The sequence below is a fragment of the Dinghuibacter silviterrae genome (assembly GCF_004366355.1).
Taxonomy (GTDB): Bacteria; Bacteroidota; Bacteroidia; order Chitinophagales; family Chitinophagaceae; genus Dinghuibacter; species Dinghuibacter silviterrae.
In genome coordinates this window covers 1,894,180-1,951,629 of record NZ_SODV01000001.1, presented here as the reverse complement: position 1 = coordinate 1,951,629, position 57,450 = coordinate 1,894,180, and the positions used below count along the sequence as shown (strand labels likewise).

The 57,450-nt window shown below is 56.5% G+C and carries 50 protein-coding genes, 1 tRNA gene and 1 riboswitch (2 of these 52 cut by a window edge); of the genes, 28 read left to right on the top strand and 23 right to left on the bottom strand.

Going from position 1 to position 57,450, the window contains the following annotated elements; translation table 11 throughout:
- Positions 1-1,729, bottom strand: partial view of a signal peptide peptidase SppA gene (gene sppA / locus EDB95_RS08770; protein WP_133992700.1) — the 5' portion only. 38 nt of this gene lie to the left of the window's left edge; the window shows 1,729 of its 1,767 coding nt (coding positions 1-1,729); its start codon is at positions 1,727-1,729; its stop codon lies beyond the left edge, outside the window.
- A 39-nt stretch (positions 1,730-1,768) separates the two neighbouring features.
- Here sppA and folK point away from each other — a divergent pair, with 39 nt between their 5' ends.
- Genes folK through EDB95_RS08755 form a run of 3 tightly spaced genes read left to right on the top strand, consistent with a single transcriptional unit; the run spans position 1,769 to position 4,203 of the window.
- Complete coding sequence (gene folK, locus EDB95_RS08765) at positions 1,769-2,248, top strand: 2-amino-4-hydroxy-6-hydroxymethyldihydropteridine diphosphokinase (RefSeq protein ID WP_133992698.1); 480 nt, start codon at positions 1,769-1,771, stop codon at positions 2,246-2,248.
- A gap of 52 nt (positions 2,249-2,300) precedes the next feature.
- On the top strand, positions 2,301-2,933 hold the full coding sequence (locus EDB95_RS08760) for a deoxynucleoside kinase (protein WP_133992696.1): 633 nt from the start codon (positions 2,301-2,303) through the stop codon (positions 2,931-2,933).
- 28 nt (positions 2,934-2,961) lie between these two features.
- Positions 2,962-4,203 carry an MFS transporter gene (locus EDB95_RS08755; protein WP_133992694.1) on the top strand — a complete coding sequence of 414 codons (1,242 nt, stop codon included), beginning with the start codon at positions 2,962-2,964 and terminating at the stop codon, positions 4,201-4,203.
- Here the strand turns inward: EDB95_RS08755 and EDB95_RS08750 are convergent.
- Positions 4,200-4,691, bottom strand: a complete 492-nt coding sequence (locus EDB95_RS08750) for a YkgJ family cysteine cluster protein (protein ID WP_133992692.1) — start codon at positions 4,689-4,691, stop codon at positions 4,200-4,202. The genes EDB95_RS08755 and EDB95_RS08750 overlap by 4 nt on opposite strands.
- Positions 4,692-4,741: 50 nt before the next feature.
- On the opposite strand from EDB95_RS08750, the gene EDB95_RS08745 reads away from it, so the two are divergent.
- From EDB95_RS08745 to EDB95_RS08735, 3 genes are all read left to right on the top strand, one after another.
- Complete coding sequence (locus tag EDB95_RS08745) at positions 4,742-5,644, top strand: sterol desaturase family protein (protein ID WP_133992690.1); 903 nt, start codon at positions 4,742-4,744, stop codon at positions 5,642-5,644.
- 75 nt (positions 5,645-5,719) lie between these two features.
- Positions 5,720-8,578, top strand: a complete 2,859-nt coding sequence (gene gcvP / locus EDB95_RS08740; RefSeq protein ID WP_133992688.1) for an aminomethyl-transferring glycine dehydrogenase — start codon at positions 5,720-5,722, stop codon at positions 8,576-8,578.
- 1 nt (position 8,579) lies between these two features.
- Positions 8,580-9,200: a J domain-containing protein gene (locus EDB95_RS08735; RefSeq protein ID WP_133992686.1), complete on the top strand. Its 621-nt coding sequence runs from the start codon at positions 8,580-8,582 to the stop codon at positions 9,198-9,200.
- Here the strand turns inward: EDB95_RS08735 and EDB95_RS08730 are convergent.
- Entirely contained in the window at positions 9,197-9,889 is a 693-nt protein-coding gene (locus EDB95_RS08730; protein WP_133992684.1) for a MarC family protein, read from the bottom strand. The two genes, EDB95_RS08735 and EDB95_RS08730, sit on opposite strands and share 4 nt — an antisense overlap.
- A complete protein-coding gene (locus EDB95_RS08725; RefSeq protein ID WP_133992682.1) occupies positions 9,886-10,839 on the bottom strand; it encodes an ion channel in 954 nt (317 codons plus the stop codon). The genes EDB95_RS08730 and EDB95_RS08725 overlap by 4 nt, the downstream gene beginning before the upstream one ends.
- Positions 10,840-10,868: 29 nt before the next feature.
- Between EDB95_RS08725 and EDB95_RS08720 the strand changes: the two genes are divergently transcribed.
- The 6 genes from EDB95_RS08720 to EDB95_RS08695 all read left to right on the top strand — a co-directional run bounded on the left by EDB95_RS08720 (position 10,869) and on the right by EDB95_RS08695 (position 16,737).
- Entirely contained in the window at positions 10,869-11,996 is a 1,128-nt protein-coding gene (locus tag EDB95_RS08720; protein WP_133992680.1) for a lactonase family protein, read from the top strand.
- 76 nt (positions 11,997-12,072) lie between these two features.
- A complete protein-coding gene (locus EDB95_RS08715; protein WP_133992678.1) occupies positions 12,073-13,116 on the top strand; it encodes an NAD(P)-dependent alcohol dehydrogenase in 1,044 nt (347 codons plus the stop codon).
- Between the two features lie 236 nt (positions 13,117-13,352).
- Positions 13,353-13,868 carry an RNA polymerase sigma factor gene (locus tag EDB95_RS08710; RefSeq protein ID WP_133992676.1) on the top strand — a complete coding sequence of 172 codons (516 nt, stop codon included), beginning with the start codon at positions 13,353-13,355 and terminating at the stop codon, positions 13,866-13,868.
- Between the two features lie 11 nt (positions 13,869-13,879).
- A complete protein-coding gene (locus EDB95_RS08705; RefSeq protein WP_133992674.1) occupies positions 13,880-14,173 on the top strand; it encodes a hypothetical protein in 294 nt (97 codons plus the stop codon).
- A gap of 43 nt (positions 14,174-14,216) precedes the next feature.
- On the top strand, positions 14,217-15,656 hold the full coding sequence (locus tag EDB95_RS08700) for a glycosyl hydrolase family 79 C-terminal domain-containing protein (RefSeq protein WP_133992672.1): 1,440 nt from the start codon (positions 14,217-14,219) through the stop codon (positions 15,654-15,656).
- A 331-nt stretch (positions 15,657-15,987) separates the two neighbouring features.
- Entirely contained in the window at positions 15,988-16,737 is a 750-nt protein-coding gene (locus EDB95_RS08695; RefSeq protein WP_133992670.1) for a hypothetical protein, read from the top strand.
- On the opposite strand, the gene EDB95_RS08690 is transcribed toward EDB95_RS08695, so the two are convergent.
- A complete protein-coding gene (locus EDB95_RS08690; protein WP_133992668.1) occupies positions 16,721-17,680 on the bottom strand; it encodes an NAD-dependent epimerase/dehydratase family protein in 960 nt (319 codons plus the stop codon). The two genes, EDB95_RS08695 and EDB95_RS08690, sit on opposite strands and share 17 nt — an antisense overlap.
- Before the next feature lie 49 nt (positions 17,681-17,729).
- Between EDB95_RS08690 and kdsA the strand changes: the two genes are divergently transcribed.
- From kdsA to EDB95_RS08675, 3 genes are read left to right on the top strand one after another with little or no spacing between them, the layout of a single operon-like run.
- Entirely contained in the window at positions 17,730-18,554 is an 825-nt protein-coding gene (kdsA, locus tag EDB95_RS08685) for a 3-deoxy-8-phosphooctulonate synthase (RefSeq protein WP_133992666.1), read from the top strand.
- On the top strand, positions 18,554-19,012 hold the full coding sequence (locus EDB95_RS08680; protein ID WP_133992664.1) for a GNAT family N-acetyltransferase: 459 nt from the start codon (positions 18,554-18,556) through the stop codon (positions 19,010-19,012). Before kdsA ends, EDB95_RS08680 begins: the two co-directional genes overlap by 1 nt.
- A 34-nt stretch (positions 19,013-19,046) precedes the next feature.
- Positions 19,047-19,472 carry a hypothetical protein gene (locus EDB95_RS08675; RefSeq protein WP_133992662.1) on the top strand — a complete coding sequence of 142 codons (426 nt, stop codon included), beginning with the start codon at positions 19,047-19,049 and terminating at the stop codon, positions 19,470-19,472.
- A gap of 327 nt (positions 19,473-19,799) precedes the next feature.
- On the opposite strand, the gene EDB95_RS08670 is transcribed toward EDB95_RS08675, so the two are convergent.
- On the bottom strand, positions 19,800-20,021 hold the full coding sequence (locus EDB95_RS08670; protein WP_133992660.1) for a PspC domain-containing protein: 222 nt from the start codon (positions 20,019-20,021) through the stop codon (positions 19,800-19,802).
- Positions 20,022-20,128: 107 nt separating this feature from the next.
- Between EDB95_RS08670 and EDB95_RS08665 the strand changes: the two genes are divergently transcribed.
- Positions 20,129-22,393: an aconitate hydratase gene (locus EDB95_RS08665; protein WP_133992658.1), complete on the top strand. Its 2,265-nt coding sequence runs from the start codon at positions 20,129-20,131 to the stop codon at positions 22,391-22,393.
- Positions 22,394-22,462: 69 nt separating this feature from the next.
- Here EDB95_RS08665 and EDB95_RS08660 read toward each other — a convergent pair whose 3' ends face one another.
- Together EDB95_RS08660 and EDB95_RS08655 are read right to left on the bottom strand one after the other, a co-directional pair.
- On the bottom strand, positions 22,463-23,746 hold the full coding sequence (locus EDB95_RS08660) for a M28 family peptidase (protein WP_162852522.1): 1,284 nt from the start codon (positions 23,744-23,746) through the stop codon (positions 22,463-22,465).
- A gap of 10 nt (positions 23,747-23,756) precedes the next feature.
- Positions 23,757-24,143, bottom strand: a complete 387-nt coding sequence (locus EDB95_RS08655) for an SET domain-containing protein-lysine N-methyltransferase (RefSeq protein WP_133992654.1) — start codon at positions 24,141-24,143, stop codon at positions 23,757-23,759.
- Positions 24,144-24,226: 83 nt separating this feature from the next.
- Between EDB95_RS08655 and mgtE the strand changes: the two genes are divergently transcribed.
- The 3 genes from mgtE to EDB95_RS08640 are packed head-to-tail and all read left to right on the top strand — an operon-like array spanning position 24,227 to position 29,695.
- Positions 24,227-25,618, top strand: a complete 1,392-nt coding sequence (gene mgtE, locus EDB95_RS08650) for a magnesium transporter (protein WP_133992652.1) — start codon at positions 24,227-24,229, stop codon at positions 25,616-25,618.
- Positions 25,619-25,642: 24 nt separating this feature from the next.
- On the top strand, positions 25,643-27,478 hold the full coding sequence (gene glmS, locus EDB95_RS08645) for a glutamine--fructose-6-phosphate transaminase (isomerizing) (RefSeq protein ID WP_133992650.1): 1,836 nt from the start codon (positions 25,643-25,645) through the stop codon (positions 27,476-27,478).
- 6 nt (positions 27,479-27,484) lie between these two features.
- Positions 27,485-29,695, top strand: a complete 2,211-nt coding sequence (locus EDB95_RS08640) for a DUF4954 family protein (protein ID WP_133992648.1) — start codon at positions 27,485-27,487, stop codon at positions 29,693-29,695.
- Between the two features lie 15 nt (positions 29,696-29,710).
- On the opposite strand, the gene EDB95_RS08635 is transcribed toward EDB95_RS08640, so the two are convergent.
- Genes EDB95_RS08635 through era form a run of 5 tightly spaced genes read right to left on the bottom strand, consistent with a single transcriptional unit; the run spans position 29,711 to position 33,476 of the window.
- Positions 29,711-30,340 carry a nitroreductase family protein gene (locus EDB95_RS08635; RefSeq protein WP_133992646.1) on the bottom strand — a complete coding sequence of 210 codons (630 nt, stop codon included), beginning with the start codon at positions 30,338-30,340 and terminating at the stop codon, positions 29,711-29,713.
- A gap of 45 nt (positions 30,341-30,385) precedes the next feature.
- The gene (locus EDB95_RS08630; RefSeq protein ID WP_133992644.1) at positions 30,386-31,039 is read right to left on the bottom strand and encodes a TetR/AcrR family transcriptional regulator; all 654 of its coding nucleotides are present in this window, start codon (positions 31,037-31,039) and stop codon (positions 30,386-30,388) included.
- A 32-nt stretch (positions 31,040-31,071) separates the two neighbouring features.
- Positions 31,072-31,257, bottom strand: coding sequence for a hypothetical protein (locus EDB95_RS08625; RefSeq protein ID WP_133992642.1), 186 nt, complete (start codon positions 31,255-31,257; stop codon positions 31,072-31,074).
- Positions 31,258-31,259: 2 nt separating this feature from the next.
- On the bottom strand, positions 31,260-32,573 hold the full coding sequence (gene der / locus EDB95_RS08620; RefSeq protein ID WP_133992640.1) for a ribosome biogenesis GTPase Der: 1,314 nt from the start codon (positions 32,571-32,573) through the stop codon (positions 31,260-31,262).
- A 33-nt stretch (positions 32,574-32,606) separates the two neighbouring features.
- A complete protein-coding gene (gene era / locus EDB95_RS08615) occupies positions 32,607-33,476 on the bottom strand; it encodes a GTPase Era (RefSeq protein ID WP_133992638.1) in 870 nt (289 codons plus the stop codon).
- A gap of 78 nt (positions 33,477-33,554) precedes the next feature.
- On the opposite strand from era, the gene EDB95_RS08610 reads away from it, so the two are divergent.
- Positions 33,555-33,626: transfer RNA gene (locus EDB95_RS08610), tRNA-Met, on the top strand.
- Positions 33,627-33,689: 63 nt separating this feature from the next.
- Here the strand turns inward: EDB95_RS08610 and EDB95_RS08605 are convergent.
- Positions 33,690-34,421, bottom strand: a complete 732-nt coding sequence (locus tag EDB95_RS08605) for a head GIN domain-containing protein (protein WP_133992636.1) — start codon at positions 34,419-34,421, stop codon at positions 33,690-33,692.
- 88 nt (positions 34,422-34,509) lie between these two features.
- Positions 34,510-34,614: riboswitch (TPP riboswitch) on the top strand.
- Between the two features lie 72 nt (positions 34,615-34,686).
- Here EDB95_RS08605 and EDB95_RS08600 point away from each other — a divergent pair.
- From EDB95_RS08600 to EDB95_RS08590, 3 genes are all read left to right on the top strand, one after another.
- Positions 34,687-37,131: a TonB-dependent receptor gene (locus EDB95_RS08600; RefSeq protein ID WP_133992634.1), complete on the top strand. Its 2,445-nt coding sequence runs from the start codon at positions 34,687-34,689 to the stop codon at positions 37,129-37,131.
- A 254-nt stretch (positions 37,132-37,385) separates the two neighbouring features.
- Positions 37,386-40,418, top strand: a complete 3,033-nt coding sequence (locus EDB95_RS08595; protein ID WP_133992632.1) for a PAS domain-containing protein — start codon at positions 37,386-37,388, stop codon at positions 40,416-40,418.
- Positions 40,408-40,824 (top strand): response regulator, encoded by a 417-nt coding sequence (locus EDB95_RS08590; RefSeq protein WP_133992630.1) that lies wholly within the window; start codon positions 40,408-40,410, stop codon positions 40,822-40,824. Before EDB95_RS08595 ends, EDB95_RS08590 begins: the two co-directional genes overlap by 11 nt.
- 208 nt (positions 40,825-41,032) lie before the next feature.
- On the opposite strand, the gene EDB95_RS08585 is transcribed toward EDB95_RS08590, so the two are convergent.
- Positions 41,033-43,846, bottom strand: coding sequence for a M16 family metallopeptidase (locus EDB95_RS08585; protein WP_133992628.1), 2,814 nt, complete (start codon positions 43,844-43,846; stop codon positions 41,033-41,035).
- Positions 43,847-43,911: 65 nt separating this feature from the next.
- On the opposite strand from EDB95_RS08585, the gene EDB95_RS08580 reads away from it, so the two are divergent.
- Both EDB95_RS08580 and lepB read left to right on the top strand, forming a co-directional pair.
- Positions 43,912-44,883, top strand: a complete 972-nt coding sequence (locus EDB95_RS08580; RefSeq protein ID WP_133992626.1) for a YpdA family putative bacillithiol disulfide reductase — start codon at positions 43,912-43,914, stop codon at positions 44,881-44,883.
- Positions 44,880-45,575 (top strand): signal peptidase I, encoded by a 696-nt coding sequence (lepB, locus tag EDB95_RS08575; RefSeq protein WP_133992624.1) that lies wholly within the window; start codon positions 44,880-44,882, stop codon positions 45,573-45,575. Before EDB95_RS08580 ends, lepB begins: the two co-directional genes overlap by 4 nt.
- Here lepB and pafA read toward each other — a convergent pair.
- Positions 45,572-47,188: an alkaline phosphatase PafA gene (gene pafA, locus EDB95_RS08570; RefSeq protein ID WP_133992622.1), complete on the bottom strand. Its 1,617-nt coding sequence runs from the start codon at positions 47,186-47,188 to the stop codon at positions 45,572-45,574. The two genes, lepB and pafA, sit on opposite strands and share 4 nt — an antisense overlap.
- A gap of 113 nt (positions 47,189-47,301) precedes the next feature.
- On the opposite strand from pafA, the gene EDB95_RS08565 reads away from it, so the two are divergent.
- Positions 47,302-48,558: an aminotransferase class I/II-fold pyridoxal phosphate-dependent enzyme gene (locus tag EDB95_RS08565; protein ID WP_133992620.1), complete on the top strand. Its 1,257-nt coding sequence runs from the start codon at positions 47,302-47,304 to the stop codon at positions 48,556-48,558.
- Positions 48,559-48,967: 409 nt separating this feature from the next.
- On the opposite strand, the gene EDB95_RS08560 is transcribed toward EDB95_RS08565, so the two are convergent.
- The gene (locus EDB95_RS08560; RefSeq protein ID WP_133992618.1) at positions 48,968-49,531 is read right to left on the bottom strand and encodes a thioredoxin family protein; all 564 of its coding nucleotides are present in this window, start codon (positions 49,529-49,531) and stop codon (positions 48,968-48,970) included.
- Positions 49,532-49,590: 59 nt separating this feature from the next.
- Between EDB95_RS08560 and EDB95_RS08555 the strand changes: the two genes are divergently transcribed.
- Positions 49,591-50,151, top strand: a complete 561-nt coding sequence (locus EDB95_RS08555; protein WP_133992615.1) for a UbiX family flavin prenyltransferase — start codon at positions 49,591-49,593, stop codon at positions 50,149-50,151.
- Positions 50,152-50,198: 47 nt separating this feature from the next.
- On the opposite strand, the gene EDB95_RS08550 is transcribed toward EDB95_RS08555, so the two are convergent.
- From EDB95_RS08550 to EDB95_RS08540, 3 genes are all read right to left on the bottom strand, one after another.
- Complete coding sequence (locus tag EDB95_RS08550) at positions 50,199-50,771, bottom strand: hypothetical protein (RefSeq protein ID WP_133992613.1); 573 nt, start codon at positions 50,769-50,771, stop codon at positions 50,199-50,201.
- A 99-nt stretch (positions 50,772-50,870) separates the two neighbouring features.
- The gene (locus tag EDB95_RS08545) at positions 50,871-51,551 is read right to left on the bottom strand and encodes a LolA family protein (RefSeq protein ID WP_162852521.1); all 681 of its coding nucleotides are present in this window, start codon (positions 51,549-51,551) and stop codon (positions 50,871-50,873) included.
- Between the two features lie 131 nt (positions 51,552-51,682).
- Positions 51,683-54,286 carry a DNA translocase FtsK gene (locus EDB95_RS08540; protein ID WP_133992609.1) on the bottom strand — a complete coding sequence of 868 codons (2,604 nt, stop codon included), beginning with the start codon at positions 54,284-54,286 and terminating at the stop codon, positions 51,683-51,685.
- A 39-nt stretch (positions 54,287-54,325) separates the two neighbouring features.
- Between EDB95_RS08540 and EDB95_RS08535 the strand changes: the two genes are divergently transcribed.
- Entirely contained in the window at positions 54,326-56,224 is a 1,899-nt protein-coding gene (locus EDB95_RS08535) for a sensor histidine kinase (protein WP_133992607.1), read from the top strand.
- On the opposite strand, the gene EDB95_RS08530 is transcribed toward EDB95_RS08535, so the two are convergent.
- From EDB95_RS08530 to rpsA, 3 genes are all read right to left on the bottom strand, one after another.
- Positions 56,221-56,604 carry a DUF423 domain-containing protein gene (locus tag EDB95_RS08530; RefSeq protein WP_133992605.1) on the bottom strand — a complete coding sequence of 128 codons (384 nt, stop codon included), beginning with the start codon at positions 56,602-56,604 and terminating at the stop codon, positions 56,221-56,223. The genes EDB95_RS08535 and EDB95_RS08530 overlap by 4 nt on opposite strands.
- Positions 56,586-57,101 (bottom strand): shikimate kinase, encoded by a 516-nt coding sequence (locus EDB95_RS08525; protein ID WP_133992603.1) that lies wholly within the window; start codon positions 57,099-57,101, stop codon positions 56,586-56,588. Before EDB95_RS08525 ends, EDB95_RS08530 begins: the two co-directional genes overlap by 19 nt.
- 87 nt (positions 57,102-57,188) lie before the next feature.
- Positions 57,189-57,450: the 3' end of a 30S ribosomal protein S1 gene (gene rpsA, locus EDB95_RS08520; RefSeq protein WP_133992601.1), read on the bottom strand. The gene runs 1,634 nt beyond the window's last position; only the last 262 of its 1,896 coding nucleotides appear in the window; its start codon lies beyond the right edge, outside the window; the stop codon is at positions 57,189-57,191.

Genomic DNA, 57,450 nt, shown 5'->3' with positions numbered 1-57,450 from the left:
CCTGGCCCACCATCGCCTTGATCCGGCGCATCTGCTGAAGCGTCGTCCAACCCTCGGGTCCAAGCTCGTCTTTGACGGCCTTGGCGGCGACGCCGTGACCATAGTTCTTGAAGTACCGCTCCAGGGCGGACTTGGCCTCGGGGTATTCGGTGAGACCGTATTCTTTGATCCTGGCAAGACGGGCGGCGCAGTCGATGGCATCCTGAAGGTGGCCCAACCGGTCCACCAGCCCGATGGACAAAGCCCGTTCCCCCGTCCAGACGTGGCCCTGGGCAATGGTCTCCACCTGGTCCAGGGACAGGTGGCGGCCCTTGGACACGTTGGTTTTGAATTCCGTATAGGTGCTGTCCACGCCTGCCTGGGCGAACCGCTTTTCCGCGTCGGTCAGCGGGCGGCTAAAGGTACCCTGGTCGGCAAAGGGGGCTGTCTTGACGCCGTCGAAAGTCACCCCGAGCTTGTCCTTGAAAAAGCCCTGGAGGTTGGGGATGATGGAAAACACCCCGATGGACCCCGTCAGGGTTCCAGGCTCGGCAAAAATGGAATCGGCCCCGCAAGAGATGTAATATCCGCCCGAGGCGGCGAGGTCACCCATCGACACGACGACGGGTTTGCCTTCTTTTTTCGCCTGGAGCAGTTCCCTCAGGATGATGTCGCTGGCCAGGGAGCTTCCCCCGGGAGAATTGACCCGCAGGACGATGGCCTTGACGTGGTCGTCCTGGCGGGCTTTGCGGATCCATTTGACGTATTCGTCGCAACCGATCTCCCCTTCCTGGCCCGCTCCATACACGATGTCGCCCTGGGCGTAGATCACCGCGATCCGGTCGGTGGCGTCGTTATCGAGGTCGATCGCATCGGCGTATTTGGACAGGGACACGAAATTGATGTCAGCCCCCGCGTTCAAACCCAGCTTGTGGCGGAGCTCTTCCACGACCTCACCGCGGTAGCGGGTGCCGTCAACGAGGTGGTATTTATCCGCATCGTGTGCGGTCTGGATGGCGCCGGTTTGTTCGAAACCCGCCAGGGTGGCGGTGTCGATCTTGCGGGACTCGGAGGCCGCCGTGAGCAGCCCCCGGTTGAGGTCGCCCAGCCATTCCCCCGTCTGGAGGCGGTTGGCGTCGCTCATTTTATCCGTCCGCAAGGGCTCCGTGGCGCTTTTGAACTTGCCGTCGTAAAAGATCTGGGGCTCGATACCGAGCTTGTCCAGCGCGTGTTTGAGGTACATCACCTGGGTGGACAAGCCGGTCCATTCCATGGCCCCCGCGGGGTTGCAATAGATCTTGTCCGCGGCATTCGCCACGTAATAGGCCTTCTGGTCGATGACGTCCCCAAAGGCATAGACAAACTTCCCCGAGGTTTTGAAGTCTTCCAGGGCATGGCGCAGTTCCTGGCTGGTGGCAAAACCGTTGGCATTGCCTTCCGCGCGGATAAAGATCCCCCTGACGCTGCTGTCGGTCTTCGCATAGCGGAGCAGCCGCACCACCTGGAAAAGACCAGGGCTGGTGGCGTCTTCCCGTCCGAAAAAGCTACTCACATCATCCGTCCTTCCCTGTTCCTGGATAGGCGTGGACAGGTCCAGGTACAACACGGCATTTGTCCCCACCTTTGTCTTGTGGGACGTCAGCCTCGCGGTAATCACCCCGATAATACCAAGGGATACGAAGAAGGCGATGATGCTGAAAATGATCAAGGCCAGCAGGGCCGCAAAAAACGATGAGAAGAAACTACGCATGGGGATCCAAATAATGGGTTAAATATAGAATTTTGGGCCATGAACGAGGTAATATTATTGACGGGCGGGAACCTGGGTGACCGGCAGGCATTGCTGGCGGCGGCCCGGGACCTGGTCGGCCGGGACATCGGCCCCGTCCGGAAGGCTTCCTCCCTTTACGAAACGGCACCCTGGGGGAACCAGGACCAGCCCGCCTTTCTCAACCAGGTCCTGATCGTGGACACGGCATTGTCCCCGGGGGCCGTGTTGGAACGCATCGGGTCGATCGAAGCGGCGCTTGGCCGGAACCGCGCGGAGAAGTGGGGGCCGCGGCTCATGGACATCGATATTCTTTTTTACGGTCGCGCAATAATCGATACTGCGGAGCTCCGCGTTCCCCATCCCGAAATCGCCAACCGGCGTTTCGTGCTGGCGCCGCTCGCGGAGGTGGCGCCGGAGCTTGTTCATCCCGTATCGGGGGTAACGGTCGCGGAATTGCTGGCGGCGACACCCGATACACTGGAGGTACGACGGGTGTGAACAATTTCCCCGCCGAGTCTGCGGGACCTTCCCTATCTTGGACCCCGCAAACATGCACTACCGTTTCATAACGATCGAAGGCAATATCGGCGCGGGCAAGACCACCCTGGCGCACCTCCTCGCCCGCCATTACAGCGCAAGGCTCGTCCTGGAAGAGTTCGCGGACAACCCGTTTCTCCCGAAATTTTACGAAAACCCCGCCCAATACGCTTTTCCCCTGGAGTTGTTCTTTATGGCGGAGCGCTACAAACAGCTCAAGGAGCTCCTCTCCCGGGACCTGTTCAGCAACCTCACCATCTCCGACTACCTGTTCACCAAGTGTCTTCTTTTTGCAAAGGTCACGCTGTCGGATGAAGAGTTCAGGCTGTATCAAAAGCTCTTCGACATCATCCAGCCACAGCTCATCAGCCCGGACCTGCTCGTTTACTTACATGCCCCTGTCAGCAAGTTGCAGGAAAACATCCGCAAACGCAACCGTTCCTACGAACAACACATCCCCAACGAGTACCTGTACCAGCTCCAGGAAACCTATACCCAATATATCCGCCAGCACAACCTGAAGACCTTGTTCATCGACGTGAGCAAGGCCGACTTCCTTGGAAATGAGCGGCACCTGAAAACCGTGCTGGACGCGTTGGACAAGGAATATGGGGAGGGGCAGCACTACCTCACGTTGCCCGATTAACGGTTTCACCCTAATTTTACGGGATACCATGCAGCAGAAGAACATCGCTCTCGTCACCATCGGTATCCCCGAATTCAGGTCTTACATTTTTGCCCGTCTTTGCCTGGTCATGGCCTTGCGCATGACCGCCACGACCGTGGGCTGGCTTGTATGGCAGGTCACCCGGAACCCGCTGGCCATCGGCGTGGTGGGTCTTTCGGAAGTGATCCCCGCCCTGTCCCTGGCGTTGTATGCCGGACACGTCATCGATAAAAGCGAAAAACGGGGGCTGACCCTGAAAACCCTGTCGTTTTACGTGGGGAGCTCGCTTTGCCTGCTGGCGATATCGTCTCCCTATGTCCTCCACCACCTTGACAACCACCTCATCGCCTACGCGGTGTATACGGTGATCTTTGGGACCGGTATCCTCCGGGCCTTTGCCAATCCGGCCATGGCGTCCATGATCAGCCAGATCGTCCCCCGGGAGCTCCTGGGGAACGCCGTAAACTGGAGTCAAAGCACCTTTTTGGGTGCCTCCGTCCTCGGACACGCCACCGCCGGTTTTCTCATCGGTAACTTTTCCTATACCGTGGTCTTTTCGACGATCGGGTGTCTGCTCCTGGCGGGTATCTTTTTCGTCAGCCTGCTGAAACCAAAGCCGATGAGCCAGCAGTCGCCGGTCAACCAACGGACCTGGGCCAGCGTCAAGGAAGGGCTGCGCTTCGTCTACAAGACCAAGGAGGTCCTGGGGGCGATGAGCCTGGACATGTTCGCGGTGTTGTTCGGGGGTGCGGTGGCGATGATCCCGGTCTATGCGACCGACGTCCTCCACGTAAGCGCCCAGGGGTACGGCTGGCTCAACGCCGCCTCCGATATCGGGTCGGGGATCATGATCGGCTCCATCACCTTTTTCCCCCTAAAACGCAAACAGGGGAAGATCCTCCTGATGGTGGTTTTTGGCTTCGGGCTTTGCATCATCGCCTTCGGTCTGTCCAAGTGGTACTGGTTGTCCTTTGCGGCCCTGCTGCTCAGTGGGATGCTGGACGGGGTCAGCGTGGTCGTCCGGGGGACCATCCTGCAGCTCAAAACGCCCGACGAAATGAAAGGCCGGGTATTGTCGGTCAGCTCCATGTTCATCAATTCTTCCAACGAACTGGGACAGTTTGAGAGCGGGCTGGCGGCAAAGCTCATGGGCGTGGTGCCTTCGGTCGTTTTCGGGGGGTGTATGACGTTGCTGGTGGTGGTCACCACGTGGTTCAAGGCGCCGAGCTTGCGGAAGATGCAGTACTAGCCACCCGCGGCGCCGGCCGTCAATTTTTCCAACACATAGTATACTGCCGGGCAAATCTCACTGTTGGTCAACGTCAGTTGCGGCCTTTTGAGCAGCACATCCTCATCGGTATAAGGATACCGCGCGCAATCGGACGGCCGGTCCTCGTAGATGCTGCACGCATTGTCCGCCCCCAGGAAAGGACAGGGAGAAGACTTGACCACATAGTCCCCGTCCGTATCGAGGCGGAGGTAGGTCTCGATAAAAGCCCCCTCCTTCATCTTGAGCCGGCGGGCGATGCGTTTGATGTCGGGGGTTTTAAAACGCGGGGAATAGTGTTTGCAGCAATTCGCACACGTCAGGCAATCGATATGGCTAAACGCCTCGGCGTGCAGCGCCGGCAGGCGGTCGAGCGTTTTGTTCTTGTCCGCCCTTTTTAACCATCCCTGGTACTGTTTGCGGTGTTCCACCGCCTTTTTATGCCAATTCCGCAGCAGGTCTTCGCCCATAACGACGCAAAAATCGTTATTTTTACGCTCTAAACCGAATCGTCATACCCATGGGGTCCCTAAGAGAACAATGGCTCATCCTTTTGTCCACACCCATCTATTTCATTGTGATCGGGCTGGAGATTTTGCTGACCCACGCCCAGCAGCGGCGAGCCTACACCCTCAAGGACACCATTACCAACTTTTACCTGATGATCGCCAATGCGTCGATCGACCTGGCCTTCCGGGGCGTCTACGTATGGATCCTGCAATATTTCTATAACCACCGGGTGCTCACGCTCCAGGAAAGCGTATTGTACTGGGTCGGCCTGCTGATCGCCGAGGACTTCATGTATTACTGGCTGCATCGGATCGATCATTTCTGCCGGTTTTTCTGGGCGGTCCACGTCACCCATCATTCCAGCAGCCACTTCAATTTTACGGTCGGCTTCCGGAGCAGCGTGTTCGAGCCGCTGTACCGCTTTATTTTCTTCATACCCCTGGCCTGGCTGGGTTTCAGCCCCTTGAACATCGCCTTTATGTACTCGGCCACCCAGATCTGGGGGATCCTGGTCCATACCGAAAAGATCGGCCGGCTCGGCTGGCTGGAATATATTTTTGTCACCCCTTCCCACCACAAGGTCCACCACGCCAGCAACCCCAAATACCTGGACAAGAACCTGGGGATGTTCCTGATCGTCTGGGACAAGCTCTTCGGCACCTTTCAACCGGAGGACGACCACTACCAGCCCGTCCGCTTCGGGTTGACGAAGGAGCTGGAAAACCAGGGGCCGGTCAACATCATTTTCCACGAATGGCAGGCCATCGTGAAGGACCTCCGGGTCAAAGGGACCAACTGGAAGCAAAAGCTGAGCTATATCTTCGGTCCTCCGGGTTGGAGCCACGACGGCAGCCGCCAGACGTCGAAGCAGCTCCGGGAGGAAGAAGACGCTATGCACACCGCCCGTGGATAACCCGCGCCCGGGTTACGGTTATTATCTACAAGCGTCGTACCTTTGCAGATCCAAAAAGGTCAACCCCATTTTTCTATGGTCAACGTATTCGACAAACAGTCCCGTGAATTCCAAGGCCGGCACATCGGCCCGGATAACCGGGAAGCCAGGCAGATGCTGGACGCCGTCGGCGTCTCCGATATTGATGACTTGATCGCCCGTACGGTACCGGGCGCCATCCGCATGGGCAAGCCCCTGCAGCTCCCGGCGCCCCTGAGCGAGGCTCAGCTTCTTACCGAACTGAAAAACAAGTCTTTACAAAACAAAGTCGTTCGCAACTATATTGGCCAGGGGTACTACGATACCCTTACCCCGAGCGTGATCCAGCGCAACATCCTGGAAAACCCGGGGTGGTATACCCAGTATACCCCCTACCAGGCCGAAATCTCCCAGGGCCGGTTGGAAAGCCTGCTGAACTTCCAGACGATGGTCAGCGACCTGACGGGTCTGCCGATCGCCAACGCCAGCCTCCTGGACGAGGCGACGGCTGCCGCCGAGGCCATGAGCCTGATGTTCCACCACGTCAACCGGACGGACATCATTAAGGCGCCCAGGTTTTTTGTGGAGGGCAAAGTATTGCCTCAGACCATAGACGTCGTCCTCACCCGGGCCAAGCCGCTGGGGATAGAAATTGTCATCGGCGATTTCGCAAAAGCGGGCATCGATGACACCTATTTCGGCGCCCTTCTGCAATACCCGGACGCCGAAGGCCGGGTCAGCGATTACCGCGCCTTTATCGCGGGCGTACACGGTGTAGGCGGTTTCGTGGCGATGGCCACCGACCTCCTGGCGCTGACCTTGCTGGCTTCCCCCGGTGAGCTCGACGCCGACATCGCCCTGGGCTCCTCCCAGCGTTTTGGCGTACCCTTGGGTTACGGCGGGCCGCACGCGGCCTTCTTCGCGACCAAGGACGACTTTAAACGGGGCATCCCCGGGCGGATCATCGGCGTCAGCATCGATGCCCAGGGCAACAGGGCCCTCCGCATGGCGCTCCAGACCCGCGAGCAGCACATCAAACGCGAAAAAGCCACCTCCAATATCTGTACGGCCCAGGCCCTGCTGGCCAATATGGCGGCTATGTACGCCGTGTACCATGGTCCCCAGGGGCTGAAGGACATCGCCACCCGGGTCACGATCCTGGCGCATACGCTGGCGAACGGCCTGCGCAAGGGCGGCGTCAAGGTGAGCCACGAGGTATTTTTCGATACGCTTACAATACAGGTGGCCGACCGGGAAGCCGTTCGCGCCAAAGCATTGCAAGCGAAAATGAACTTCCACTACCCGGCGGACGGCAGTATCGGGATCGCCCTCGATGAGACGACCACGCCGGAAGATGTGCAGGATATCCTCAGCGTATTCGGGGGTGCCTCAACGACGATGAGCGAACCGGCCTTCCCGGCCTACGCCGTCCGCCACACCGCTTACCTGACGCACCCGGTCTTTAACACACACCGGAGCGAAAGCCAGATGATGCGGTACATCAAACAACTGGAAAACAAGGACCTTTCCCTAAATACGTCGATGATTTCCCTGGGCTCCTGTACGATGAAGCTCAACGCGGCCACTGAAATGATCCCGCTGAGCTGGGCACACTGGAGCAAGATGCACCCCTTCGCGCCCCTCGACCAGGTGCAGGGCTATGCACAGATCGTCCGCGAACTCAGCGACTACCTTTGCGAAATCACCGGTTTTGCCGCGTGCAGCCTCCAGCCCAACAGCGGCGCCCAGGGCGAATACGCCGGTCTGCTGACCATCCGGGCTTACCTGGACGCGCAGGGACAGACACAACGCGACGTCCTGCTCATCCCCATTTCCGCCCACGGCACCAACCCGGCTTCCGCCGTCATGGCGGGTTTCAAGGTGGTCGTCGTCAAGGCGCTGGAGAACGGGTACATCGACGTGGACGACCTCCGCGCCAAAGCGACCCAGTACACCGACCGTCTGGGCGGAATCATGATCACCTATCCCTCCACCTACGGCATCTTTGAAGAAAGCGTCAAGGACATCTGCGCCATCGTGCACGAACACGGCGGCCAGGTTTATATGGACGGGGCGAATATGAATGCCCAGGTTGGGTTGACCTCCCCCGGTCTGATCGGGGCGGACGTCTGCCACCTGAACCTCCACAAGACCTTTGCCATCCCCCACGGGGGCGGCGGTCCCGGAATGGGCCCCATCTGCGTCGCCGCGCACCTGGCCGGACACCTGCCCGGGCACGTTTTCCTGAAAGGCGACAAGGGCCCCGACGGAGCTGTCAGCGCAGCGCCTTATGGTTCCGCCAGCATCCTGCTGATCAGCTATGCATACATCCGCATGCTGGGCGCGGAAGGACTGACCAACGCCACCCGTTTTGCGATCCTGAACGCCAACTATATGAAGGCGCGGCTGGAAAAAGACTACGACATCCTCTATACCGGCTCTAACGGAACCTGCGCCCACGAGTTCATCGTCGACCTGCGTCCGTTTAAAGCCGGCGCCGGGATCGAGGCCGAAGACATCGCCAAGCGGCTGATGGACTATGGTTTTCACGCCCCGACCATGAGCTTCCCCGTGCCGGGCACCATCATGATCGAGCCCACCGAAAGCGAGGACAAGGCCGAGCTGGACCGTTTCTGCGACGCCATGCTGTCCATCCGGCGGGAGATCGAAGCGGTGGAAACCGGGAAGGCGGACAAGGTCAACAATGCCCTGAAAAATGCCCCGCATACACAGGCAGTCGTCATCAGCGACGCCTGGGACAAACCGTATTCGCGGGAGCAGGCGGCCTTCCCCCTGGACTATGTACGTCTGAACAAATTCTGGCCCAGCGTAGGACGCATCAACAATACCTTCGGCGACCGCAACCTGGTGTGCACCTGCGAGCCGGTGGAGAGCTACGCCGAGGCTGTGGTCTAAGATGATCTTAAAGGACTATTACGCGACCCTGGGCATTCCGGTGGGATCCACCCCGGACGCCGTGAAAAAGGCGTACCGCCGCCTGGTGATGCGTTATCACCCCGACAAGAACGCCGGGGAAGCCGCCTACTTCCGGGAAATCCAGGAAGCGTACGACGTCCTTTCCGACCCCCTCCGCAGGGAAGACTATCACCAGCAAAGAAATCTTTGGAAAGCGGGTGGCAAAGCCTTTGAAGCACCTGGTCCCCTCACCCCGGACCAGGTGCTTCGCGAGGCCATCCGTCTGTATGAAAAGGTCCGCGCCATGGATCTTTATCGCATGGACCGGGAAGGGATCGCCCACGCGATCCGGCGGCTGCTGGACGACACCGTCCGCGTCGGTGGCGACGCCCGGATCGCCCACTTTCTCCTGTTGTCCGCAGCCCCCCTGGAACTCCGCCTGGTGCAGCCTTTCCGCGAGGCCTTTGAAAACCTGGCGGCCGGCGACCCGAGCGTTTTGGCGGAAATTGCCGCTTTTTATAAGAGGAAAAATAAGGAAGCGTGGGTCGCGCGTTACCAGACCCCGCTGCTGATTCTTGCCGCCCTGGCCCTTTGCTTTCTCGCCTACCTCCTCTCCCGCTAAAGGACCTTCAGGTAGTGCAGCCAGGCCTCCAATCCATTAAAGACGATTTGTCCCCCGATACACAAAAGGATAAACGAAAGCAACTTCATGACCACCCGCCGGATCTGGTCACTGAGCTTGCTCATGAAATAATCCGCGGAGGCAAAGCACACATAGATGGTGGCGGCAATCAGGAAAATGGAGATGATCGCCCCCGCATATTGCAACAGGTCGTTCCCCGGTGCATGCGTGACGTATTCCGCGCTGATGGTCAGGGTGATGGCGATGCTCCCGGGACCGATGACAAAGGGGAACGTCATGGGATAAAACGCCTGGTTCACATAGTCCGTTTCGGGGGTCAGCCGGCCCGCGATATATTGCTGTTTCTCCCCCCCGTCCGCAAGGTCTTCTTTGGAATTGATGCTGCGCCAACCCATGGCGACGATCAGCATCCCTCCGCAGACCTGGACGATGGGCACCGTAATGCCGAACAGTTTGAGCGCGTAGACCCCCACAAGGAGGACGATCAGGAGCAGGATCGAACTGTTGAAGGCAACCTTCCGGGCCAGCTTCCGGCGAAGGCTACGGCTGGCCGTGGGCGTGAGGTTGAGGAAAAGGATCCCCGACCCGATGGGATTCACGACCTGAAAAAGGGCCATGTAGGTAATGGGGATGATGGAGAAAAAATAACGCAGGATGTGCATGTTCATACGTCAATAAAACTATCGAGTTTGTCCACTTCCATGATCGTGGTCAGGCCGTCCTCGGATTCCCGGTACATGGGCGCAAACTTCACGTTGAATTTGATTTCCCGGTAGGTATAGGACGACCGCTGCTGGACGATGTTGGAATAGACGTCGTCAAATCCGCGGACCAACACATACACCTCCGCATCCGTGGCCTTCAGGTCATCCGCGGTAAAGCCAAACAGGGGGCTTTCGTCGTTGATAGGGTGGACGATCGTCCAGTTCATCGACAGCGAGTCAACGCGGTTTCTTTCCAGGGGCAGCGTATAAAACTGGAATTCCGGGGCCTTTCCACCCTGAACGGTGATCCCCATGGTCACCGATACTTCCGCGTTGGTCAGGTGGTGGTTCTCCTTATACGCAGCCACCCGGAACATCAGGGCGGTGATGTCCTTGTAAGGCCCAATGATGGCTTCCCGGCTAAAAGAGAGAAAGGACTTGGGTCGGGAAAACCGGCCGTAGATCAAGCCCGTGGCAACGGCCAGCGCCAATAAACCCGCCATGGATTCCAGGGCGGCAATGATATTGATCCCCACACTGACGGGATTTACCCGGCCGTAGCCGACCGTTGTAAAGGTCTCCGTACTAAAAAAGAACGCCTCCAACACGCGCGGGAAACCCGAATTCGCGCGGATACCGGTCAGCCCGTCCACCCCCACCAACAGGTACGCCCCCGTGAAGACGACATTGACCGCGAAATACCCCAACAGAATCAGACACGTGAACTTCCAGGCCGGCATGTTTAGCAGGAGGTAGTATACGCTTGTTCTTTTCCAAAAAGGTTGTCCCACCTTGCGCAGGTTAAAGGAGCCGTCCTTATTGATAAACCTCCCCCCATAGTTGCTGGCGCTGGTTCCAAAACCGGTGTCGTCATTGCGTCTTGAAAATGGATTGATGTTATAGCCGATTGCCATAATGCCAAAACTACAATATCTTTAGCAACATGAAACGTTTCCTATCCCTCATTACCCTTCTCGTCCTGGCCTTGTCCGGTCAAGCCCAGCAATATTATCTCCTGGTCGGCACGTACACCACGGGTACCAGCAAAGGCATATACGTATACCGGTTTGACGCCTCCACCGGGAAGACCACCCCGGTCGGCGAAACCGACGTGGAGAACCCCTCCTACCTTACGTTTTCTCCCGACGGCCGTTTTGTTTATGCCGTTAACGAAAACCCTTCGGGGACCGGTGGTGTGACCGCGCTTTCCTTCGACACCCTGACCGGCAACCTCCATTTGCTCAACCGCCAGTCGAGCGAGGGGGAATTCCCCTGTTATGTCGCTACGGACGCTACCGGTAAATGGATCACGGTCGCCAACTATGGCGGAGGTAACCTTTCCGCCTACCGCGTGGCGGACGACGGTTCCTTAGGAGGGTCCGCCCAGCTCATCCAACACGAGGGCAAGGGCGCCAACGCCAAGCGCCAGGAAAAGCCCCACGTCCATTCCACTGTTTTTACCCCCGACCAGCGCTACGTTGTCAGCGCCGACCTCGGCCTTGACAAGGTATACGTCTATAACTTCAACCCCGACATGGACGAGCCCCTGACGCCCGCTTCCACTCCCACGGTCTCCGTGCGTCCCGGCAGCGGCCCCCGGCACATCGCCTTCAGCCCCGATCATCGCTATATGTACCTGATCACCGAATTGTCCGGGGAAGTCCATGTTTTCGGTTATGCCAAAGGACGCTTCACCCCGATCGAACACGTCCCCACCGTGCTCAAGGATACCAGCGCCGACAAGGGCAGCGCAGACCTCCACCTCTCCCCCGACGGCCGGTTCCTTTATGCATCCGACCGGGGCAACACCAACGACATCGTCGTCTTCGAGGTCCATCCCGGGAGCGGGAAGCTCAAACGCGTCGGATCCGTGAGCTGCGGGGGCGTGACACCCAGAAACTTTACCATCGACCCCACGGGCCACTTTTTGCTGGTCGCCAACCAGAGAAGCGACAATGTGGTCATTTTCAAACGGGATATGCAGACGGGTCTGCTGACGCCGACGGGGGATCAGCTCCAGATCGGGAATCCGGTGTGTCTGAAGTGGTGGCCGGTGCCCTCGGCGCATTAGGCGCCTGCGGCCGACGCACTAAAAAATGAGCCCGTCCGGGCTCGTAAAAACGGTGACCTTTGCGCAAATATTTCACATGATCGCGACAAAAGCCTATGCCGCCCAAGCGGCCGATACCCCCCTCGCCCCGTTCTCGTTTCAACGCAGGGAGCCGGGTCCCCACGACGTACGCATTGACATTCTTTACTGTGGCGTTTGCCATTCGGATATACACCAGGTCCGCGACGAATGGGGCGGATCCATTTACCCCATGGTCCCCGGTCACGAAATCGTGGGCCGCATCTCCGCCGTCGGCGATCACGTCACCCGCTTCAAGGTAGGCGACCTCGCCGGTGTGGGTTGTTTTGTGGACTCCTGCCGCGTTTGTCCTTCCTGTCTGGCAGGGGATGAGCAGTATTGCGAAGAAGGCTGCAACCAAACCTATAACAGCTACGAGCGCGACAAAGTAACGCCGACCTACGGCGGGTATTCCTCCACCATCGTCGTGGATGAAAAATATACCCTGAGCGTGTCCCCTGCTTTGCCACTCGAAAAAGTGGCGCCCCTGCTTTGCGCCGGCATCACGACCTATTCCCCCTTACGCTACGTGGGCGTGACCAAAGGACAAAAGGTCGGTGTGCTGGGGCTGGGGGGTCTTGGCCACATGGCCGTCAAATTTGCCGCTTCCTTTGGCGCGGAGGTGACCATGCTGAGCACATCGCCCTCGAAAGAAGCCGACGCCAAAAAACTGGGCGCGCATAAATTCGCCCTGACCTCCGACCCCGCCCAACTCAAAGCCCTGCGCAATTATTTCGACTGCATCATCGATACGGTTTCAGCAGACCACGCTTATGCAACATACCTTGACCTTTTAAAAACAAACGGCACCTACATCCTCGTCGGCGCACCACCCACCCCCTCTCCGCTGCCCGCCTTCAGCCTGATTCCCAAACGTCGTAAGATATTGGGTTCCATGATCGGAGGCATACGCGAAACCCAGGAAATGCTCGACTACTGCGCCGCCCACCAGATTACTTCCGATGTGGAAGTCATTTCTATTCAAGACGTTAATCAAGCGTATGAGCGCATGCTCCGGGGCGATGTTCGTTACCGGTTTGTTATCGATATGGCCAGCCTGTAAATATTAAACTAAGTAAATGAACCTGGTATGTCATTGGCTACCAGGTTTTTTTATGCCCGGCACCGTCCAGCGTGTCGAAAGATATCCACAAGCATTAAACAAACAGGGGCCGATGCGGTCTATTTTAGGGCGCTCATGCAGCGTTTTTTTGCCTTTTTCTCACTATTTTAATAGGGGACTTAACCGCCCCACAAGGGATTGTACCCCCCTTTTTTGCTAATCAACGCTTCTCACCTATGCAGGAAAAACTGTACACGGATATCGAACTACTGGACAGACTGCGCTCTGATGACACTGGGTGTTTTGAGGAACTTTACCACAGACACTGGAGAATGGTCTATTTCTATGCCCTGAAAAAATTGCATTCCCGGTTGGACGCCAGACGGGTCGTCGTCCTGGTCTTTTCGGAGATCTGGAAAGAACGCTACCACATACCGGTGGAATACTCACTGCCTGTCCTGCTTTACCAAAAGGTAAGGGTTGCGGTCGTACACCAGCTACACCGCCGTTTAAACGACATTACGGGCACGCAATGGATCGATGGCTTTATATTGCCCTATTTCGGGGGCGAGCAACCCAACGTCGCCGACGAAAAGGTGTACGAGGAAATGGAAGCCCAGGAAGAAGCCTGGTCCATGATGATGCACCGGGACGTCGATAAGCCCGGCTGGAAACAATGGATGATGCAATTTGTCAAGGCTCCCGTCGACTGGTGGAACAAACCCTGGGTGATGGCGGGCCGGAACCACTGAAACCGCACCTCATGCAAAAAAAACATCTGAAACGCAAATTGGACCTGTACCTCGAAGGAAACGCCAGCCCTGATACCACAAAACAGGTGGAAGAATGGCTATCCGACACCGGCGGGCGCACCCCTTCCTTTCCCGAGCCCCTTCTCCAGGAGGAAGAACGCAGGATACTGGCGGATATACGCTCCGAAACGGAATACCCCCTTTTTTACCCCTCCCGGGAGGAAAAGGACCTTAAACAGGCGATTTTGGTCGGGGCCTTTGTTTGTTGCCTTTTTGTCGTCTTGCTGATGCTCTTACACCATTAATTAACGGGGCAAAGCCCTACCTTTGGGCCCTGTTTATCTTTTTATGCAAAAGAAGACGCCGAAGTACGTCCTTTACCTATTGATCCTTACCACCGGTCTCGCCTGTCACAAACAGGTCCTGGTGCAATACGTCGCCACCCCTGCCCAACGGGTCGTCCTCACCACCGATCCCACGCAGCCTGGCCTCCGTATTCCATCGGATTTCACCGGTTTGAGTTTTGAGAAAAATATCCTCCCCGGGGGCAACTATCTCAATACCGCCAACACGCCCCTGATCAAGATGATCAAACTCCTGGGCACGTACGGCGTCATCCGCATAGGCGGGAATTCGGTGGAAAAAGTATTTTGGCACTACCCCGCCGGCCCTCGTAATGGGTCCACCGATGTGGATACCATGTATACCACCGACGTTGTCACGTATACCGCCTTCCTGAAGGCCCTCGGCTGGAGAAGCCTCTATGGCGTCAACCTCGCCCAATCTACCGCCCAAATCTCTGCCAACGAGGCATTATATGCCCTTGACGCAGGAGGCACGTCCATCGAAGACTTTGAAATCGGGAACGAACCCGACCTCTATGCGTCCAATGGTCTGAAGGCAAGCACCTATACCATCACCAATTTTGAGTACGACTGGTTGAATTACTATACGGCGATCCATTCCGCTACCGTTGACCGGGCCACTTTTGACGGACCGGCCACCGCTGGCCACCTCTCCAGCTGGTTCCTTCAATTTGTCAACGTGAACAGCAAGCGGATTTCCCTGGCCACCAATCACTATTACAAGATGGGACCCCCCACCGACCCCTCCGTGACGGTGACCAACCTGCTGGCCCTTGACCCCAACCTGGTCAAAGACATGACCACGGCGGTAGCTGCCGCCCGGAGTGCAGGTATCTCTTTTCGTGTAGCGGAATGCAACTCCGTGTATGACGGGGGTAAGAATGGCGTCAGCAATACTTTTGCCAGCGCCCTTTGGGGACTGGATTATATGTACACCCTGGCCTCGCTGGGCGTTGCAGGGGTCAACTTTCACGGGGGCACCGGCGGCTATTACAGTCCCATCCTCTTAAGCAAAACAGGCGCCGAACTCAAACCGTTGTATTACGGCATGCTTTGTTTCCAGTTGGGCTGCCAGGGCCGTTTCCTGCCCCTCAGCCTGTCCACGCCGGGTGCCATCAACCCTTTGTTTTCCGCGTACGCCGTCCTTCTGGACAACGGATACACCGCCATCACCTTTGTCAATAAAGACCCCGCCAACAACGCCGACATTACCCTTCATACCGGGACCCCGCTGACGTCGGCCACCTATACCACCCTCACCGCCGCTTCGCTCACCGCTACCTCCGGGGTCACCCTCGGCGGCGCCAGCGTGAAGTCCGACGGAACTTACGCTGGAGCTAAGTTTGGGGGTCTGCCGCATGGCGGGGATTCCGTGCTGGTGTCGGTGCCGTATTCCTCTGCGATGGTGATCATGTTGAAATAGCGGCGCCGCCGCCCTCCCCCAAAAGACGAGGCCCCTCCGAGAACGGAAGGGCCGGTAAACGATTGCTTGCTATGATAGTCTGTCGCAGTTACGGACGGGATCGAACCGTCGTAGGAGGTCTTGCAAACCTCTGCCTATCCCCTCGGCCACGTAACTCATGTGTCGCGGGCGTTTCATTGGAGCGCCTTTGATAGTGCAAGGTTAGCTCAATCTTATTAGTCTACCAAATTTATAGAGTATTATTTTTTATTTTCTTCTTGCAAAACCAACCTTATTTTATTAGTTTCAGGATGTTAGCTCCTTGGAAAACACCCTTCTAGCGCTGTTTGCTATGGACCTGAAGAAATATTACGAACTGGCTCGACGTATACAGGAACAGGGCGGCCCCGGCAAGGCACCGGCCTTGATTGCCCAGGCAGAAGACCTGGAAGACAATATCCTGGCACAGTACGGCCTTCCACCCTCCCGGAGATTCGTCCGGATATTACACAGCATGCACCGGCATAAAAAGCTATCCGAACAAATGCTCGACAAAGTGCGGGAACGTTTGAAGGAAGCTGCGGAAGACTATCTCCTATCCTCGCCCCTGCCCGATGAACAAGTCCTGTCCGAGGCGAAGCGAAGACACCTGAGCGCCCTTGATGTCCTTCCGGAATTGGGCATGCCGACACAAGAGTACCTCGTTTTTGTCTACAATCATTTTTGCACCCGCCGGGGTGTTCATGTCCCGCAGGTCATACAGGAGTTCCGCCTGCTCAAGGAACACCGCATCCTCCAGGATATCGCCGAACTCAAAGAAGCCGGCGGACGCCGGAACAACCCGTTGTACCGCCAATTAAAAGCCCATGGCCTCCAGTTCCTGGATGCCTTTTTGAAAAAGCAGAAAGAAACGGATCCGACCAACCGTCAGGAAATGGAACGGCAATTGAAACAATTGATGAACATGGCCGCCTCCTCTTATCTCCAGTACCTCCAGTTGCGGAGCCATGGGATGAAGGATGCACAGGCCAGGCGGCATGTAGGGTTGGAAGACGAGGTCTTTTACAGGATTGCGCTGTACACGTTTATGCTCCAGAAGTAGATCCGCCTATATTCTTGAGCATATCCACCGTCATGCGTTCGAGGTCATACCCGGGCGCCCATCCCCAATCTTCTCGGGCGGCACCATCGTCAATGCTGGACGGCCAGCTGTCGGCGATCTTTTGACGGAAGTCGGGTGCGTAGCTAATAGCAAAAGCAGGCAGGTGTTTCCGGATGGCCTCCCCGATCTCTTTCGGTGAGAAACTCATCGCGCTCAGGTTGTAGGACGACCGCACGGAGATCCGGTTTGCGTCGGCCTCCATCAGCTCGATGGTGGCGCGGATGGCGTCCGGCATATACATCATCGGGAGATAGGTATCCTCTTTCAGGAAGCATTCGTACTTGCCTTCCCGGAGTGCGTCCTGGTAGATCTCGATGGCGTAGTCGGTCGTGCCACCCCCGGGCGCGGATTTGTAGCTGATCAATCCGGGATAGCGAAGGCTGCGTACATCCACGCCGTAACGATGGTGGTAGTATTCACACCAGCGTTCCCCCGCCAGCTTGCTGACCCCGTACACGGTGGTGGGCTCCATAATGGTATGCTGGGGCGTTTGTTGTTTGGGCGAGTTGGGACCGAAGACGGCGATACTCGAAGGCCAGTAGATCTTGTGCAGTTTTTCTTCCTTCGCGACTTCGAGGACGTTGAGCAAACTCTGCATGTTGAGGTTCCAGGCCAGGGGCGGGTTCTTTTCCCCCGTTGCCGACAGGATGGCCGCGAGCAGGTAAACCTGTGTGATGTTGTAGCGCAACACCAACACGTGAAAGGTTTCCTTGTTCATGATGTCCATGGGGATGTATGGCCCCGTATCCTTGAGCATCGGGTGTTCTTCCCTGAGGTCGCTGGCGATCACGTTCGCCCCTCCGTACATCTTGCGCAACTGCAGGGTGAGCTCCACACCGATTTGCCCGCAAGCGCCTACTACCAGTATTTTTTCGGTCACCATAAGGGTTGCAAACCTAAGAAAATATCCTGAAGTCCCCTACCTTTACTCCATGATACCTAATTTTTTGCAAGACCTTTTCCAGGGCCAATCTTATGACGAACGGAGCTTTTTCCTGATCGCCGGACCCTGTGTCGTCGAAGGCGAAGAAGTGCTCACCGAAGTCGCCGAAAAGGTCAGCACGATCTGCCGGAACATGGGTATTCCCTATGTGTTTAAATCCTCCTATCGTAAGGCCAACCGGACCAGCGCTTCGTCGTTCACCGGCCTGGGCGATGAAACGGCCCTGAAGTTATTGCAGAAGATTGGAAAGACCTACCACCTGCCAACGGTGTCGGACATCCACGCGCACGACGAGGCCGCCATGGCCGCGGCTTATGTGGACATGCTCCAGATCCCTGCATTCCTTTGCCGGCAAACAGACCTGCTCATTGCCGCGGCACAAACGGGTAAGGTGGTCAATGTGAAAAAGGGACAATTCCTCTCAGGGGAAGCGATGAAGTTTGCCGCCGAAAAGATCCGCAAGGCGGGCAATGAGAAGGTGATCCTCACGGAACGCGGAAACAGCTTCGGCTATACCGACCTCGTCGTGGACTACCGCAACATCCCCTGGATGCAGGCACACCAGGCGCCCACCGTCATGGATTGCACCCACTCGCTACAACAACCCAACCAGTCCTCGGGCGTAACCGGCGGAAACCCGGCCATGATCGGCACCATCGCCAAAGCTGCTATCGCCGTGGGCGCCGACGGGCTTTTTATAGAAACCCATCCCGAGCCCTCCAAGGCCCTGAGCGACGGGGCCAACATGCTCCGGCTGGACCACCTCGAACCCCTCCTGGCGCAATTGGTTAAAATAAGGAAAGCACTGTTCTGATGGAATGGACACAAGACGGGTATACCCTATCCACCGATAAGACCCGGCTGGATGTGGAAGCGATTCATCATTTCCTATCTACCGAATCGTATTGGGCACTTCACATCCCCCGGTCCATCGTGGAGCGGGCGATCGAACACTCCCTTTGCTTTGGGATGTATGACGGCCCCGCCCAGGTGGGGTTCGCCCGGGTCGTTACGGACACCGCGACCTTCGGGTACCTCGCGGACGTCTATGTCCTCCCCGCGCACCGCGGCAAAGGCCTCTCCAAGTGGCTCATGGCCTGCATCATGGCCCACCCCGACCTGCAGGGGCTCCGCCGCTTTATGCTCGGCACCCGGGACGCCCACGGATTGTACGCGCAATACGGCTTTACGCAGTTGAGCCGGCCGCAGCGGCTGATGGAGGTGCTGAAGATCGACCCCTACGGGCCGCCCCCCTTGCACGGTTCGGCATAATTATTTATCTTCTAACCTAAAAAACATCATTGCCATGATCCCGATGCATGAACTCAAGGCCGGGGACATCGTCCGTGCCAAGTACGACGGCGGTTCCGTACCAGGTAGCGTTGTCCAATTCGACAGGGAAAATAACCAGGTCTGCGTCATCACCAACGACGACCAGGAATGCTGGTACGAGCCGGATGAATTGTTTCCCATACCCGTCGACCAAAAGGTCCTGGAAAACCTGCAATTCAAACCGGACGGCGGCCCGGATCCCGACGGATCCATCACCTACCTCCGGGGGCCCTTCAGCATAAAAGTCTACGACCCCGGCACCTTCCAACACATGACGCTCCAATACCGCAGCGAACAGCCGCGGAAGCTCCACGAGGGGCTGGCGCTCCACGAACTCCAAAATCACTATCTCTCCATGACAAACGTGCACCTCGTCGACCGCGCGGCGCTGGAACACTAAGTATCTAGCCGATTTCGATCCCCAAGCGGCCCTCACACACAGAACCGAGAAGCCCCCGGCACCGAACCGAGGCCACCCGGCTAGGCCGAGGGGGGGTGTGTAAATTCCATTCTTTTCCGCAGAAGATTTGAACGACGCCTATCGTGTTTAAACTCTGCGGAAAAGAATGGAATTTACACACCCCCCCTCGGCCTAGCCTAGCACGTTTAGGTGCGAAGCCTGGCGGTAGCGGGACGTACCGATAGCGAAGCCCGGCGGCAACGGGCTCACCGAACACCGAAAACCGGAACACCGGAAAACGAGGAGCATACGCCCGTTAGGGCTGGCTTAGAGCCATTTTATGGGGTTGCGACGCGCGCTCCAGATGTATTGCTTGATGTTCATCCAGAAGGCGAAAAACAGGTAGAACAGGATGGGGGAGCCCATCGTGAGAAAGGTCAGATAGATAAAGTACATCCGGATGGTGGACGTGGCAACGCCCCACTTTTCACCCAGGTAGGTACAGACCCCAAAAACTTTCCATTCAATGAAATCTTTCAGGCGGTTCATGCCGGCAATTTAAAAAAAAAAGGCCAGACGGCCCAGGACCATGAACGGGCGGAACCCCATTTTTTGTAACTTCGCAGCGCCTTGTATGGGCTAATAAATTATGTATCATGGTTTTTGACTTGGACCTCATCAAGAAACTGTACGCCGGGCTCCCCGCCAAAATTTCCGCAGCGCGTACAAAGACCGGACACCCCTTGACGCTTGCTGAAAAGATTCTTTACTCCCACCTGTGGGAGACCCCTACCCACGCCTTTGTCAGGGGCAAAGACTACGTTGAATTCGCACCCGACCGGGTCGCGATGCAGGACGCAACCGCCCAGATGGCGCTGTTGCAGTTTATGACCTGTGGCAGGGACAAGGTAGCAGTGCCGTCGACGGTACACTGCGACCACCTGATCCAGGCGAAAACGGGTGCCGCCGAGGACCTGGCCACCGCCAAAGACGTCAACCGTGAAGTATACGACTTTCTTTCTTCCATCTCCGATAAATACGGGATCGGCTTCTGGAAGGCCGGGGCCGGGATCATCCACCAGGTGGTCCTTGAAAACTATGCATTCCCCGGCGGTATGATGATCGGAACCGATTCCCATACCCCCAACGCAGGCGGCCTGGGTATGATTGCCATCGGGGTCGGTGGCGCCGACGCGGTGGACGTCATGGCCGGTTTGCCCTGGGAGCTGAAGATGCCCAAACTGATCGGTGTCCGCCTGACCGGCAAGCTGAACGGCTGGTCCAGCGCGAAGGACATTATCCTCAAAGTAGCCGGTATCCTGACGGTAAAAGGCGGGACCGGGGCTATCGTGGAATACTTCGGTGAAGGCGCGGACAGCCTCAGCGCCACCGGTAAGGGCACCATCTGTAACATGGGCGCGGAAATCGGTGCCACGTGTTCGCTCTTTGCCTACGACGAAAGCATGGCGAAATACCTGACAGCGACCGGCCGGGCCGAAGTAGCCGCCCTGGCGGACGGGGTCAAAGAGCACCTCCGCCCGGACGCGGAAGTCTACGCCGATCCTTCCAAATACTACGATCAACTGATCGAGATCAACCTGAACGAGCTCGAACCGTATGTCAACGGTCCCTTTACACCCGACCTGGCCTGGCCCATCAGCAAGTTTGCCGAAGCCGTAAAGGCCAACAACTGGCCGGAAAAGCTGGAAGTAGCCCTGATCGGTTCCTGCACCAACTCCTCGTACGAAGACATCAGCCGCGCAGCCTCTATCGCCAAACAGGCGACGACCAAAGGGCTGAAGGCAAAAAGCGAATACACCATCACCCCGGGGTCCGAACAGGTCCGTTTTACCATCGAAAGGGACGGCCTGCTGGATACCTTCGAGGCCATCGGCGGGGTCGTGCTGGCCAACGCCTGCGGCCCCTGTATCGGTCAATGGGCGCGCCACATCGATGACCCCAACCGGAAGAACTCCATCATTACCTCCTTTAACCGGAACTTCGCCAAGCGCAACGACGGCCTTGCCTCGACCCACGCCTTTGTGGCGTCCCCCGAGATCGTTACCGCTTTGGCCATCGCCGGCGACCTGACCTTCAACCCGCTCAAGGACAAGCTCACCAACGAAAAGGGAGAGCAAGTCCTGCTGGACGAACCCCAGGGCTATGAGCTGCCCCCCAAAGGTTTTGCCGTGGACGACCCCGGTTACCAGGCGCCCGCAAAGGACGGTTCGAAGGTGGTTGTAATGGTGGCCCCCGATTCCCAACGTCTCCAGCTCCTGGAACCCTTTGCCGCCTGGGAAGGCACCGACCTGAAGGGTCTCCGCCTCCTGATCAAGGCCAAGGGCAAATGTACCACAGACCACATCTCGATGGCCGGTCCGTGGTTGAAGTTCCGTGGTCACCTCGACAACATTTCCAACAATATGCTCATCGGCGCGGTCAATGCCTTTAACGACAAGACCGACTCCGTCAAAAACGAGCTCACCGGTGCGTATGGACCCGTACCCGCCACCCAAAGGGCCTACAAAGCCAAAGGGATCGGCACGGTCGTGGTCGGGGATGAGAACTATGGCGAAGGCTCCAGCCGCGAGCACGCCGCCATGGAACCCCGTCACCTGGGGGTCCGCGCCATCCTCGTCAAGTCCTTTGCACGCATCCACGAAACCAACCTGAAAAAACAAGGGATGCTGGCGCTGACTTTTGCTAACAAAGAAGACTACGAAAAGGTCAAGGAAGACGATACCATCGACATCACCGGTCTGACGTCCTTTGCCCCCGGCAAGCCCCTCACCGTGGTCCTGCACCACAAGGACGGGAGCACCGACAACGTGACCGTCAACCACACCTACAACGAGCAGCAGATCGAATGGTTCAAGGCCGGTGGCGCGTTGAACGTGATCCGCAGCCAGGTAAAGAAATAAGCGCTTGTGCGACATAAAAAAGCCCGCCGGGATCACCTGGCGGGCTTTTCGTTTGGACGCCGGTGCGTGCTAGCGCAACCCGGTGACCCGCGTCGGCGTATCCACCCCCTGCACAATGCTCACGGAGCTCAACGCGATAGACCGGATGATCCGGGTCATATTCTCCATATCCAAGGTAGATATCTCGTCCCCTTGTTTATGGTAATAAGGTTCGTTATCCATTTTCGACGTGGAAATGGTATGGGCGGGCACCCCTACGCTGGCCAGGGAGGCGTTGTCGGACCGGAAAAACAGGTTCTGGGTCGTATAGGGGTCCGGGTAGAATTGAAACCCGGTGCCTTCAAGGTTCTTTTGAAGGATCTTCCCGAAGTCGGTCCGTTTGTACCCGGTGATGTAGGCCGAATTCGCCCCCCATTTGCTGGTGGTGCCGATCATTTCGATATTGAACATGGCCACGACGGTGGCCGGGTCCCATTGGGTGGCAAAGTATTGGGAGCCGTATTCCCCGATTTCCTCGGCGGTAAAGGTGGCAAATACGATCGTCCGCTGGTTGTCGTGACGGGCCGCAAAATAATGCGCCAGGGTCAGTACCGCAGTCGTCCCGGAGGCGTCGTCGTTGGCGCCGTTATAGATGGAATCGCCCTTCGCGTCGGGCTGGCCGACGCCCAGGTGGTCATAGTGGGCGGAGAACATGACGTATTCCCGGGCCTTTGGTCCGTGACCCGGCAGCATCCCTACTACGTTCCGGAGCGGTTTCCCTTTAATGACGCTGTGTATGTGGAGCGAAAGGCTGGCCGGCGTCCCGGTAAAGGGGACCATCACGAGGCTGTAGGGGGAGTAGAAATGGCCGTTCAGGAAGCGGCGGTTGCGCCGGATCGTTTTGGCGGAGATGGTGTCCAGGAGGACCAGGACGTTGCTGTGCCCGGCCCGGAAAGCCCTGATGACTGCGCCTAGGGAATGCGAGGCATCGACGCTGACGACCTGGGCGCTGTCCAGGATTGTCCAATCGAGGTCCGGGTGGGACGTCATCACGCCGATCCCTTCCGGGTCGATCGCCGTCCCGTTGAGGGTGACGGCAATGGTATCCGGTGTCACGTTGAGCAGGGAAAAGTCCTGGAAATAGCTGTTCCCCTGGCCCGGCTTCAGACCCGCTTCCCTGAAGCGGCCGGCGATATAATCGGCCGCGCGGTTGATGTCCGGGGTAAAGACTGCCCTGCCCCTCATGGCGTCGGAAGAAAGAAAGGCCTCCGTCCTGGTGACGTCGGCAACAGTAATGGCGGTATCGTGTTTCTGTGCCCGGAGACCAGGGCAGGCCAGCACGCCGAGGCAAAGCAGGGGGATCTTGCAGTTCATGAAATCAAATTTAAGGTATTGCTTCGAACCATACCGGGTCCTTATTCTCCGCGGTCCCGTTGTAATTGATGGTGAGCTCCTCCCCCGCGGCGATAGGCACCACCGTTTTGACAAAGATGATTTCTTCCGCATAGTCCATGAAGTACTCGCAGTTGGAGGGCGACCGGTGGTTGTACATCGATACGAAACCCCAGGCCACACAGCATTTGTCCTTTTGTTCGCCCCATTCGAAGATATAGTCGTGCAGCAGGGTCTGGTCCAGGAGCTTCCGTTCCTCCCCGGACAGCACCAGCACGGGGGAGACCTCCACGATGGTGTCGGCCGGCAGGGCATCGCGGGTGTATACCCCCCTTCCCCGGCCCTCGCTGGGTGCGATATAGAGATAGGCTTGGATCATGGGGCAAAGATATACGCCCTTAACAGAGGATTTAAACTTGCAAATTGCGGAAGGATACTATTTTTGCCCAAAAGCCCCGCGGTATGCCCCAACAGGACGAATCCAGGTCTCTCCAGGAGCAATTTGAACAAGTGATTGCCACCGGCGACAAGCTGCAGATCACCGATTTCTTAAACGACCAGAACATCTCCGATGTAGCCGAGCTGATTTATGACAACCCCGACTACGAGAGCCAGATCATCGGCAACCTGTCCATCCATCGGGCTTCCTCCGTTTTCCGTATCCTGGACGTGGCTTCCCAGAAGAGCATCATCAAGGAGCTGCCCCCCTTCAAAACGGCCGAGCTGCTCAACGAACTGCCCGCGGATGACCGGACGTCTTTCCTCGAAGAGCTGCCCTCCGGCGTCGTGAAGGAATTGATCCGGTTGCTGGACCCGGAGGAGCGAAAGGTGACTTTGTCCCTGCTGGGTTACCCCGAAGGCAGCGTGGGGCGTCTGATGACACCCGACTATATCGCGGTCAATGTCGACTGGACGGTGCGGGAGGTCCTGGATCATATCCGCGAGGAAGGTAAACACAGTGAAACGATCGACGTGATCTACGTCATCGACGAGAAAGGTGTGTTCCTGGACGACATCCGGATCCGGGAATTCCTGCTGGCCTCCCCGGACAAACTGGTCAGCGACCTCGTGGACGGACGATACATCACCTTACACGTCAACGATGAACAGGAATCCGCCTACCAGGTGTTTAAAATGAATAACCGGGTGGCATTGCCTGTCCTGGACGACAACGACGTCCTGCTGGGGATCGTCACCATAGACGACGTCCTGTGGGTGGCGAGTGAAGAGTTCACCGAAGACATCCAAAAGATCGGGGGTACCGAAGCCCTCGACGAACCTTACCTGGAAATCGGGATCATCAAGCTCGTCCGGAAACGCGCGGGCTGGCTGATCATCCTTTTCCTGAGTGAAATGCTCACGGCCACGGCTATGCAACACTACCAGGATGAGATCGCCAAGGCGGTCGTCCTGTCCCTCTTCATCCCCCTCATCATGAGCAGCGGCGGTAACAGCGGGTCCCAAGCCTCCACCCTGATCATCCAGGCCATGGCCCTGGGCGAATTAACCCTAAACGACTGGTGGAAGGTCATGCGCCGGGAATTGCTCTCGGGTGTCATCCTCGGTGCCATCCTTGGTTCGATCGGATACCTGCGCATATTTTTGTGGCAAAACCTCCACATCTTCAGCTACGGCGCCTATTGGTCCCGGCTGGCGACGGTCATTTTCTTCTCGTTGATCGGCATCGTGCTTTGGGGAAGTCTGATGGGCTCCATGCTGCCCATCATCCTCAAACGGCTCAGGCTCGACCCCGCGACGTCTTCCGCTCCTTTTGTGGCCACGCTGGTGGACGTGACCGGGATCGTCATATATTTTTCCGTGGCGTACATATTCTTTAGGGGAATATTGTTATAATAGACTTTTGCTTACATTCGCCCTATGTGTGGAATCGTTGCCTATATAGGCCACCGGCAGGCCTACCCTGTGATCCTCAAAGGGCTCAAGCGCCTCGAATACCGGGGCTATGACAGCGCCGGCGTTGCCCTGGTCAACCACGGGCTTCATGTATACAAGAAAAAAGGAAAAGTCGCGGACCTGGAAGAAAACCTGGTCGGCAAGAACCTCCAGGGAACTATCGGGATCGGTCACACGCGCTGGGCAACCCATGGAGAACCCAGCGACCGTAATTCTCACCCGCATACGTCGACCAACGGCAAGCTGGCCATGGTCCATAACGGGATCATCGAAAACTATGCCCCCCTCAAACAGGAGCTCCTCAACAAGGGGTATACCTTCTCCAGCGATACCGACACCGAGGTCCTGCTCAAGTTCATCGAGGACATCCAGCTCAACAACGAATGCGGTCTGGAAGAAGCCGTCCGGATTGCCCTGAGACGGATCGTGGGCGCCTATGTTATCGTCATCGTGGACCAGGACCATCCGGATACGCTGATCGCCGCCCGTAAAGGCAGTCCGCTGGTCATCGGGATCGGCAAGGGGGAACACTTCCTTGCGTCCGACGCCTCCCCCATCGTAGAGTATACCAAGGAAGTGGTCTATGTGAACGACTACGAAGTGGCCATCATCCGGCCCGACGAGCTGATCCTCAAAAACCTCGGCAACGAACGCCAGACGCCTTTTATCACGAAGCTCGACATCGAGCTGGCCGCTATAGAAAAGGGGGGATACGATCACTTCATGATCAAGGAGATCCACGAACAGCCCCATACCATACAGGATTGTCTGAGGGGGCGTCTCGATCCCGCCGCCGGCACCATCACCATGGCGGGGGTGGAGAATCACCTTCAGCAATTGATCAACGCACCCCGGATCATCATGGTCGCCTGCGGGACCAGCTGGCACGCGGGTCTCGTGGCGGAGTATGTCTTCGAGGAGCTTTGCCGTATTCCTGTCGAGGTAGAATATGCGTCCGAGTTCCGGTACCGCAATCCCATCATCCATAAAGGGGACGTGATCATCGCGATCTCCCAAAGCGGGGAAACCGCAGACACCCTGGTGGCCATCGACCGTGCCAAGGAACAAGGCGCCACCATCTTCGGGATTGTGAACGCGGTGGGGTCTTCCATTGCCCGGCTTTCTCACGCCGGCGCCTATACGCACGCGGGTCCCGAGATCGGGGTGGCCAGCACGAAGGCCTTTACGGCGCAGTTGGCCGTCCTGACCATGATGGCGCTAAAGGTGGCCGCTGCCAAAGGAACCATCGATGTAAAACGCTACCAGCATTTGTGCGCCGAGCTGGCGGCCATTCCGGAAAAGGTGGCCCTGGTCCTGCAAAAGGCCGCGGACGTCAAAAAGATCGCCGCCAGGTACAAGGATGCGCGTGACTTCCTCTACTTAGGCCGTGGCTACAACTTCCCGGTGGCCCTCGAAGGCGCCCTTAAGCTAAAAGAAATTTCCTATATACATGCCGAAGGGTATCCAGCAGCGGAGATGAAACACGGACCGATCGCCCTGGTGGACGATCAGTTGCCCGTTGTCTTCGTAGCGACAAAGGATTCCTATCACGAAAAGATCGTCAGCAACATCCAGGAGATTAAAGCCAGGAAGGGCATCGTGCTGGCGATCACCAGCGAAAGCGACGAGGTCATCCCCGCGATGGCGGACGACGTCTTTGCCGTTCCCGAAGCAGACGAGATCGTAGCCCCGATGTTGAGCGTCATTCCCCTGCAACTGCTGTCCTACTATGTGGGCGTAGCCAAAGGATTTGACGTGGACAAACCCCGCAACCTTGCCAAAAGCGTTACCGTGGAATAACTTCCCATGAATAACATCAGCAAGCATCCGCTATCGAGCCTTGGTTATCATTTCATCCCCGCGGAATACCTTCCACAGGGGAAGGATGAATATCATTTGAGGGATATACAGAACCGGAGCGGCATCAGCTACCGGCACCTCAATGCGCACGAGATAGAAGTCCTGGTGCGTAACCGGAATCAATCCGACGACTGGAACAAGATCCTGGTCTCCGATGCCTTCAACCCCGAGCTCGTCAAAAACTGCAAGTTCTACGGGCTGATCCGCATCGGCAAGCTGGAACCCTGGTACCTGGAGTTCAAGAACCTGCGCCGCCCCGTGGGACTGTACAACAGCACCATCTGCAGTTGCGACCTGGGAGACAACGTCGTCATCGACAACGTGAACTATCTCTCTCATTATATCGTGGGCAACGACGTCCTCCTCGTCAATGTCGAGGAACTGGCCACGACCAACTACGCTAAGTTCGGCAACGGGATCGTCAAGGTCGGCGAACCCGAAGAGCGCCGTATCTGGCTGGAGATCTGTAACGAAAACGGGGGCCGCAGCGTCATCCCGTTTAACGGGATGCTGCCCGGTGACGCCTACCTATGGTCCCGTTACCGCGACGACGATATGGTCCAGGAACGGTTCAAAGCATTTACGGAGAAAAAATTCGACCGCCAGCGGGGTTACTATGGCAAGATCGGCCACCGCACCGTGGTCAAAAACTGTAAGACGATCAAGGACGTCTGGATCGGCAGCGACGCCTATCTGAAGGGCGCCAACAAGCTCAAGAACCTGACCATTAATTCGTCGGCCGACGCGCCTTCCCAGATCGGCGAAGGCTGCGAGCTTGTCAACGGGATCATCGACTATGGCTGCCGCATCTTCTATGGCGTCAAGGCCGTGCGTTTTGTCATGGCGTCCCATTCCCAGCTCAAATACGGCGCCCGCCTGATCAATTCTTACCTCGGCAACAACGCCACGATTTCGTGTTGCGAGGTCCTGAATTCCCTGATTTTCCCCGCACACGAACAACACCACAACAATTCGTTTCTCTGCGCGGCCCTGGTGATGGGCCAAAGCAATATGGCCGCCGGGGCCACCATCGGCTCCAACCACAACTCCCGGAGCCCGGACGGGGAACTCGTGGCCGGCCGGGGCTTTTGGCCGGGCCTTTGCGTCAGCCTCAAACACAATTCCCAATTTGCCTCCTTTGTGATCCTGTCCAAGGGAGACTACCCGGCGGAGCTGCGTATCCCGTTGCCCTTTGCCCTGGTGTCCAACGACGTGTCCAGGGACCAGTTGGTCGTCATGCCGGCCTACTGGTTCCTGTACAATATGTACGCCCTTGCCCGGAACAGCTGGAAATATACCGACCGCGACAAACGCACGGAGAAAATCCAGCACCTGGAATACGACTACCTTGCCCCCGATACCATCGGCGAGCTGGTCGAAGCCCTTCGCATCCTGGAGGAGAGCACCGGCAAGGCATGGCTCCGCGCCGGCGAAAAATTGGGCCCCGGCGGCAAAGGCGACCCCACGGCCACCGGCAAACGCCTGCTGGAAAGCGGCAGCCCGGAGCTGAAATCCCTCGAAATCCTGGGGGAAGGGTTCGAACATTCACCCCGCAAAACCGTCCTGGCCAAAGTACCCCAGGCCTACGCCATTTTTAAGGACCTGATCAAATACCACGCGGCCCTGCAACTGATCCATTTTTTCCAGAGTAATACCACCGCCGGCCTCGACGATGTAAAAGCCCTGCTATCCCCCGCCCCTCGCCTTCAGCGCTGGCATAATGTGGGCGGGCAGCTCATCGACCAGGACAGCATGGATACGTTTCGCCGGCAAATGCGCACGGGGGAGATCAAATCCTGGGAAGACGTCCACGACTTCTACCGCCGTTGCGGAGAAGCCTACCCCCAGGCAAAGCTGCTCAATGCCCTGGCCGCCTGGAGCGAAGTGTTCGGGGTATCGCTCCGGGACCTCGACCGGTCCCGCGTCATCTCCCTGTTGTGGGAAGCCGTGGATACGAAGACCTGGATGGTGGAGGGCATTTACGCCTCCCGGGAAAAGGACTATTCCAATCCCTTCCGGGGGATGGTCTATGCTTCGGACGACGAAATGGAGGCCGTAATCGGACGGCTGGAGGACAACGGCTTTATCGCGCAGGAAAGAAAAAACCTGGAGGCGTTTGCGCTCCAGGTTGAAGGCCTTGCGGCCAGGTTGCGTTAAGGCGCGGCCCCCCGCTTACGCGATCTCCAGGAAAAACTTTTCCTTCGGGCGCCGTACTTTCTTTTGGTTTACCAACCAGTCCTGCGCTTCGTCGCGGTAGCCCAGCGTGAGGATCGTATAGCTGCGCAAGCCTTTCTCCTTCAAACCCAACAGCTCATCCAGGGCGGGGCCGTTAAAGCCTTCCATGGGGGTGGCATCCACCCTTTCCATGGCCGCGGCGGCGATGGCGGTGCCGAAGGCTAAGTAAGCCTGACGGGCGGCCCAGTTGTGGTTCTCTTCTTCCGGCCGGGCGAGGATCTTCTCCTTATAGTTTTTCATGGCATCCAGGCTTTCGACGGGTACCCCGCGCTGGTCGGCCACATCCTGTATATATTCGTCAAAACGTTCCCCGGTGACCTTGTCCCAGGCGGCAAAAATCAGTAAGTGAGAAGCCTCCGTGATTTGGGGCTGGTTAAATGCGATGGGTTTGATTTTCTCCTTGAGTTCGGGGCTGTCCACCACGATGACATTGTAGGGTTGCAGCCCCACCGAGGATGCAGACAGGCGGGTGGCTTCCAGGATATTATCCAGTTTGGGCTGTTCTACCTTGCGCCCATTCATTCTTTTGGTGGCGTACCGCCATTGGAGTGCTTCTATTAAGCTCATAGTGTTATAATTTCTAACGATGTTAGTATTTAAAGAAAAAAAATTTTATCCTCCGACCAATGCATAGATAAACCCTGCAACCGTATCCTTTAGGATGGCCAACCCCTGGTCGATGTCCGGTTTTACCAAGGCAGCCATCGCGGCCCCGCCTTCGCAGGGTTCTTTCTCACAGGGAACCTTGAACATCCGGATGAAAATGATTCCGTGGAGGATCGACCAATAAGACTGGAATTTCAGGTCCACGCTCGCACCCGGGTGCTTACCGGTTTCGATCGCTTCCCGGATAACCCCTTTGACCATATCCCCAAAAGTGCCAATATCGTCAATGAGCCTGGCCATGGTGCAGTTGGGTATTCCCAACCCGAACATCAACCGGTACAGCTCGTGATTTTGCCCGGCAAAGTCCCAATAGGCCAATGCCATGGCGTCCAGTTGTTCCGCCGGGGAGTGGTGCCGGTCACGAGCCGCCTGCATTTGCTCCCTTAACAGCCGGTACCCTCTCTGGATAAACTCCATGAGCAGGGCTTCCTTGCTTTCGAAGTGCGTATAGATCACGGGGACGCTGTATTCGATCGCGTCCGCCACCTTCCGGATGGACAACGCATTGACCCCCTCCTCCTGGATCTGTCTCCAGGCGGTCTCCAGGATCAAACCCCGGATCTCTTCTTTTTGGCGGTATCTGCGTTCTGCTATGCCCATTACTTAATCTAACGTCGTTAGCAAAGGTAACACTAATTTGCTTTCAACGTATCAGGGGAGGCATTTATCATAGAATCGGAGGAAATCCGGGCCGAATCGGCGGCCACGCCCGTCTTTTGGGGGACCGTCGTATCGGAGCCCTGGTTCCCGTTGTCACCGGCGGTCTGGCAGGCGCCAAGACCGGCACACATCAGTGTCACAAACACGATTTTTTTCATAGCTATTTTTTCCTGAAAAATATACGAACCGGCACCCCCTTGAAGTCGAACTGCTCCCGCAACTGGTTCTCCAGGTAGTTGCGGTAGGGCGTTTTGATGTCGTCCGGGTGGTTGCTGAAAAAGGCAAAAGACGGCACGTGGGTGGGAAGCTGTGTGCCATATTTAATGCTCACCGGCATCCCCCGGACCACCGGCGGGTGAAAGGACGCCACGGCCTTTTTGAGGAACTCGTTGAGCTGGGAGGTCGGGATCTTGCGCTGACGGTTCTGATACACCTCGATGGCGGTTTCGATCGCCTTGAAGATCCTTGTCTTTTCCGTGACCGATATAAAGATCACCGGCACATCCGTAAAGGGCGCCAGCCTTTTTTTCAACTCGCGTTCGTAGTCCCGGGCCGTATTCGTTTCCTTTTCCACCAGGTCCCATTTGTTGACCAGCAATACAACACCCTTCCCCTTGCGCGCCGCGAGCGAAAAGATGTTCAGGTCCTGGGCCGTGATCCCCTTGGTGGCATCGAGCAGCAACAGGCAAACGTCCGCCTCGTCCATTGCCTTGATCGCGCGGATGACCGAATAAAATTCCAGGTCTTCCTCGACTTTCTTTTTCCGGCGGATACCCGCCGTATCGATGAGCACAAACTCTTTTTGGAAAAGATTGTAGCGTGTATGGATGCTGTCCCGCGTCGTGCCCGCTACGTCGCTCACAATGGTGCGCTCCTGGCCCAGCAGGGCGTTGAGCAGCGACGACTTGCCGACATTCGGCTGGCCGATGATCGCAAACTTCGGGGTTTCTTCCTTTTCTTCTTCTTCAACTGCCTCTTCCGGGATCAGCGCTGCAATCGCGTCCAGCAGCTCCCCCGTCCCGCTGCCCGTCATGGCCGCAACAAAGAACACCGGGTCGAAGCCCAGCGCGTAAAACTCGGATGCCTCCAGCAGGCGGTCCGAATTGTCTACTTTATTTACGGTCAGGAAAACCGGTTTGGGTGACTGACGAAGCACATCCGCCATGGACTCGTCCAGGTCCGTGATCCCCGTCGCCGCGTCGCAAAGAAAAACGAGCGCGTCCGCCTCGTCGATGGCGATCAACACCTGGCGCCGGATCTCCCGTTCAAACACGTCTTCGCTCCGGGGCACAAACCCCCCGGTATCCACGACGTTAAACGTTTTCCCCGCCCAGTCGGCGACCCCATACTGCCGGTCCCGGGTAACCCCGCTCTGGTCATCCACGATGGCCTTGCGCTGTTCCAGCAGCCGGTTAAACAACGTACTCTTTCCCACATTGGGCCGGCCCACAATGGCAACGGTAAATCCAGACATATATTCCCATTTTTGCGGGGCGCTCCCGCGCCCCTATTCGTATCCGTATTCTTTTAACAGGAGGTCGTTATCCCTCCACTTCGGCCGCACCTTTACAAAAAGTTCCAGGAACACCTTCGACCCCAGAAACGCCTCGATGTCTTTGCGGGCGGCCATTCCCAGCGCCTTGATCTTTTGTCCCCCTTCCCCCAGCAAGATCCCCTTTTGCGTCTCCCGCTGCACCACGATCTCCGCGCGGATCTTGATCAGGTCAGCCTTCTCCTTGAATTCCTGGACCACGACCGCGGTATGATAAGGAATCTCCTCCGCATATAGCTGGTAGATCTTTTCCCGCACCATCTCCCCCACAAAAAACTTTGTCGGCAGGTCTGACATCTCGTCCTCCGGGAAATACGCTTCGCCTTCCGGCAACCGCGACACCAGCTCATCAAGAAGCGCCTGGACACCCGTTCCTTTAAGGGCGGAGACTTCCATGACCTTTGACGAATAAGGCCGGGCCGTAAAGAATTTTTTTAGCGCCTCCAGTTTTTCCGCACTGACCGCGTCCGTCTTGTTCAACACCACGATCGCCGGTGCTTTCAGCCGCAGCTTTTCAAAAACCGCGTCCGCTTCCACCGGATCGTCTCCGCTGTCCACCAGCAAGACCGCGATATCCGCGTCCTCCAGACTGTTCCGCACCGCCTGCATCATCCGCTCGTGCAACTTATACTGCGGATCGATGATGCCCGGTGTATCCGAAAAAATCACCTGGTATTTGTCGGTGGTTAGTATCGCTTTGATACGATGCCGGGTCGTCTGCACCTTTGGCGACACGATGGCCAGCTTCTCACCCGCCAAAGCGTTGAGCAGCGTGCTTTTCCCCGCGTTGGGGCGCCCGAAAATGTTCACAAAACCCGTTTGCATCGGCTGCAAAGGTAAACGAAAGACAATAAAATATTTGGTAGTTATTGCAACGTGTCCTACATTTGCAGTCCAATACATCGCGAAGTAGAGCAGCGGTAGCTCGTCGGGCTCATAACCCGAAGGTCGGAGGTTCGATCCCTCCCTTCGCAACGAAAGAAAGCCCTGGCATACGCCGGGGCTTTTTATATTATATTATGCGCTGCGCGGAACGAGTTAGGACGACTTCTTGTTGATCTCACTCGACCCCGAGGAGTGAAATTCTTTTACCACCGCGTTCCCCTTATAATTGACATCGCTGGACCCGCTGTTGTACACACTCAATTCTTTGTTGACGGTGATGTGGGTGTCCGACGAACCGTGGGCGGAAATGGTGCAGACGTCGACGGACAGGTCATACGCCTTGACGTCGCTGGAGCCGTTGAGGTGGATCGAAGCGGTGCCGGCGGTGCCGCTGATGTTGGCGTCGGAGCTGCCGCTTTGCTGGAGCTGGAGTTGGTTGGTATGGACGGCGCCTTTGAAGTCGCTGGAGCCGGAAAGGCTGATGGAAAGATTGTCTGTGTTGATGCTGCCGTCGACGTAGATATCGCTGGAACCCGAGGCGCTTAACTGGTTGAGGGTTTTGAAGGAAACAAAGGCTTTCAAGTGTTGGTTATTCCATCCCCAGTTCCAGTGAAACCCATTGTCCTTCAGATAAATGTGAAGGATGCCATTTTCAACGCTGGTAACGATCCTGTCCCGGAGCGCGGGATCGGAAGCACTGACGGCGACGCCTTCTTCATTTCCCTGTTTGACGACGAGGTCGATGGAACTGCTGACACTGATGCCGTGGAAAGAACCCACATCGCGCTTTTGAACGTTGGGGGCGTGGACGAGGAGGTCTCCCTGCTGGGCGTGGGTAAAAAAAGCCATGAGGAGACCGGTTATGAGAAGAGCAGACTTGTACATACAGGAGTCAATTTGGGGTATTACGTGGGGGGCCCCTGGAAAGTTACAGCGGCGGATCGTTTTTTTAAGTAGTTTGCGGCCGAAATTCACAGATTCCTCGGGGTGCCCATGGTGTGACGTCCACCAGGCTGAGATCATACCCGTAGAACCTGAACAGGGTAATGCCTGCGCAGGGAAGGTGGAAGAGCCCTTTCGGGCACATATAACCTCCTTTTTCCAATCGCAGCATTTCCCAAACCATTTTTTTCACTTCAAAAAGGTAAAGATGAAAAAACTGTTTTGGGCGATGTGTTGTTTTGTCAGTCCACTGCTGCCTTCAGCACAAGTCCTTTTGCATGGTACCGTCACCGATTCCGTGACCCATGAACCCCTGGAGGGGGTTTCCCTCCGTCTCGAACGCACCGGGGGTGGCCTGTCCGACCAGGACGGCATTTTTCGGATCAAAGCCCCGAAGCCCGGCGAATATTTGCTGACCGCCAGCGAAGTGGGGTACAAAACCCAAACACTGACCGTGCGGCTCGACGCGGCCACTACCGAGGCGAATATATCCCTCAGCCGGCTCCATCTTTTTCTCCAGCCGATCGAAGTAAAGGCGGTTCGCGTAGACGACAAGGCCCCCTTCAGCACGACCAACCTGGGTAAAAAGGAAATCGCGGAAAACAATGTGGGACAAGACATCCCGTATCTTCTTGATCAAACCCCCTCGGTCGTGATCAATTCCAATTCGGGCAACGGGGTGGGCTACACCGGGTTGAGTATCCGGGGGGTCGACCAGACCCGGATCAACGTCACGCTCAACGGCATTCCGATGAACGACGCCGAGGACCAGGGCGTCTATTTTGTAGACCTTCCCGATCTCGCGGGTTCCATCAGCTCCATGCAAATTCAAAGGGGTGTCGGGACGTCGACGAACGGGGCGGGTGCCTTTGGCGCTACCATCAACCTCAGCACCAATGAGGTCAACGACAAGGCCTATGGGGAAGTTGACAACAGCGTGGGTTCCTACAATACCTGGAAAACCATGGTCAAGGCGGGGTCCGGTTTGATCGATGACCATTTTACCCTGGAAGCGCGCGTATCGAGGATCACCAGCCTGGGTTATGTGGACCGGGGGTCGAGCGACCTGAAGTCGATCTACCTGTCCGCAGCTTACCTGACGGAGAAGTCTTCGCTCAGGTTTAATTTTATCGGGGGAACGGAAAAAACCTACCAGACATGGAACGGGGTTCCGGGCGCCAAGCTTTTTGGAAGCCAGGCCGACCTCCAGCAGTACTATGACAACAACATCGGGTCCTCCTTCTTTACGCCGGAGGATTCCGTCAATCTCTTCAAGTCCGACCGCCGGAAGTACAACTATTTTACGTACCCCAATCAGACGGATAATTACTGGCAGAACTACTACCAATTGTTTTACAACCATACCCTTAGCCATCACTGGGACCTGAACACGGCGGCCTTCCTGACCAGGGGATGGGGGTACTATGTGGAATATTCTCCACAACAGTCGTTTTCCGCTTATGGGTTATCCAACCCGGTTTTTAACGGGGATACGATCACGACCACAGACCTGATCCAGCAGCTTTGGTTGAACAACTGGTTCTACGGTGGCATCGCGTCTCTTCAGTACCATTCCGGGAACGACCAGGTCATTGCCGGCGGTGGGTGGGACCGTTATGACGGGGAGCACTACGGGATCGTCACCTGGGCCCAGGTGGGGTTCCCCAACGATTATCAATATTATTGGGACGTCGCCCATAAGACGGACTGGAACGCCTATGTCAAGTGGCAACACCGTTTCAGCCGGACCTGGAGCTCGTTTATAGACCTTCAGGACCGGGTCATCACCTATTATATCAACGGGTTTGACGACAATCCGGGGCTGTATGTACACAAGGACTTCAATTTCTTTAATCCGAAAGCAGGCATCAGCTATACCGGTGCCGGGGGATGGAACGGTTACCTGTCTGTGAGCATGGCAGGGCACGAGCCCAACCGGTCCGACTTCGAAGCCAACGAGGCACAACAACCCAAGGCGGAACACCTGCTCGACCTGGAGGCCAGCCTGGGGCAAAAGACCCGGACCTTCTCGTGGAACGCCACCGCGTATTATATGCGGTACAAGGATCAGTTGGTCCTCACCGGAAAGATCAACGACGTGGGGGAATACACACGGACCAACATTCCGGACAGCTACCGGGCCGGTCTGGAACTCCAGGGTGGCCTTAAATTGACACGCTGGTTTTCGGCAAGCGCCAACCTCACGCTCAGCCAAAACAAAGTCCTGAACTTTACGGAATACCTCACCGACTACGATAACGGGACCCAGCATGAAAACCAATACCATTCCACGGATATTGCGTTGTCCCCGGACGTGATCGGGGGCGCAACGCTGGACTTCACACCGGTCAGGTCCCTGAAGCTGAGTCTCCTCAGCAAATATGTGGGCCGCCAGTACCTGGACAATACCTCCAAAGACAGCCGCAGCCTCGATCCGTTTTTTTATGAAAACGCACAGGTGTTGTGGACGGTACCCCAGCCGTTGTTCAAACAGGTTCAGGTGAGCCTCATGGCGTACAATATATTCAATGCACTGTACGAACCCAACGGGTATACCTCCAGCTATATCAGCAACGGGCAGGTGGTGACTTCGAATTTCTATTTCCCGGCCGCACCGGTTAACTATATGGTCTCGGTGAATATAGCCCTCTAAGCGTATCCGTATAAATACGGAGGCCCCGGTAAATTCACCACGTACTTAAGCCTGCAGGGTATAAATACCTGCAGGCTTTTTGTATTATGTATAACCGGTTAACCATTGATTAGCAAACGGCCAGCCTTTTATTTATGTATAGTTCGTTAATTTACATACTCGTACCTGTGTAACGAAAAACTTCCTATACCTCTTACCACTTACCGCTGAGCCTGTTGCAAGGTGTCCTTGTTTTAACGTAACCGTATAGAAAGTTGAAAACGCTGGAATCCAAATCCGATTTTTACAAACTCCTTGTGGAAAACAGCAAGGAAATAATCTGTTTGCAACAGGAAGACGGACGGATTCTCTACGTCAATCCCGCTTTTCACGAGACCCTTGGTTATCCCCCTTCAGAAGTGATCGGTCACATACCCAACCCCTGGATACATCCCGACGATGCGCCCTGGCTGGAACGGGAATTCGCCGACGCCATTGAATACTGGAAAAATCACAAAGGCACCTCTACCCTAAGGGTGCGCTACCGGCTCCGCTGCCGGAGCCAGCGATACCTATGGTTGCACTCCCAGGTCACCTTTATGGAGTCGCCGGAAACGGGTCAACTGCAATTCCTGACCAATTCCCAGGACATTACCTTTTACATGGCGCTGGAAGAGGAGCTGTTGTCCATCAACCGCCTGTCCGAAGACAGCAGCGCCATGGCGCGGATCGGGGGCTGGCAGTTCGACCTCGAAACGGAACGCCTGACCTGGTCTCCCGAGGTCAAACGGATACACGAAGTCACCCCGGATTACGTCCCCAACCTGGAAGAAGCGATCCATTTTTATGCGCCGGAGGGCCGGTCCATTATTGAAGCGCAGGTAGCTAAATCGATACAGGACGGTGAAAGCTGGGACCTGGAATTGCCGTTGATCACCGCCCGGGGTAACCGCAAATGGGTGCGTGCCCAGGGCGAGGCCGAAGTGCAGGGCGGCAGGGTGGTCCGGCTTTATGGCGCTTTCCAGGACATCACCCGCGCCTATAAAATCAAAGAACAGATCCGGCTCAACGAGCAAAAGTTCAAGGCCATCTTCCACGCCATGTTCCAGTTCATCGGGCTCCTCAGCCCGGACGGCCGCCTCCTGGAGGCCAACGATAGCGCCCTTCGTTTTGCGGGTGTGGAGCTGGACCAGGTGCTCAACCGGCCCTTTTGGGAGGCCTTCTGGTGGACGGAATCGTCAAAGGTCCAGGTAAAAGAATACATCCGCCAGGCGGCGCAGGGCCAATTCGTACGGGACGAGATCAGTGTACACAGTACCGCCGGCGAACTCCTGACGCTTGATTTTTCCATAAAACCCATCTTCGACGACAACGGAAAGGTGGTCATGCTCATCCCTGAGGGAAGGAACATCACCCGTCAAAAACGAACCGAGGCCCGGCTGCGATTGACGCAGTTTTCCATAGACCAGGCTTCCCTGCCGGTCATCTGGGCGGAACACGACGGGGCCATTACCTATATCAACGAGTACGGCTGCAGCATTCTGGGGCGTGCGGCGGAGGAGCTGCAGGGCACCCCGCTGTGGGAACTGTACGCGGAAGGTACGCAGGAGGGATACGATTCCTTCTGGAACGACCTCAAGGAGCAAAAGGTCGTCAACATGCAACGGTCGGTGACCCTGAAGAGCGGGCGGGTCCTGGAAATCGAGGTCACCGCCAACTACCTCTCCTACGGGGACCAGGAATCGAGCGTGACCTTTTTCCAGGACGTCACCGAACGGATCCAGGCGGAGCGCCACCTGGTGGAAAGCGAGCAAAGACTCCGTTACGCCCTGGAGGGCACGGGGGGTGGTCTTTGGGACTGGAACCTGGACTCGGGCAGTGTCTACCTCTCCCCCATCTGGAAGTCCATGCTGGGCTACCAGGACACGGAGCTGGAAAACAGTTACCAATCCTGGTATCACCAGATCCACCCGGAGGACAAGCAAAAAATGTTGCAGACCATACAGTCCGTATACGATCCCTCCAACAATACTTTTTCCCTCCTCCATCGCCTGCGGACGAAAACCGGTGAATACCGGTACATCCTATCAAAGGGGATCGTCATCCAGCGCACCCACCAGGGTAAACCGGAGCGGATCATCGGGATCAACTCCGACCTGACCAACCAGATACAAACCCAGGAAAAGCTCATCGAGACCCAGCAGCGCTTCCACCATGCTTTTTTCAACTCGGGTATCGGGATGGCCATCGTCGCGCCCAACGGGGGCTGGATCGACGTCAACGACGCGACCTGCCGGATCACGGGCTACAGCCGGACCGAGCTGCTGCAGTTGACCTTCCAGGACATCACCCATCCAGACGACGTGGACAAGGACGTACAAGGCACGATGGCCCTGTTAAATGGCCAGATCGAGATGCACACGATGGAAAAAAGGTATATCCATAAACAAGGGCATACCATCTGGGTCAACCTGAACGCCACGGTCGTTCGTAACAAGATCGGAGAACCCCAGTTCTTCGTATCGCATATAGAAGACATCACCTCGCTGAAAACGGCCCAGCAGTCCCTGGAACGCCAGAACCTGCGCCTGATTTCGAGCGCGGAACACCTTACCCGCAAGAACAAGCAGCTCGCCGAGTTCTCCCAGATCGTGTCGCATAACCTCAGGGCGCCTGTCAGTAATATTTCGATCCTCTTGCAGTATTATAAGGACGCCAAAACGGCGGAGGAAAAGGAGGAACTGGTGGACCTCCTGACACAAAGCTCCACCGCGCTGCTGGACACCCTCAACGAACTAACGGAGGTGATCAAGGTCCAGCAGGACAAATACATCCAAAAGGAAGCCCTTAGTTTTGAGCACGTTTTCGACAAGGTCAAACAAATGCACGCCGCCCAGATCGCCGAGCTGAAGGCTTGTATACACCAGGATTTCTCCGCGGCACCGGCCATCAGATATCCTTCCATCTACCTGGAAAGCATCCTGATGAACCTGCTAAACAACGCCCTGAAGTATGCCGAACCTACCCGCAAACCCGTGATCACCGTTCGCACCTGCTGGAAAAACGATAACCTCCTGCTGGAGTTCAGCGACAACGGCCGCGGGATCAACCTGGACAAGCACAGCGGCAACATTTTCAAGCTGTATAAGACCTTTCATAAACACCCTGATGCAAAAGGTTTGGGCCTTTATATGACAAAAAACCAGGTGGAAGCCATGGGAGGCAAGATTTTTGTGGAGAGCAAGGAGTTTGAGGGCACCAAATTTATTATTAACTTCAATCAATATCAGGCACCCGATGCAGAATAAGATCCAGATCGCTATCATTGACGACGACAAGATATTCCAGCTCATCACCAACAAGACGCTGAATACCATTGATCTGGTAGGGCACATCTGGCAGTTCTACAACGGCGAAGAAGCACTGATGTATCTGCAGGACCACGCCGCCCAACCCGACGCCCTTCCCGATATCATCCTCCTGGACATCAACATGCCGGTCGTCGACGGCTGGACCTTTCTCAAGGACTACTTCCCTCTGCACAGTCAGCTATCCAAACCCATCTCCATCCACATGGTGAGCTCCTCCATCGACCCCAAGGACATCGAACGCGCCACCGGAACGCCCCTCGTCCAGGAATACATCATCAAGCCCATCACCAAGGATAAGATCCTGGACGTGATCCGGCAGAAGATGGAACAGCTCGAAGCGTAGTCTCTCTCTTCTTAGTCTTAATCCTGGTTTCAGGGCCCGAACCTCCAGGACCCAGGGACATACCATGTCTCAGCGAAGTGGGGTGTCCGTTTTACTTTCTTTTCCGTAGGGTTTAGGCCTGCAATGCGGGTTTTAATCCTACGGAAAAGAAAGTAAAACGGACACCCCACTTCGCGGGCAACGCGGTCGGGCCGGCGGGTGCCGAATATTATTCGGCCGGCAGCATAATCGCCGTAAAGCTCTGGCTCTCCGGGGTCACCAATTTCGCGACCGCCTGTATATCGGACGCCTTCAGTGCGGATATACGCCCCAGGTAGTCGACGGTGGCGCCGGGGGTGGCGTCCAGGAGGTAAATGCTGTGCAACGCTTCCTGCCAGTAGGTGTTTTCCTTGACATCGGTCACGTGCTTTTCCTGCCATTGGGCCTTGACCTTGGCGAGGTCTTCCGCCGTGGGGCCTTCCTTTTTGATTTTGTCGAGCTCTTCCCTGAAAGCAGTCAGGAGCGTATCCTTCTTGTCGGGGTTGCAGGGAAGCTGGAGGACAAGGGAGGCATTGCCGTAAGGATAGCGGCTCATATCCGCAAAGGTGCCGCCGGAATAGATACCCCCGATCTTTTCACGGAGACGGTCGATGATGCGGATGTTGAGTACCTCAGAAAGGCCATCCAGGGCCAGGTCGGAAGACTCGCTATAGGGCACCTGCGCGTTGTAGAATTTGAGGATGAGGCATTTTTTGTCTTTGCCCTTGTGGGCGACCAGGGTCGTGCCCTTTTCCAGGGGACGTACGCCGTTATCTACGAATCCGAAAGTTTTACCTTCGGCGGGCAGCGAGCCCAGGTATTGCTCAAGGAGGGGTTTTACCTTTTCGACCTCGAAGCTCCCGACGAGCGTGAAGGTAAAGCCTTTGCCCGTGCCAAACTGTTCCTTGAACAGTTGGAGGATCCGGTCCGCGCTGAGGTTCTTGAAATAATCGGCGTGGGGGACCAGGATGGGCGCCAATGGATTACCCTGGTAAAGGGTTTGTTGCATGGTATCGATGAAAGCTGCCTGAGGGTTGGCCATCAGGAATTGCAGCGCCGTTACCCGGCGGCTAACATACGCCCGGAAAAGGGCGGTGTCCTTCCGGGGGTTCGTGCAATATAGATAAACCATCTGGAGCATCGTCTCCAGGTCCTTCACGCTGCTGCTGCCGCTCAGGTTCGCACTCAGCGCACCCAGTTGGGGGGTGACCGTCACCGTTTTCCCGGCGTTGATTTTTTTGAGATCGGTCGGCGAAAAATCGCCGATCCCCATGGCCTGTACGATTTCCGAGGCATACGCGGCATTGTACCGGTCGGCCGCGCCATATACGTTCTGTCCGCCCTTACGGAAACCTTGCAACAGGATCTCGTCGTTTTTAAAATCGGTGGGTTTGAGGATCACCTTGACCCCGGAGGCAAAGGTTAGCTCGGTCGTTCCTAAGGCGGCATTCTTGCTTTCCTTCACCACCGTACCCGGTTTGGGTTTGTCGGTAATGAGGTCGGTCGCCACCGCCTTTTCCTCGTAGGGCTGCACGGTCATGGCAGAAGCATGGTCGGCCATCGCCAGCAGGCTGTCGCTGGAGGGGAGCGGGAAGTTCCCCTTGTCCGGCCCCGTTAGCAGCACGAGGTAGTGCGGGTTTTCTTTCAGCTCGCCGGTCAGCGCACTGACCTCCGCAGCCGTGATCCCCGGCATCAATTCATTATAATACCGGTATTCATTGGCGATGCCCGGGACCGGTTCCTGTTCCAGGAAGTTTTGGATATATTCATCGACGAGGTCGCCCGATTCCGTCTTGTCCCGTTCCTGATACGCCTGTTCCATGGAGTTGAGCAGGCTTTTCTTGCCCCGGGTCAGTTCCGCATCCGTAAATCCAAATTGTCTGACGCGGTCAATTTCCTGGATCAGCGCGTTTCCGGAACGGTCGACGCCGTCTTTACCCACCAGGGCGCTCCCATAGAAGGCTTCGTACTGGCGGACGATGTCCGTAAAACCGGCGCTGGCATTGAGAAAGGGCGGGTTTTCCTTTTGCGTCAGTTCCGCCAGGCGCTGTCCGATCATGATCCGGAAAAGCTCCTTCAACATATCATTACGATAGTTCGAGAGGGTAACCACCGGCTGCTTCTTCTGGAAGGAATAAAGGAGCTCGACGTTGTAGTTGGTGGCTTCCTTGTCCGTCACGACCAGCCCTTCGGACTGATTACGCGCCGGCACATCGGCATATATCCTCGGGAGTTCGGGGGAAGGATTGGTCAGCCCCGCAAAGTGCTGTTTGATCAGCGCCTCGGCCTTGTCGGGGTCCACGTCTCCGACAACGACTACCGCCATGAGGTCCGGGCGATACCAGTCGTGGTAGAATTTCCGGAGCGTATCCGGTGAAAAGTTCCGGATGATCGAATCAAGCCCGATCGGCAGCCGCTCGGCATACTTCGATCCGGCAAAAAGCACCGGGAAATACTTGTCGCGCATCCGCTGACCGGCTCCTTTTCCCAGGCGGCTTTCTTCAAGGATGACCGGGCGTTCTTCGTTGATATCCTGGGTCGTATACGAAACGTTGTGGGCCCAGTCCTCCAAGATCAGAAAGCCCGTGTCCAGGTTTCCCGGTTTGTCGGTGGGAATGGGGAGAATATATTCGGTTTCGTCAAAACTGGTAAAGGCGTTCAGGTCCGCACCGAACTGCACCCCGATGCTTTGCAGAAAGCTGACGAGGTCGTTCTTTTGAAAATGCTTGGTGCCGTTAAACGCCATGTGTTCGCAAAAGTGTGCGAGCCCCCGCTGGTTTTCGTCTTCTAAAATGGAACCCGCATTGACAACAAGGCGTAGTTCCACCTTTTTTTCCGGAAGTCCGTTGCGGCGGATGTAATAGGTCAGCCCGTTATCCAGGTGGCCGATGCGAACCTGCGGATCGACAGGCAATACGGTATCCAGGTTCACCTGGGCATGGGTTGTTGACAAGGTCAGGAGTAAGCAGGCCGAACCAAGGACCTGTAAAAGGTTTTTTTGCATATAAACACAACGATGGTGGCGCACAAAATAGGAATTATACACCAAATAGAACCTATTTTTAGGTCATGGAGATCCCGTTTTATCGTTTACTGATCATCGGCGGTGGCCCTATCGGCCTCGCCTGCGCGCTGGAAGCCCAAAAGCACGGAGTAGACTACTTGATTTTGGAAAAAGGTTGCCTTGTTAACAGCCTTTACCATTACCCGCTGGGGATGACGTTCTTTTCCACCTCGGAAAGATTGGAGATCGGGGGCGTGCCCTTTGTCTCCAACAGCGTCAAGCCAACCCGGCCCGAAGCCCTGGAATATTACCGGCGGGTGGCCCTTTCCCACGTGGTAAACATCCGCCTGTTCGAAGCCGTGGAGCGCGTACAGCCTTCCGGCAACGGGAAATACCTCGTCACCACCGCGCACGGGCGCTATGAAGCCGCCAACGTCATCATCGCGACCGGGTTCTATGACATTCCCAACCTCCTCCATATCCCCGGCGAACAACTCCCCAAGGTCCGGCACTATTACAAGGAGCCCCACTTCTACGCCCTGCAAAAGGTCGTCGTGGTCGGCGCCGCCAACTCCGCCGTGGACGCCGCCCTGGAAACCTTTCGCAAAGGCGCCCACGTCACCCTGGTGACCCAGGGACCCGCCATCAGCGAGCGCGTCAAATACTGGGTCAAACCCGACATCGAAAACCGGATCAAGGAAGGCAGCATCCGGGCCTTTTTTAACAGCCACCTCGCCGCCATCGAAGAGCGGTCGGTCACCATCCGTACGCCGGAAGGCCTGTTGACGATCGACAACGACTACGTCCTGGCGATGACCGGTTACCAACCCAACTTCGCCTTCCTGGAAGGCATGGGGATCACCTTAAGCCAGGATGCCCTCCGCCTCCCGGCCTACAACCCCGACACCATGGAAACCAACCTGCCCGGGGTGTACCTCGCGGGGGTGGTGTGCGGGGGGATGAATACGCACAAGTGGTTTATCGAAAACTCGCGCGTGCACGCGGAAGTCATTCTGCGACACATCACTTCCTTATGAAAAAAAGATATTGGCTGGCCGCCGCACTGGCTGCGATCGTTGTTTGCTGGGTCGTGCTCAGGGTCACCGGAGTCATTCAATTCTATAAGGTGTCGACGACCTCCAACGAACCCACCCTTCGCATCGGCAAGTATTTTTTCGCCGGGCGTTGGGCCAAACCGAAGCGCTTCGATTTCGTCCTGTATATGGGGAAAGCCCCCGGCGACGAGACCAAGACCAAGTGGATCCACCGGCTGTGTGGTCTTCCGGGAGATACCCTGGAAATCCGCGGGGGTATCCTGTACATCAACGGCAATAGCCCAGACAGCAGCTTGTCGCTGGCAAGAATGTACTGTGTATCGAGTGCGAAGGCCCGGACGTTAATGACCAAACACCATCTCGCATACGCTACCGTAAGTTATGAAACCGACGTTTTTAATCTCGGATGGGACTCCAGCTTTGTCATACTCGACCAGCAACTGGCGGCCCGCGAAGGTCTCCCCCATTTTACCACGGTACCGGCCGGCCGGCCGGAAAAAGATATAGTGCGTTCCTTCGGCAAACCCTGGAACAGGGATAATTTCGGCCCTGTCGTCGTGCCGCCCCACGAATTTTTCGTCCTTGGCGACAGCAGGAGCAATGCCTACGACTCGCGATACCACGGATTTGTCGCGGACACGGACGTAGTGGCGACAGTGCTCGACAAACGCTAGTCCGCCACCTCCTCAATCACATGCCCCACCGCCCCATTGGGCATCTGTATATGCAACATCGCCGCCAGCGTCACCGCTATATCGGTCATGTATACCGTCCGGTGTAGGGAACCGGGTTTGACACCCCAGCCAAACCATACGAGCGGGATATGGGCGTCATAGGGGTTCCAGAGGCCATGCGTGGTTCCGGTTTTGAACCCCTCCATCCAGGCGGGCATGAGGATGACTTGTATATCGCCGCTACGGCGTGGGAAATAGCCGTTTTCCACCGATGTCCGGATGACTTCCGGCAGGGGCTCGTTGTCCATACGGTCGAGTGCAAACGCGCGCGCGACACCCGGCTGGGCCATAAGGTATTTGACCACTTCGTTCTCTACCTTCCGCGGGTCCAGCATCATCGAGTCCATCAGCGGGCGGTTCAGGTAGACCTGGTAGTTGAGGACGTCCCTGATGAGGCGGGGCGTAAAGAAAACTTTTTCGATCCGGTCCTCCAGCCCTTTTCTCCAAGCCGCCAGGCTGACCGTACCCGCCGGCACGTTGTGTTCCTGGAGGAAACCGGCGGCATGGGCGGCGCCGTGATCCGCGGTCAGGAAGACGAGGTATTGGCCCTTGCCAACCTTTTCGTCAAGGGTGGCGAGCAGGTCGGCCAGCGTACGGTCCAGCCGCAGGTATGTATCTTCGGCCTCTATGGAGTTCGGGCCAAAGGCATGGCCCACGTAATCCGTGGAGGAAAAACTGACGGCCAGGAAATCGGTGTGCTCACCCTTCCCCAGGTTTTCGCCGGTGAGGGCCGCCTTGCACATTTCCTCCACGATCGAGTTGCCGAAGGGCGTGGTGCCGAGCGCACCGTAGTTTTTTCCCACGAAACGCGACAGGTTGTAGGGGAAATGCGTCTGGTCGGGGCCAAAAGGGGTGCCCTCCCAGGCCACGGAATCGGCCGTGCTTTCGGTGTAAGATGCCAGTGGGTAAACCGTATTCCAACCCTCTTTATAGTAGGCGTCGGGCAGCTTTTGGGCGTTGAAGGCTTTTACCCAGTCCGGCAGGTCTTTTTGATAGTAGGTGCTCGTAATAAACGCCCCTGTTTTATGGTCGTACCAATAGGCTGCATTCGCCAGGTGTCCCGCGGGCAGGATCGAGGCCCGGTCTTTGAAGGAAATGCCAATGACCTTGCTCCCGAAATTCGTGGCCAGGCGAAGCTCGTCCGTAACGGTGGTGGCCAACAGGTTCCGTGGGCTTTCCTTACCTTCGTCCGAAGTGCTGCCGACCGTTTGGACCGAGTCATCCTCGGTGCAATAGACTTCCCGCCCTTTGTCGTTGTCAAACCAGCTGTTCCCGGTCATACCGTGAACGGCGGGTACGCTTCCCGTATAGACACAGGAATGGCCGCAGGCAGTATAGGTTGGGATATAGGGGATCATGGTGTTCTCGCATTTGAAACCGCCGTTCAGCAGCCGCTTAAACCCTCCTTCGGGGTAACGATCGTAATAGCGGTACAGGTAGTCCCAGCGCATCTGGTCGATCATGATGCCGACCACGAGTTTTGGACGCTTGATTTGGGCGGAAACCGCGCCGGAGAGAAGGATTGCACTACACAAAACCAGTTTGCGGACCATGATCTATTAACGATTTGGTAAAAAATTGCGCCAAATCTATGGTATCGAAGTCAAAAAAGGACTTTTTTATACCTTTACGCCGCATCAGCCTGAATTCTTAATTATTACATAATATGGCAGACATCTTTGATAAGTTACTGAAGCACTACGGTCCGATCGGACAACACCGCGAGCGTGCGCACGGGTATTTTGCTTTTCCGAAACTGGAAGGCCCCATCGGTCCCCGGATGATTTTCCGTGGGAAAGAGAAGATCGTGTGGAGCCTCAACAACTACCTCGGCCTGGCAAACCACCCCGAAGTCCGCAAGGCGGACGAAGATGCGGCCCGAGAGTTCGGTCTGGCCCTCCCCATGGGCGCCCGGATGATGAGCGGCAACAGTAACTATCATGAGCAACTGGAACAGGAGCTGGCCGCCTTCGAAGGGAAGGAAGACGCCTTCCTCCTGAACTACGGTTACCAGGGTGTCGTCAGCATCATCGATGCCCTTTGCGGCCGTCACGACGTGATCGTGTACGACGCCGAATCACACGCCTGTATCATCGACGGGGTACGGCTCCACGCCGGTCACCGTTATGTATACAAGCACAACGACATAGAGGATTTCGAAAAACAATTGCAACGGGCCACCACCCTTATTGAAAAGCAAAACGCCGGCGGCATCCTGGTGATCACCGAAGGCGTGTTTGGCATGGGCGGCGACCAGGGCAAGCTCCGCGAGATCGTCGCGCTGAAAAAGAAATACAGCTTCCGGCTGTTCGTGGACGACGCCCACGGGTTCGGCACCCTGGGCAAAACCGGGGCCGGCGCCGGCGAGGAGCAGGGCGTCCAGGACCAGATCGACCTGTACTTCTCCACCTTCGCCAAAAGCATGGCCTCCATCGGTGCCTTCGTCGCCGGGGATAAGGGGATCATCGACTACCTCCGCTACAACCTACGCTCCCAGATTTTTGCCAAAAGCCTGCCGATGCCCATCACCGTCGGCAACCTCAAGCGCCTGGAACTCCTGCGCACCCGGCCGGAGCTCAAGGAAAAACTCTGGAATAACGTCCGTAAGCTGCAAAGCGGGCTTTTGGAAAAAGGCTTTGATATCGGCGCTTCCAACTCCGCCGTCACGCCCATCTATATGAAAGGGGACGTACCCGAAGCCACCGCCATGGTGATGGATTTGAGGGAAAATTACCATATTTTCTGCTCGATCGTCGTCTACCCCGTGATCCCCAAGGGGCAGATCATCTACCGAATTATTCCGACCGCCGCCCACTCCTTCGAAGATATCGAATTGACACTGAAGGCGTTTGAAGCCACTAAACGGAAACTCGACGCCGGGGACTATAAAGTGGAAGCCATCCCCGACATGGCCCAGGCATAAGTTATTGTCGCTCTTGATATAAGAAGGCCGCTCTCTACGAGTGGCCTTTTTTTTCCTAAAAAAAGAAATGGCCCCCTAGACAAGGGGCCATTACTAATCAAAGCCATTAACCACTAAACCTTATCCTATGAAAAACCTTATGAAAAAACTACGTAGTAGATCCTAAACTGGTTTTAGGTCACGATGATTATATTAGGCATCCTTATGAATAAAACCGCAGTTTCTGTTGAAATTCCTCCGCAAAAAGACGTAGGTTAAACCGTTTAGCAGTTAAAAAATCCGTATAAATACGTAGGTTTTTAAACGGACGCCAGCGCTTGAATGTGAAAAAAGTGCTGAATGAAGTGAATAAACCGGGCTAAAAAAAAATTTGTGCAATCGATTGTACACCAGCCCCGGGGAGGGGCATTTACCAGGAGGGGCTGAAGCTTTTCAGGAAGTCATGGTACGACCTGGTCTTATAGGCCTCTTCCCCGAAATACTTAAGAACGGGTTCCAAATCAGCGGGTTTCAGATACCCGGAGATGAATTGGGGAGCCCGGTTGTCCGGGGTGATGACGACCGTGGTGGGAAAAGAAAGGTTGCCCCTGGTAAGCGACATCACCAGTTCGTTGACCTTATAGTCAGGATTGTATGCAAAAGACTGGCCCTTCCAGGTAACCCTCCCCCGGTTTTCCGCGTTAAACCGCACCGAATAGAATTTTTGCCCCATGTAAGCCGCCACCCGGGGATCTTCGTAGGTGTTCTTTTCCATCACCTTGCACCAGTAGCACCAGTCGGTATAAATGTCCATGATGATGACCCTGGGTTCGCCCTTGCTCCGGTCCTGGGCTTCCTGGAGGGAGAGCCAGGGGACGGAGGTCCTTGCCGCCGGCGCGGCGGCGGGCGACCCGTTCGCGGGGCCCGACGCTGGCGCGGGGCGGCCCGTCCAGAGCATTATTCCGGCGATGGCGATGAAAGTTGCCTTTACCATTTACTTTTGCGTATGCGCTGCACAAACCTACAGCAATTTTCCACCCAACCGGAAGCGTTATGCAAAAAATAATAGTGGCCGTTACCGGGGCGAGCGGTAGCATCTATGCCAAGGTGCTGCTCGACAAACTCGTGCAGATGAAGGACCAATGGTCGGCCCTGGGCGTGGTCATGACAGAGAACGCCAAACAAGTCTGGGAAACCGAAATGGGCGACGACAGCTACCGCAGTTATTCCCTCCCCTTTTATACCCAAACCGACTTCCTGGCACCCTTTGCCTCGGGGTCCGGGCAGTACCAGACCATGATCGTCGTCCCCTGTTCCATGGGGACCCTCGGCCGGATCGCCTCGGGGACCAGCAATGACCTCATCACCCGTGCCGCGGACGTCGTCCTCAAGGAGCGCAGACGGCTGATCTGTGTCATCCGGGAAACCCCCTATAACCTCATCCATATCCGGAACATGGAAACGGTCACCCTGGCCGGCGGGATCATTTGTCCGGCCACGCCTTCCTTTTATAGCCGGCCCACCACCCTTGCCGAAGCTGCAGGAACGGTGGTCGACCGGGTTTTGGACCTGGCGGGGTTGCGCGTGGATACGTTCCGCTGGGGCGGGGCCTAGCGGCGTTCACGCCGAAGGCGCGGCCGCGAGGCGCCACGGGCGCGGGCCTATTGGTCGCTGGCCTCGGCCATCCCGAGCTCTCCCGGCTTCTCATACACCTGAACCGTCAGGTGCCATTCCGGCATGGTATAGGACAGCAGAAGCTGTACCCGCACCTTGTGAAACTCCTCCCCCGCGGGATCCAGGGTAAATTCGATGCTGTTGGTCTGTTTGGTCTCGTCGGCCTGGTGGAATCCGCCCTCCAGCTTATACACGACGCCCGGGTGCAACCGGGTGATGCGCGCGTGGTGAAGCGCGTCGTAGGTCTCCTGGTACGCTTTTTTGGCCTGGTCGAAGTCGTCGATGACCGGCAGGTCCGCTTTCCAGCAGGCCGTCGTGTCCCCAGGCGTGTTAAAGACCGAGATTGTGCAGTTGTCGGCCCCCTTCAGCTGGAGCAGGGAAGCATAGTCGATGGCTTCGGGATTGTTGGCTAAGAGGTCCCCCTTCAGGTGAGCCAGCCGCGTCGGCATTTCGGAGATCACCCGCTCTACCGCATCGGTCAGGGTGAAGGAACCGGACGTTTGGGCAAACACCGGGCATAGCGGTGCCCCCAGGAGGAAGCAAAGGAGTAATTTTTTCATGGAACGGAATTGTGCACTGAAAGATACACAATTCCGCGGAATAACTAACGTGGGGGTATAACCGAAGGTCGCCAGACGCTGTCGGCGCGCCGCTGGCGCTTAGCGCAAGTCTACCACATCCACCCCCGGATACTTCTTCTGATCGAAGACGAAGTCCTCGTCCTTCACGGCGGGGCTGTTGGGGGTAAAGCTGTTGAGGGTGTAGGTAAAGTGGGTCCCGTTCTTTTGGAAGACCTTGGTGCTGACGATGTTCTTGGTCAGCCTGCTGACGTACACCAGCACCTTGAAGAAGGGTTTGGTTTTATCGTTCGGCGTCAGCTCGATTTCCTGGGCGCTTTTGCCGTTGACGGGGACGGTCCCGTTGAGCTTGTAGAGATAGTCTTTGTCGTAGAAATTGGTCAGGAGGGTCTGGGGGGTGATGGCGTGGGCCGTGGGGTCAACCTTGTCGATCTTTACCTCGTTGGAGGATTTGTCATACGACCAGGTATTGTTGCCGTCGCAAAAGATCTCCTGGCCCGGCAGCGAAATACGATACTTGGTGCCTTTCATGGCAACGGTCCCGGTTTTCTTCCCGTCCACTTTGCCGTCGGCGTTTTCGATGGTCAGCGTAAATCCGGCTTTCACACTCTGGTAGCCCTTGAACCTGGTGCTCACCTGGTCCAGCAATTTCTTGGCGTCGGGGTCGCTTTGGACGGACGGACCACCAAGGGCGGGCGCCTGGGCGTGGACAGCAAGGAAAGAAGACAACACAATAGCAAGAGTAGTAAAAAGATATTTCATGTGCGCAAAGGTATTCATAGTTTGACTACCAAATGGGAGCGGGGTTGGGAAAATACGGGGCTTTTAAGAAATTTTTGACGAGCGGGCCACCGGGCCGCGGCGGCGAGGCGGCGCATTGCCGCCTCGGGGCCTTATTGTTGTAAATAGTCTTCCAGCTCCATCATCGTCTTCATCAGGACCTCCCTCGGCTTGCTTCCCTGGCTGGGTCCGACGATGCCGGCGGCTTCGAGCTGGTCCATGAGGCGGCCGGCCCGGTTGTAGCCCAACTTCATTTTCCGCTGGATCAGGGAGGTGGATCCCTGCTGGCTCTGCACGATCAGCCGGGCGGCTTCGTCGAAGTACTGGTCCCGGTCACCGATGTCGAAATTCCGGCCCTCCTCGTCTTTTTCATCCACGTATTCCGGGAGACGGAAGGCTTCGGGGTAGCCCCGTTGTTCACCGATAAAATCCGTTACTTTTTCCACTTCGGGGGTGTCCACAAAAGCACACTGTAAACGGACGATCTCCCCGTTAAACGATATAAGCATATCGCCCCGGCCGATGAGCTGCTCGGCGCCCCCTGCGTCGAGGATGGTCCGGCTGTCGATCTTGGACGACACCTTGAAAGCGATACGGGCGGGGAAGTTGGCCTTGATGGTCCCCGTGATGATGTTCACCGACGGGCGCTGGGTGGCGATGATGAGGTGGATGCCCACGGCGCGCGCCAGCTGGGCGAGACGGGCGATGGGCATTTCGACTTCTTTGCCGGCGGTCATGATCAGGTCGGCGAACTCGTCCACGACCAGCACGATAAAGGGCAGATATTGGTGCCCTTTTTCGGGGTTCAACCGCCGTTTGCTGAATTTCTCGTTGTATTCCCTGAGGTTCCGGCAACCGGCTTCCTTGAGCAGGTCGTACCGGTTGTCCATCTCGATACACAGAGCGTTCAGGGTGTGGATGACCTTTTTGGTGTCGGTGATGATGGCTTCCTCTTCTCCCGGTAACTTGGCCAGGAAGTGCCGCTCTATGGTCCGGTAGATGCTCAGCTCCACCTTTTTGGGGTCGACCAGGACAAACTTCAACTGGGAGGGATGCTTCTTGTACAAAAGGGACACCAGGATGGCGTTCAAACCCACCGACTTACCCTGACCGGTAGCCCCCGCCATCAGGAGGTGAGGCATGGACGCAAGGTCCACTATAAAGTTCTCGTTATCAATCTTTTTCCCAATCGCTATGGGCAGGGCAAACGAATTGTTCTGGAACTTCTCCGAAGACAGCAATCCTTTCATGCCGACCACCGTCTTTTTGACGTTGGGCACTTCGATCCCGATCGTTCCCTTCCCGGGGATAGGAGCGATGATGCGGATACCCAGGGCAGCAAGGCTAAGGGCGATGTCGTCTTCCAGGTTTTTGATCCTCGAAATACGCACACCCGCCGCCGGTACGATCTCGTACAGGGTTACGGTGGGGCCCACGGTGGCGGCTATCCGCTGTATGGAAATGTCGTAGTTTTTGAGGGTATTGATGATCTGCTCCTTGTTGGTTTCCAGCTCACGGGGGTCCTGCACGATCTTTTCGCTCCCGTGGTTGTCCAGCAGGTCCAGGGAGGGATATTGATAGTCGCGGAGGTCCAGGACGGGATCGTAAGCGTCGAGTGTTTCGATGGGTTTGCCCGTGGTGACGGGTTCCTCGGGGATGTCGTCCGCAGACGGCTTGATTTCCAGCGTCAGATCGCTGGGCGGCGGCACAGGACGGTGAATACCGCGGGGCGGCGGGGGCGAAGAGGGCGCAGGCGGGGGCGGGGCCGCGGGTGGGAGCCCGGCCTCGACCTCTTCCTCGAATTCCTCTTCCTCGATGTCATCCTCGTCGTCGTCATCGTCGTCGCTATCGTCGTCGTCTTCTTTTTCCACCAAAATAAACTCCGGCTCTTCTTCAGCTTCTTCCTCCGGCACCACGATCATCGGGGCGTCACCTTTTAAAGTGTTCTTTTTACCTTTTTTCCCCGCAATAAAAAGCTTGGCGCCATCGTCCTCCGGGGCAGCGGCAGCGTTGGCCGCAGGAGCCGCGACCGGCGAGGGCGCCGCGTCAGAAGCCGGTGCTTCCTTGGGCACGCGAGGCTTTCTGGCCGGTAGCTTGAACACCGGGTTAAACCTCCAGATGACATACACAAAACCCCCGACAAGGATCAGGATCGTCGTCCCCAGCTTCCCCAGGAACCCCTCCAGCCAATCGCTGACGAGGGTCCCCACACCACCTCCATAGGGAAAGGACCAGGAAGAAAAGAAAAAACCCAGCGCCGTGGAAAGGAAGAACAAACCCACCAACAGGTATTTCAGGTTCCGCGCAATGGAAAAAATCTTGTGCCCGAACAGCAGGTTCGCGCCGATGACCCAAAAAGTGGAGCAAAAAAGATACGAAGCCAGCCCGAACCCTTTGTAAATAAAAACGTGGGAAATGTATGCCCCCAGCGAGCCTAAGAGGTTGGCGATGTGGAGGTCGTTGGGTTTCAAGATGGCCAGGCCGCTTCTGAAGATCTCATCCTGGTCTTCCTTCCAAGTAAACAGATAGGAGGTGAATGCAATAAAAAGGAACACCCCTGCCAGGAGCAGGGCGATCCCTATGATCTTTTGGGTGCGCTCGTCCCTGACCAGCTCCTTAACGGGTACCTTGACGTCCTTTTCGGGCAGCAATTGCGCTGGAGAGGGTTCTTCCTTCTTAGGGTCTTTTTTCGGAGATTTCAACCGGTTACCAGCCATAGGCACAAAGATAATGACTATCTTGAAAGGTAATATTTTATGCTGTTCCATTCGGGGTGTCATCGGCTATTCTTCCTCTGTCTCATCCTGGGGCTATTCCCCCTTTTTACCCGGGCACAAGACACCCTCAGAACGAGCCATGTCGACGACGCGTTGCACATCGACAGTGCCATCGGGATCTATGTCGACACCGCTGAGAAAGTCACCCCGGCAATGCTCCCGCGGCTTTCTTATGACACCGCCCTGATCACGCGGTTCACCCAGGGTGTACCCACCAATGTGGTCAGTCTCCCCTTTTACTGCCGGTTTACCTTGATCAACGACCAGGACTCCAGCAGGTCCTTCTATTTTTTCCCCGGATATTACTTCCGGAATATCGTCCTGTACAAGGACAGCGCAGGGCAGGTCGTCACGCTTCCCGAAATCCGTCCATCTCACGGAGAGATGGGCTGCCGGCGGTTTTCCATCGACGCCCGTACCCAAACCACCTTCTTTTTCAAAGGCAACCTGATCAAGGCCAACACCAACTGGATGGCCCCCGCACTGATCGAGCCACGCTTTCTCACCAACTATTTCAAGATCCTCCGGTTCAACGCCGTGCAGCTCAACGTCGTGACCTTTGTCTTTTGCGGCATCCTGCTGATGATGATCATTTATTCCTTCACCAATTTCACCCAGAACCTGCGGGGAGAATACCTTTTCTACGCCTTGTACGGGTTGTGCATGACGACCCTGTTCTTCATCAAGGCGTTGTTTTATCGTGAAGACCAACCCTTTTATTTCTTTTTCGAGGAGTATTTCGACTACGTCATACAAGTCTCGGGGTACTATTGCTACATCAGTTTTACACGCCACCTGCTCGACACCCGGACCAACTACCCCGGGCTTGAAAAGGCCTTCCGTACCGCCGGCAACCTGCTGCTCCTGTTGCTGGCCGTCTACTCCGTCGTGTATTTCAGCGGCGGTCCCTACAAAGTCATGAACTCCATCGAAAACGGCGGCAAGTATTTCCTCATGGCCCTGGGCATCTTTTATGTCATCGTCGGTTTTGCGCAAAGGGACAAGCTCATGAACTACCTGCTGGCCGGTAACCTTGCCGTGCTGGGGCTTGCCGTAACCTCGCAATGCATCATCGTCTTCAAGGTCCGCTTTACCTATACCAATTCCTTTTTCAACCAGGCCCTTTTCTACTATGAGCTTGGCGTCGTGCTCGAACTGGTGCTTTTCCTGGCGGCGCTGGCCTATAAGAATAAAGACGAGCTCATCGAAAAAGTCAAGATCGAACAGGCCATGAAGCTCGAACAGGAAAAAAAGGAATTCGAGACAAAGCTCGCCATTATCCAGGCCCAGCAAGACGAACGGAGCCGCATATCCGCCGACATGCACGACGAGCTTGGGTCCGGTGTCACTGCGATCCGGCTGATGAGCGAGCTTGCCAAAAGACGGCTACCCGCACAGTCCGTCCCGGAGATCGAAAAGATCTCCACCTCCGCCGGGGAACTCATGGACAAAATGAACACGATCATCTGGTCCATGAACGCCACCAACGACTCCGTGGCCAACCTCGTTGCCTATATGCGGGCTTTTGCGATCGAGCTGTTTGAAAATTCCTCCATGGTTTGCCGGGTGGAGGTACCCGAATATATCCCCGACATCGAGATCAGCGGGGAGAAACGGCGGAATGTCTTCCTCGTCGTCAAGGAGGCCCTCAACAACGCCATGAAGCATTCCAAAAGCGACCGCCTGGAATTGCGCATCCGGCTGGAAGACGAGCTCCACATCGAAATACACGACTTCGGCCAGGGCATCCAGACTGAAAAAATGCGTCAGTTCTCCAGCGGCCTCACCAACATGCAACGGCGCATGGAGACCATCGGGGGAACCATCTGGTTCAAGAATGAGAAGGGGACGACGGTCGGGCTAAGCTGTCCCTACTAGCGCTTCAGGAACCCGAGCAGCATGCACACCCACCCATAGATAAAGAAGAGCCCGCCGATCGGCGTCAGCACCCCCGCAGGCCCCAGCGACCCACCGTTGATCTTGAGCAGGGTGATCGCATATAACGACCCGCTGAAGAGCACGGTGCCGATAATAAACCCCCACCCCGCCCGGGTCATCCAGGCCGAAGGAAACTGCGCATATACGATCCCCGTTAGCAAGAGCGCCAACGCGTGATAAAACTGGTATTCCACGCCCGTATGGAAGACCCCCACGGTGGCCTCGTCCGTCATGCGTTTGAGGGCATGCGCGGCAAAGGCGCCCAGCCCCACGGAAAGGGCGCCGAGAAGGGCGCCCGTGATTAAGAATGTCTTTTGCATTTATCCAGGATTTTCTTGAAGTTCTCGTCGGTCAGGTAAGGCGTGTAGAAGTGATATACGCAGCGGTGGTAAAACGGCTCGCGTTCCGCCAGTTTCCCTTCTATAAAACCCGCGAGGGTATCCGCATTGGTATGCGCGATCACCGGCCGGTGCCCGAGCTCCGGCAGCAAACGCTCCACCAGCGCTTCCAGCGGCGTCTTCAACCAGATCGTAATCCCCGCTCGCGACATGCGCTTCATGTTGTCGTGAAAACACGGTGTCCCGCCCCCGCAGGCAATGATGGCATTGCTTTTTGAACACATCCGCGCCAGCGCGTCCCGCTCGATCCTCCGGAACGCCGGCTCCCCCTTTGTTTTGAAAAGCTCGCTGATGGTCATTCCTTCCTGCCGCTCGATCACGTCATCGAGGTCGTGGAATTCCAGGTCAAAAGCCGTTGCCCACCGGCGTCCCCAGTAGCTTTTGCCGGACCCCATAAAACCGTTTAGGAAGTAAAGCATGGGCGCAAAGATACAAAAAGGGCGCGCGGCCACACAAAAAAGGCGAGCCACTAGGGCTCGCCTTGGTTATGACGTTCTCGTAAAATACTACTCAGCCTTCGGAGCTTCGTCGTTTTGGTCGAGCTTCTTGCGGAGTTCGGCCAGGACACCCAGGTCACCAAGGGTCGTCTTTTCAACCCGGCTCTGGATGTTCTTAACGGCTTTCTTCGTCCTTTCCTGGTCGGCGCGGGCTTCCTTGCGGGCAGCCTCTTTCTCATCGTGCTTCGACTGTTCCCAGATACGCGCGTGGCTGACCACGATGCGCTTCTCGTTGCGGTCGAACTCGATCACCATGAACTGAGAAGTTTCT

Bases quoted from the DNA above. Each gene is read 5' to 3' on its own strand.
- EDB95_RS08530 (WP_133992605.1), bottom strand. From the start codon at position 56,604: ATGCAAAAGACATTCTTAATCACGGGCGCCCTTCTCGGCGCCCTTTCC.
- EDB95_RS08560 (WP_133992618.1), bottom strand. From the start codon at position 49,531: ATGGTAAAGGCAACTTTCATCGCCATCGCCGGAATAATGCTCTGGACG.
- EDB95_RS08550 (WP_133992613.1), bottom strand. From the start codon at position 50,771: ATGAAAAAATTACTCCTTTGCTTCCTCCTGGGGGCACCGCTATGCCCG.
- EDB95_RS08640 (WP_133992648.1), top strand. From the start codon at position 27,485: ATGAATAACATCAGCAAGCATCCGCTATCGAGCCTTGGTTATCATTTC.
- EDB95_RS08700 (WP_133992672.1), top strand. From the start codon at position 14,217: ATGCAAAAGAAGACGCCGAAGTACGTCCTTTACCTATTGATCCTTACC.
- EDB95_RS08665 (WP_133992658.1), top strand. From the start codon at position 20,129: ATGGTTTTTGACTTGGACCTCATCAAGAAACTGTACGCCGGGCTCCCC.
- EDB95_RS08750 (WP_133992692.1), bottom strand. From the start codon at position 4,691: ATGGGCGAAGACCTGCTGCGGAATTGGCATAAAAAGGCGGTGGAACAC.
- EDB95_RS08760 (WP_133992696.1), top strand. From the start codon at position 2,301: ATGCACTACCGTTTCATAACGATCGAAGGCAATATCGGCGCGGGCAAG.
- EDB95_RS08625 (WP_133992642.1), bottom strand. From the start codon at position 31,257: ATGAAAAAAATCGTGTTTGTGACACTGATGTGTGCCGGTCTTGGCGCC.
- EDB95_RS08735 (WP_133992686.1), top strand. From the start codon at position 8,580: ATGATCTTAAAGGACTATTACGCGACCCTGGGCATTCCGGTGGGATCC.
- EDB95_RS08655 (WP_133992654.1), bottom strand. From the start codon at position 24,143: ATGATCCAAGCCTATCTCTATATCGCACCCAGCGAGGGCCGGGGAAGG.
- EDB95_RS08540 (WP_133992609.1), bottom strand. From the start codon at position 54,286: ATGGCTGGTAACCGGTTGAAATCTCCGAAAAAAGACCCTAAGAAGGAA.
- EDB95_RS08630 (WP_133992644.1), bottom strand. From the start codon at position 31,039: ATGGGCATAGCAGAACGCAGATACCGCCAAAAAGAAGAGATCCGGGGT.
- EDB95_RS08535 (WP_133992607.1), top strand. From the start codon at position 54,326: ATGCTGTTCCATTCGGGGTGTCATCGGCTATTCTTCCTCTGTCTCATC.
- EDB95_RS08725 (WP_133992682.1), bottom strand. From the start codon at position 10,839: ATGGCAATCGGCTATAACATCAATCCATTTTCAAGACGCAATGACGAC.
- EDB95_RS08690 (WP_133992668.1), bottom strand. From the start codon at position 17,680: ATGGTGACCGAAAAAATACTGGTAGTAGGCGCTTGCGGGCAAATCGGT.
- EDB95_RS08605 (WP_133992636.1), bottom strand. From the start codon at position 34,421: ATGTACAAGTCTGCTCTTCTCATAACCGGTCTCCTCATGGCTTTTTTT.
- gcvP (WP_133992688.1), top strand. From the start codon at position 5,720: ATGGTCAACGTATTCGACAAACAGTCCCGTGAATTCCAAGGCCGGCAC.
- pafA (WP_133992622.1), bottom strand. From the start codon at position 47,188: ATGGTCCGCAAACTGGTTTTGTGTAGTGCAATCCTTCTCTCCGGCGCG.
- lepB (WP_133992624.1), top strand. From the start codon at position 44,880: ATGAAAAAAAGATATTGGCTGGCCGCCGCACTGGCTGCGATCGTTGTT.
- EDB95_RS08730 (WP_133992684.1), bottom strand. From the start codon at position 9,889: ATGAACATGCACATCCTGCGTTATTTTTTCTCCATCATCCCCATTACC.
- EDB95_RS08695 (WP_133992670.1), top strand. From the start codon at position 15,988: ATGGACCTGAAGAAATATTACGAACTGGCTCGACGTATACAGGAACAG.
- der (WP_133992640.1), bottom strand. From the start codon at position 32,573: ATGTCTGGATTTACCGTTGCCATTGTGGGCCGGCCCAATGTGGGAAAG.
- glmS (WP_133992650.1), top strand. From the start codon at position 25,643: ATGTGTGGAATCGTTGCCTATATAGGCCACCGGCAGGCCTACCCTGTG.
- EDB95_RS08585 (WP_133992628.1), bottom strand. From the start codon at position 43,846: ATGCAAAAAAACCTTTTACAGGTCCTTGGTTCGGCCTGCTTACTCCTG.
- EDB95_RS08565 (WP_133992620.1), top strand. From the start codon at position 47,302: ATGGCAGACATCTTTGATAAGTTACTGAAGCACTACGGTCCGATCGGA.
- EDB95_RS08720 (WP_133992680.1), top strand. From the start codon at position 10,869: ATGAAACGTTTCCTATCCCTCATTACCCTTCTCGTCCTGGCCTTGTCC.
- EDB95_RS08715 (WP_133992678.1), top strand. From the start codon at position 12,073: ATGATCGCGACAAAAGCCTATGCCGCCCAAGCGGCCGATACCCCCCTC.
- EDB95_RS08635 (WP_133992646.1), bottom strand. From the start codon at position 30,340: ATGAGCTTAATAGAAGCACTCCAATGGCGGTACGCCACCAAAAGAATG.
- EDB95_RS08590 (WP_133992630.1), top strand. From the start codon at position 40,408: ATGCAGAATAAGATCCAGATCGCTATCATTGACGACGACAAGATATTC.
- mgtE (WP_133992652.1), top strand. From the start codon at position 24,227: ATGCCCCAACAGGACGAATCCAGGTCTCTCCAGGAGCAATTTGAACAA.
- EDB95_RS08670 (WP_133992660.1), bottom strand. From the start codon at position 20,021: ATGAACCGCCTGAAAGATTTCATTGAATGGAAAGTTTTTGGGGTCTGT.
- EDB95_RS08580 (WP_133992626.1), top strand. From the start codon at position 43,912: ATGGAGATCCCGTTTTATCGTTTACTGATCATCGGCGGTGGCCCTATC.
- EDB95_RS08705 (WP_133992674.1), top strand. From the start codon at position 13,880: ATGCAAAAAAAACATCTGAAACGCAAATTGGACCTGTACCTCGAAGGA.
- EDB95_RS08660 (WP_162852522.1), bottom strand. From the start codon at position 23,746: ATGAACTGCAAGATCCCCCTGCTTTGCCTCGGCGTGCTGGCCTGCCCT.
- EDB95_RS08525 (WP_133992603.1), bottom strand. From the start codon at position 57,101: ATGCTTTACTTCCTAAACGGTTTTATGGGGTCCGGCAAAAGCTACTGG.
- EDB95_RS08755 (WP_133992694.1), top strand. From the start codon at position 2,962: ATGCAGCAGAAGAACATCGCTCTCGTCACCATCGGTATCCCCGAATTC.
- EDB95_RS08555 (WP_133992615.1), top strand. From the start codon at position 49,591: ATGCAAAAAATAATAGTGGCCGTTACCGGGGCGAGCGGTAGCATCTAT.
- EDB95_RS08600 (WP_133992634.1), top strand. From the start codon at position 34,687: ATGAAAAAACTGTTTTGGGCGATGTGTTGTTTTGTCAGTCCACTGCTG.
- EDB95_RS08675 (WP_133992662.1), top strand. From the start codon at position 19,047: ATGATCCCGATGCATGAACTCAAGGCCGGGGACATCGTCCGTGCCAAG.
- folK (WP_133992698.1), top strand. From the start codon at position 1,769: ATGAACGAGGTAATATTATTGACGGGCGGGAACCTGGGTGACCGGCAG.
- kdsA (WP_133992666.1), top strand. From the start codon at position 17,730: ATGATACCTAATTTTTTGCAAGACCTTTTCCAGGGCCAATCTTATGAC.
- EDB95_RS08545 (WP_162852521.1), bottom strand. From the start codon at position 51,551: ATGAAATATCTTTTTACTACTCTTGCTATTGTGTTGTCTTCTTTCCTT.
- EDB95_RS08745 (WP_133992690.1), top strand. From the start codon at position 4,742: ATGGGGTCCCTAAGAGAACAATGGCTCATCCTTTTGTCCACACCCATC.
- EDB95_RS08680 (WP_133992664.1), top strand. From the start codon at position 18,554: ATGGAATGGACACAAGACGGGTATACCCTATCCACCGATAAGACCCGG.
- era (WP_133992638.1), bottom strand. From the start codon at position 33,476: ATGCAAACGGGTTTTGTGAACATTTTCGGGCGCCCCAACGCGGGGAAA.
- EDB95_RS08710 (WP_133992676.1), top strand. From the start codon at position 13,353: ATGCAGGAAAAACTGTACACGGATATCGAACTACTGGACAGACTGCGC.